Below are 44072 nucleotides of genomic sequence, written 5' to 3' on the forward strand. Positions count from 1 at the left end.
AAAGCGTTGCTGCTGCGCGACAAATGCTGCATCAAGTGTGGTGCGCCCGCATCGCGCACCCAGGCGCACCACCTCGTGTCGTGGGTTGACGGTGGGGCCACCGACCTCGACAACGGCTGCTTGCTCTGCACCAGCTGCCACCACGACGTCCACGATAGTGGGTGGAATGTCGTGATGGGCTTCGATCGACATCCGTGGCTGATCCCGCCCGCCACGGTCGATCCCCGACGACGACCGTTACCGGCCTACAACCGGCGCACCCTCCACCTCGACAGCGCTGCCTGAAATCGGCCGCCTGACACTGACCGCCTGAACTCAGCTGCTTGAAACCGCCCTACCCACAATGACTTTCTGACCCCGCACCCGGCCTTCCGGGACCGCGACCGTTCGTTGAGAACTTCATAGGGCTCGGCCCCACGACTTCCGGGCCCACGACTGCCGGGCCGGCGCGACGTGGCGGAAGCCGCCGAACATGTCACCGCAGCGCGCGGTACTCGCTGCGTGCCGACGCGTCGAGGTGCTCGATCGCATAGCGCAGCGCGGTGCGTCCCATCTGCGCTGCGTTGACGTCGAGATATTCGGTGAGCGTGCGGGTTTCGACGCGCTTACCCATTTCGCGCAGCATCCACCCGAACGCCTTTTGGATGAGGTCGCGGCGGTCACCGATCACGATCGGCGCGACCGCCAGAGTGGCCGACGGGTCACCCGCCCGCAGGTGGGCGTGGGTGCCGACGATTCCGGTCCGTCGGTGCCACAGCCGCTCGTCGGCCACGAGCTCGAGCAGCAGCCCGAAGTCACCGCGGCGCAGGCACCACCGTCCGACGATCGGTGCGGCCGAGCAGTCGACGAGATCCCAATTGTTCACTCGCCCTTGGTCGAGGGCAACTCGATAGTCGGCGACCCAGTCACCGGCCGCGGCGTCGTCGGCGCGTGCGCACTCGCCGTCCATCAGCAGCAGCGCCAGGAATCGGATTTCGTGGAATCGCGAGGTCAGCAGCTCGTTGACCGGTTCGCGGTCGATGCCGCGCCATCGTCGGGCGAGGGTCCGCAACTGTGGAACCGACACCCCGAGGAACTCATCACCCTCGCCGTAGCCGCCGGGTACGGCCTGCAGATAGCGGGCCACCCGGTCGGCCCGCACCGGATCGGCAAGGTCGGTGACCGACGCGACAACCTGTGCCGCAAGCGGATTCCGGGCCGGCCAGGTCACGACTGGTGGGGCGAGAGGACTTCGTCGATGGGCGTGGGGGTCTGCAGCTTGGCCCGGGACTTCATCACCGCGCCCGCCTTGCCCGCGCCGGCCACTGCGGTCAGGATTCCGTCCCGGGAGTAATAGGCCAGGAACCTGGCACCGTCGTCGCTGACGACGTGCACGTCGTCGTCGGGGCGGGGACGCCCGAGGACCTGGATCTTCACTCCGAACTGATCGCTCCAGAAGTACGGCACCGCGGCCTTGATGGGCGCGCGCGGTCCGCCGGCGATCGCGGCAGCGACCACTGCAGCCTGATCAACCGTGTGGTTCCAATGCTCGACGCGCCGGGCTGCGCCGCTCTCGTCCCGCCAGTTCGCGACGTCACCGAGCGCGTAGACATCGGCGGCACCGGTGCTTCCATCGGGGCCGCAGGCGATCCCGCCACCCACCTCGCGTGCGGCGAGCTCGATTCCGGAGCCGGTCAGGTAGTCGGTGACCGGAATCGAACCGATGCCGACGACGACGATGTCGGCGGGTACGTCGGTGCCATCGGACAATCGCACCGCGCGCACCGCACCCGAGGGATCACCGACGATCTCGTCGACCCCGATACCCGCACGGACGTCCACCCCGTTCGCGGTGTGCATACGGGTCACCAGGGCGCCGATCTGCGCGCCCAGCGCCAGGGCCAACGGGGTCGGCGCGGGCTCGACGAGCGTCACCTGCACGCCACGCGCGGTCAGGCTCGCCGCCACCTCACATCCGATGAAACCGGCGCCGATGACGACGGCCGTCCGCGCGGCGTCGATCTCGGCGCGCAAGACGACCGCGTCATCGAAGGTGCGCAGGGTGTGTACGCCGGTCAGTTTCTCGGCGCCGGGGAACTTGCGCGACGTGAGGCCCGTGGCCAGAACCAGCTGATCGTAGGCGATCTGCACGGCGTCGCCGCCACCGGTGCTCTGCACGGTGACGGCCTTGGCCTTCGGGTCGACCGCGGTGACCCGCCGGCCCAGACGCAGCGTGATCGACGAATCGCCGTAGAACTCGGCGGGTTTCAGATCGACGCGCTCGTCTTTGCCGAGCAGCACCGTCTTCGACAGCGGCGGCCGGTCGTAGGGTGCATACGGCTCGGCGCCGATCAACGTGATGGGCGACTCGTAGCCGTTGGCGCGCAGGTTCTCGGCGAGCCGGACGGCCCCGAGGCCGGCCCCGACCACAACCACTCCTGCTGCACTCATCGTCGTCCTACGCCCTCTCATGTCAGCGACTGATGACCCGCGTCAGCGAGTGACATCACCGACCTGTTGCATGTCGGCCAGAAGCCAGGTTCCGTTCACCTTACTCATGACCAACCACTTTTCATAAGGTGTATGTTCAGCGTTCCCCGATGCCGCGCCCGCACCGGCGGGGTCGGGTGCTGCGGGATCTGGCACGGTGACGGACTGGTCGCCGAAGGCCAGCACCCGCGCGCGGTCGGGATGGAACTCGCCGACCGCCACCCCGATCACGGTGACCGTCATCCGCGCCGATGCGGCGAGGGCTCCGGGCAGCACGACGTCGGCGCGGTCGGCGTCATAGCGCGCGAGCAGCGGGTCACTCAGATGTGTGCGGACCGTCGCGGGCGATGGCGCATGCTCGCCGCCGAAGGTCATCAGTGCGGTGATCGCGCTCGTCGCAGCCCGCTCGACGGCGGACCGCTCGGCGTCGGTGGGTCGTGGGGTCTGCCGATGTGCCTGGGTCCACGCGATGGCCGCGACCACGAGGGCCGCGACGATCAGCACGGCAGCACCGGCCATCGCCCGGCGGCCCCGCCGCGAGAACCGGCGTGACACCCGGTGTGGCCGGACGAGTGGGCGCACCCGGTTGCGCTGGGTCCAGGTGACTCCGAACCGCGTCATGCCGGCACCGCCGAGTCGACGAGCCAGCCACTGCCGGTGCGGGTCATACCGAACCGGAGGGTGAGGCGATCGGCTTGCGGATCCCCGCCCACGAGAACCGGATTCGATGCCTGCACCACCAGCAGCGCCTCGGCATGTGCGCCCGGGTCCGAGCCGCCTGGATCGCTGATGAGTCCGGCCGAGAGGACCCGGCCGGCGCTCGGTGCGGGTTGCGCGGCGATCGCCTCCGTCAGTGCGGGGCGCGCCCGTTCGAGCCGATCGTGCTGCGCGCCGGTGCTCCCGGCGAGCACCTTCTCGACGTAGGCGTCAGCGTGCGCCGGGTCGGAGGTGAGCATCGTGGTGGCCGCCGTCCGGGCGGCGGCGAGAACGTCGTCCTGGGTGTCGGTGCGCTCCTGCGCTCGGGCGCCGAGCACGGCGAGCACGATCGCGGCCGCCGCGAGCGCTACGGAGACGGCGGCACCGACGGCCAGACCCCCGCGTAGCCATCGCGAACGCGCGCGAGCGCGTGTGCGGAGGTCGGGGGCGGCGGCGATCCGGGCTGTCCGGGCCTCTCGAGTGGCCACTGCCACTCGCTCCTGGGCGCGTCGCAGCCGGGCCGAGGCACCAGAATCGGAGGTGCCGCGATCCTGTGCGGGAGTCCTCTTGTCACCGGCCGTCATTGCAGCACCTCGGCACTACGCAGTAACCAATGTCCTTCGGCCAGAACGAATCCGGCGCGCAACGTGAGATGGTCGGTGGTCTCCTGACCGCCGTCGGCGCGGGTCACCACGCTCGCGCGGACGAGGACGTCACCGTCGTCGGTGCCCGCGTCGATGACGGCCACCGAGTCGGGGCGCCAGCGGATGGCGGCGGTGCCGGTGGCGGGCGCGCGCCGCAGTTGCGCCGCGAACGAGCCCGCGAAGTCCGCGGCCACCAGCGATCGCGACCGCGCCCGGTCGGCCTGCCAGTCGGCTGCATCGACCGAGAAGACGGTGGCGACGATGCCGGCGGCCTGCGCCCGCAGCGTGTCCCGGTTGTCGGCGACGGTGCGATGATCGGCCGGCGCCGACGCGGCCATCACCACCGCAGCGGTCAGTGCGGCCAGTACGAGCACCATCAGCGCCGACACGGCCAATGCCGCGCCGGGGGCGATGATACGTCTGGAAGTCCGGAATTTCATGGAAGGTATTGCACCGCCGCGACTTTGAGTACACCGGAGTCGTCGGTGACGGCCACCCGCAACCGGAATCTGCGGTCGGGAATCCGATGATCGGTCTGCTGATATCCGACGGTCGCGGCCACCAGAACGGTCGCCGACGTCGTGCTACGTGCGGTGACCCCGGTGCCGTCGACGGTTGCGGTGGCCGTGGTTCCGCTGCGGCGCACGAAAGCGGTGTAGGCGTCGGCAGATTGGGCGAACTCGTCATAGAAGGCGCCGGTCGCGTCGTCGAGAACCTGACGCACCCGATCCGGGGCGGTCGGGTTCGGACTCAGCAACAGCTCGACCACGTCGGTGGCCCGCGCCTCGAAGTCGGTGTCGGTGTAGGCATTCGCAGCGCGAACCCACATCACCACGCCCGTGGCGGCGGCGGCCACGGCGGCGACGAGCAGCAGCACCGGCATCGCCCACCACCAGCGGGGCACCGTCGGGAACGCGCCGGTGGCGCAGCGCACATCGTCGAGATCGTCGGCGGCGCGCCGCAATTCGCGGCGTGCCCGACGCTCATGCCGAACCGGGGGCGTTGCCCGCAGCGCAGGCCACCGCCCGGTCATCGCCGCATGCGCGCGTCGTAGTCGGCACGGGCGGCGCCGTCGTAGTCGAGGAAGATCCGGTCGAGGCCGGTCCGCCGGCGCGTCAGGCGCTTGAGTGCTTGCGGCAGCGCCGGATTGGTGTCGACCCACCGCATCGTGCGGGGCGCGGCGACGCGGGTACGCGGGGCGGCGATCACGCCGACCACGGCGGCGGCGACCACCTCCGGCTCGACCGTCTGGACGTAGCGGTTGGTCGTCAGTCCCGAGATCAGTCCGGTGCGGGTGAACGTCGGCATCACTGTGCTCACGCGCACCCCCTGCCCGGACAGCTCGGCGTCGAGCGCCTCGGAGAACTCGATGACCCCCGCCTTGACCGCGTTGTAGACCGCGAGGCCCGGCATCGGCAGCCGCCCGGCCACCGATGCAATGTTCACGATCTGCCCCGACCGGCGGGACGTCATACGTTGTGCCGCAAGCTGACTGCCGATGATCACGCCGAATAGGTCGATGTCGAGTGCGCGGCGGATCAGCGTCTCGTCGAAGGAGAGAAAGGCACCGACCGGCATGATGCCTGCGTTGTTGATGAGGACGTCGATCGACCCGACGCGCCGCTCGGTCTCGTCGAGGAACGACGCGAACACCGTCCGCTCGGTGACGTCGACTTCGACGCCCTCGACCCCGAGGTCGGCGGCGGCCTTGGCGAGCACCTCGGCGTCGACGTCGCCGATCACGACGCGGGCACCGGCGGCGAGCAGTTGGCGTGCCGTCTCGAAGCCGATACCGCGTGCACCACCGGTGATCGCCACCACCTTGTCGCCCAAAACCTTGTCGCCCAAAACCCTGTTGCCCGTACCCCTGTTGCGAAGATTCATCTCATACTTCCCTCGGTGTGGTGCTGCGTGATGCTCGGCGCCGCGGTACCAGCAGTCACCAGATCATCGGCGCGAGGAACTTCTCGGCGAACTCGCGTACCCGCTCCGGCGCCTGCCGTGACTCGTCGGAACTCGGTGTCTCCAGGAAGGAGATGACCAGGCGCACATGGATTTCCACTGCCTCGAAAAGGTCCTGTTCGGGCATCTGCGCCCCGGCTGTGCGCAGTGTCGCGGCAACCCGGCCGGTGGCGACGTCGATGAAGAGTGCGGTGACCGACGCGGTGATCGGTGCCATGTCGTGGTCGGTGAGCACGAGCCGCCGCATCAGTGGTTCGTCGGCGATCATCACCGCGCCGGCGGCGAACGCCTCGACCACGGCGGCGCGCGGACCGAGACCGCGCACCGCCTCGTCGAGGCGGACCATGCCCCGCTCGTAGAGCTCCGCGGCAACACCGAGCAGCAAGGTCTCCTTGTTGGGGAAGCGGCGGTAGAGCGTCGAGCGCGACACCCCGGCCCGTCGGGCCACCTCGTCGACGTTGGCGCGTCGCACGCCGACCTCGGAGAACTCGGCTTCCGCAGCCGCGATGATCGCCGAATTCTGGTCGGCGGGGCTGTTGGTGTTGCGAACCTTGCGACTGCCTCGCCTGGTGATGCTGCCTGCGGGGTCGGCGCTGGCGGTCATGGCCCCTCCATTCGGTCGGTGCGATCTGGAACAGACCCTACGATATGTCTCTAGCGGCGTCGAGTTCCCGCTCAACGATTTCCTTCCCGCTCAACGAGATCGTCGAGCGGGAACGAAATGAGTGAGCGGCAATGCCGTGCACGCGGTCAGCCGATCCGATGACCGCGCTCGGCGAGGACGTGATGACAGCGTTCCAGCCGCTCGAACCACCATCGCCGACGCACCTCGTCGGCCAGGATCGCCGGGCCCTCGGGCGCAAGATCGTCGGGCGCGATCCAGCGCGGGGTGAGGTGGCCGTCGACGGGCCGGAACGGCTCGGTGACGTCACGCTCGAACAGCGTTCCGGTGCCGAGCCCGCAGGCGAGGTCGAGCTCGGGCAGCGCGGCGGCCGCAGCGACCCCCGCCGCGATGCCGACCGCAGAGTCGAGTGCACTCGAGACCACCACCGGCATACCGATTTCGGCGGCCAAGGCGAGCACCGCTCGCATACCACCGAGCGGCGCCACCTTGAGCACCGCGACGTCGGCGGCCCCGGCGGCGACCACCCGCATGGGGTCGGCGGCCTTGCGGATCGACTCGTCCGCGGCGATCGGGACGTCGACCGCCCGACGCACCTCCGCCAGTTCTTCGACCGTGGCGCAAGGCTGCTCGGCATATTCGAGGTCACCGATGGCCCGCAGCGCCGTGATCGCCTGTGGGACAGACCATTTGCCGTTGGCATCCACCCGCACCCGCCCGAGGACCGCGCGGGTGGCGGCAACCCGGGCGACGTCGTCGTCGAGCGTCTGTCCGGGTTCGGCCACCTTCACCTTGGCCGTCTGCGCGCCGGGATAGCGCGCCAGGATGCCTGCGACCTCCGACGCCGGCACCGCCGGGACCGTCGCGTTGACCGGCACCCGGTCACGAAGCGCAGGCGGTGGCCCGAGATAGGCGGCCTCGATACCGGCGGCCAGCCAGGGTGCCGACTCCTCGTCGTCGTATTCGACGAAGGGACCGAACTCGCCCCACCCAGTCGGCCCGCGGAAGACCATCAGCTCACGCGTCGTGATGCCCCGGAAGCGCGTACGCATCGGCAGGCTCAGCACCGCCGCGTTCTCGAGCAGATCCGCCGCCGACGGCATGTCCTCGCCTGCCACATCCATCCTCCGTCCCGACCGCCCGGGGTCGTCATTGGAACAATTATGGTCGATCGTTCCTTCATGCGCTAGAGTCTCGCCATGACAGTGAACCAGGGTTTCGATTCCGCGATCCGGGAGGCGGAGCCGGTCCTCGTGGAGGCCGTGACCGACGGGTCCGAACCCGACGACACGACGCCGCGCCCTCGCCTCGGCGCGGACTCACTCATCTGGAAGTTCTACGGCGACGTCCGCGGAGTTCTCGGCTTCCAGCGACTCGCAGGTACCGAGAACTGCATCGAACAGCTCGGCGAGGCCGTACTCGAGCACTCGGTGATCTTCGACGACTTCCTCGGACGCGCCCGCCGCACCGGCCCGCCGGTCATGCGGACCGTCTACAGCACCGAGCCGGCCAAGTGGGGCCGCACGGTCCGCGACTTCCACCGCGACATCAAGGGCACGATCAGCGACGGCTCCCGGTATCACGCACTCAATCCGGAGCTGTTCTATTGGGCGCACGCCACTTTCGTCGATCAGGTGCTCTACATCACCGACACTTTCATCCGCCGGTTGTCCGACGCCGAGAAGGAGCAGATCTTCGCCGAGAGCAAGATCTGGTACGAGCTCTACGGGGTCAGCCCCCGTAGCCAGCCCCAGACGTACGCCGAGTTCCGTGCGTACTGGGATGACATGCTCGAGCGGTTCGTGCCGCACCGAACCGTCGTCTACGCCACCGGCTACATCCGCAAGGGACTCCCGCGGCCCCCGCGCATTCCGGCGCCGGTGTGGCGTGTTGCGGCGGCACCGCTGAACGCCGCCATCGGCACCGTCGTCGTCGGAACGCTCCCGCCGCAGATGCGCGCGGTCTGCGGCCTACCCTGGGATACCAAGCACGAAAAGAACTTCCAGCGCTTTGCCGCACTCATGCGCGCACTCAACCCGGTGTTCAACCGGCTACCGCTGCGCCGGCTGTACCTGCCGTGGGCCGCCGAGGCCTGGGAGCAGGTCGGGGTCGACCCGCGCCGGCTGCACAACAGCCCAACGAAGTAGCACCGGGCCATGCGTCATCGACCGGCCAGGAAACTCCCTGCGGCGGCAGTGAATTCGCGGCGACGGTCCCGGTGCACCGAGTGTCCGGCATCGATCATCTGGAAGCGGGCATCGGGGACGTCGGCGGCCAGCGTCTGCAGATGCTCCGACGGCAGGAAGCTGCGGGGTCCGCCGGAGATGACCAGCGTGCGTGCCGACACGTCCGGCAACCGGTCCCACCACTGCGGTTCGGGACGTTCGAACGCCGCACCGACCTGCTCGCCGACCGCGCGATCGAACCGCACCACCGGCATCGGATTGAGCATCAGCCATCCCAGCCCGCGCAGTCGATCTCCGAAACCCGCTGAGGGAGCGATCTCTTCGTCGAGATCGGCCTGCCCGCGGGGCATCGGCGGCACCTCTTCGAGGACCAGCGAACGAACCCGTTCCGGATCATTCATCGCCAGCCGCAGCGCAGTGTGGGCGCCGAGTGAGTGGCCGACGACGTCGGCCCGGCCGATATCGAGGTCATCGAGCACGAAACGCAGATCGGCGGCAAAGGAATCCAGCGCATAATCGCCGGGTCGCCCGCTGCGCCCGTGTCCACGCAGATCCACCGCGAGCACCGAACGTCCGTCGCGGCGCAACGCCGAGGCGAACGACCGCCACGTGCTGTGATCACTTCCCATGCCATGCACCAGCAGCACCGGCGGCGCGGTATCGGCACCGTCTGGCGACGGGTCGACCCGGACCGCGAGTGCCAGGTCACCGACGTCGGTCGGTCGCTGCAACAACCGCATTCGCCCCAAGTTACCAGCGCCGGCGGCGGCGTCCGCGGTGGGCATCACCGTCGGCACGGTGGCCGATAGGCCATGCCGTGGACGTAGGTGTGCCATTCTTCGGTGGTGATCTGGTCGCCGGGCCGGTCGCATTGAGCGCCGATGATCGCATCGGGGCTCAGCTGCCAGGTCTCGATCGCCCCCGTCTCGCCGGCCGCGATGATCCGGTCACCCGGGGCGAACCGGACGTCGTACACGCGCCCCGGGAAGGAGCGCAACACCACCTCGGCATGCCCGCCGTCGGCCAGGTTCCACACCCACACCTCGGAGTTGCCACCGCCGGCGACGATGTGGGAGCCGTCCGCGGAGAAGCCGGCGCTGTAGAGCTGCCCCGCCGGCCCCGACAGCGACACCACCGTGTGCGGCGAATTCGGGTGCGACACATCGGCGACGACGACCCGACGTTCCTCCGACGTCGCCACGATCTGCTTGCCCGACGCGTCGAACCGCACGGCCAGAGCAGCGCCGTGGAAACGGATCGGATTCCGATATGCCTTCGGCGCAGCGGGATTGCTCACATCGATCAGCCGCACGGCCCCGGTGGACGTGGCCGCCGCGAGTGTGTGGCCGTCCGGACTCAACGACGTCCACCACACCCCACCGCCGGCATCGAAGGTCGACACCACCTTGGGTGCCGTCAGGTTCGCCGCGTCGATCACCGTGATCGTGTTGCTGTCGGTGGCGCCGGTCACCGCCACATGTGACCGTTCGCTGTAGTCGACGGTCTCGTTGAGGGTCCGCTGCGCATCCACCGAACCGACCAGATGCGGATTCGCCGGATCCGACATGTCGGCGAATTGCACCGCGCCGGTGACCGTTCCGATCGCCGCGGTACGCCCCGACGCGGTGAGCGTCACCGCTCCCGAGTAGACGATGCCGGCCGGCGGCACCAGATCCGGTCCGGCCCGGTGCAACCCGTCGGGCGCGACATTCCAGTCCGTGATCCGGCCATCGGTACTGGAGTCGGCCGCCAGCAGCCGCGTCGTCGTGCCGTTGGCCGGGATCTGATAGACATTGTTGGGGCCGACCACGGTCATATTCGACACCGGCGGCCAATCCTGTACGCGCCCATCGTCACTCGACGCGATCACATGATCTCCGGCGAACACCGCCGCTACCGGATTCGATGATCCCGTCAGCACCCGCGGTGACGCCGACGGGTTCGTCGTATCGAAGATGCGCAGGGTGTTGTCGGCGCCGGCACCGGCGATCTCGGTGCCGTCGGCATTGACGGCCACTGCGGTCACATAGCTCTCGAAACCGCCGAAACCAGCGGACTTTCGGGGCTGCGCGGGGTCGGTGACGTCGAAGACGTCGATGACCCGACTGCGCAGCGCCGCGACCAGCCGGGTGCCGTCGGGCGTGTACACCAGGCCCTGGGCCAGTTCGTTGTCGCGCCACGCGTCGAGCGGGATCTCGCCGGCCGGCACGATCGCGTCACCCTCGATATGCCATAGATCGATGCGGCGATTGGCGCTACTCGTCGCCAGCGAGCGGCCGTCCGGACTGAATGCGGCAGCACCGGCGACTCCGGACACCTTGTCCGGCAAGGCAACCGGACGCCACGTTCCACCCGAGTCCACCCACGCCTGCACGCCGGTGTCTGGCACGTCGGCGACCACGAACCGTCCGTCGGGGCTGACCGCGATCGCGTTGACGTCACCGCGCACATCCGGGAAGTCGAAGGCACGGACCGGATGTGCCGGATCGGCGACGTTCCATGCGGTCAGCGTGTTTCGGCCACCGAGCAGAACCGTTCGGGTTCCGGGCAGGATTCCCACCCCACCGAGCCGGCCGCCACCACCGGGCGCCCAGAATGTCGCGATGAGCCGGTCGATCCCGTGGTCGGACACGTCGAACAACCGGACCTACCCACCGCCGCCGGCGGCCACGAGCAGCCGGCCCGAGCGCGCCAGCAGCACCGAGCCACCCTCGCCGACATATCGGTCGGGCACGCCATGACCGGTCGCGTCGATCAGCCGGGACCGAGCCTCCAGCGTCGGTGAGGTCTGGAAGGCGACCATCGCCACCTGTGCGGCGAGGAAGGGATCGCGTGCCTCGAGTTCGGTCGACTGGATCGCCAACTGCCGGCTCAGTGCCGCGTTCTTGGCGTCCTCGGCCTCTTCCCGATCGGAGACGGCGTGTAGGCCGGTGATCACCGCGGCCACCGCGGCGATCACCGCGACGAGCCCGAAGATCCCGGCGACCAGGGCGATCCGGCGGAGTTGGCCGGTGCGCCGACGTTCCTGCTCGTCCTGCGCGCGGACCCGGGCCTCGCCGGCGGCCAGGAACTGCCGGCTCGCCGGATCCAGCGCGACATCGTCGGCGGCGACAAGGGGCCGGAACATCTCCAGTCGCGCCCGCATGGGCAGCAGATCGTCGGGACGCGCGTTGGCCTCCCACTGTTCGCACAGCGCTCGCAGCCGCCGTCGGAGCAGGAGTCGCTCGCGGTCGGCGTCGATCCACTGGTCCAGTCGCGGCCACGCCGTCAGCAACGCCTCGTGGGCGACCTGGGCGGCCGACGACGTCAGCGTGACCAATCGCGCCGCGGCGAAGGTGTCGAGCACCTGCCGGTTCATGCCCGACGGATCGTCGGCCGCCAGATCGGCCAGCCGGACGGTGCGCCGGGTCACGGTCTCCTCGTCGACGTTGACCATCTCCAGGAGGATGCGCCGGGCCGCCGCCTGGTGCGCGGGATCGAGCGAGCCGAAGACCGACTCGGCCGTCTGCTCGACCGCACCCGAGATCCGGCCGGTCGACACATAGTCACGCACCGTGAGGCGCCGGCCGTCGGACTTCTCCCACGTCGCCCGCAGCGCATGCGACAGCAGGGGCAGCACCCCGGCGCCGACGGTCGCGCGCGTGGACGGCGCCACGTCGTCGAGCAACATGGTGACGAGGTCGTCGTCGACGCTGAGTCCGGCGGCCTCCGCGGGTGCCACGATGACCTCGCGCAGTTGCTCCGGCGACATCGGGGCGACGAGTAGCTGCGAGTCGGCGAGCACCGACGCGAGCCCCGGACCGGCGGCCGCGCGCTCGTAGAAGTCGGCGCGCAGCACGCCGAGGACCACTGTGCGACGTCGCGACAGAAAGTCCGCCAACCCCGCCGACAGCTCGAGCCGGGCCGCCCGGTCGCCCTGCGTCCACGACTCCTCGAGTTGGTCGATCACCAGCAGCACCGGCTCGTCGGCCCGTGTCTCGTCCTGCGCCCCCGCCTTGTCCAGTTCCCCTGACTCGTCCAACTCCGCGACCGCCTCGGCGAGGGCGCCGGCCGGGTCGTCGCCGGGCACCATGACCGTCGCGTGCCACTGCGCGAACGGCTCCTGCGCACCGATGCGCGGTAGCAGGCCCGCCCGCACCAGTGAGGACTTGCCGGCTCCCGATGCCCCGACCACGGCCACTGCGGAGTGCGCCCACGACTCACCGGCGATGCTCGCCTCGGTCCCCGGGGTTTCAGGAAGCCGGCGGTGCACCATCTGTGCCAGGCGATCGACCATCTCGTCGCGGCCGAAGAACCATGCGCCGTCGTCGGCGGAGAACGGGGCGAACCCTCGATACGGCGACACGGCCGCGGCCTTCTTGCGGGCCCGTCGGGACGACCGTTCGGCAGCCGCCCACCACCGGTCGACGTCCGTCGGATCGACGACGCCGCACGCGTGCAGCACCCGCTCGAACATCTCGCGACTAGCGCCGGTGGGAGCATGCTGCCCGGCGAACCAGCCGGCGACCGTGCCGAGCAATGCGTCGGCGTCGCCGGCGACCTCGCGGACGCTCAGCCCGGAGCGCTCCCGGAGGCCGGTCAGCGCCCGCCCCAGATCGTCGCGGCTGTGAACGGCATCGGGTCCCATGGCGAGAGCGGTCCTGTCGTCGGGCCAGGTTCGCCCTGGTCAGCGTATCGAGAAATGTATCGACTTCCGATTCTGGACCGATCAGACGCGCCTGCGCACGACAACCTATCCACTATTGGTCCACGCGGACGACACCGCGTGCATCTGCGCATCGCCGGATCGGGCCGCGGCGCGCCATCCCCAGGAGGTTGTCATCATCCCCGGTACGCAGGATCCGCCCTCGATGCGGCGGCCGGTCTCCGACCATCGCTTGTGTCAGCTACATCCGGCGAGTCGCCCGATGGTGCGGCACCCGCGACTGTCCCGCCGCGAGATCGAAGTTCTCGTCGCGTGGTTGCGGGCCGAGTCCAAGCAGGAAGCCGCCATGTCGTTGTTCATCAGCGTGTCGACGGTCAGTACCCACGTCGCCCGCATCCGCACGAAATACGAGTCCGTCGGTCGCGCCGCGACCACCAAGTCGGCGCTCTTCGCGCGCGCCATCCAGGACGGGTACGTCACGCTCGACGACTGGTGAACACCTGCCGCCCCGATCCGGTGGGCAGAGCTCCCGACACGGATACGAGCACCGTCGACGACGCGGTACCCGACGCCCTCGTGAGGGTCGGGGTGCCACGTCGTCGACGGTGATCGGCAACGCAACCGCCGATCAACACCGGCAAGACGCCGCATCCCCTGTCGGCGCCTGTCCGGTGATCAGCGGTCTCGGAACCATCCGGCGTTCTTCGCCCGCCAGACCATGTCCTGCCAATAGCCCCAGGTGTGCGTGCCCACGTTGGGGAAGTCGGTGGTGATCGGAATGCCCTCCAGTGATGCGGCGATCTGGAACGAGCGGCTCTGAGCCAACGCCACCGCCTCGAGCGGAGTGCCCTTGACCGCGTCGACGGCGTTGGTGTTGTAGCGTCCCCACGCGGCCGATCCGGCGGCAACCCGGATCTTCATGCCCCGCATGCGCGGCAACTGGACCAGGGCGTCGTTGGCCTGCCAGCGTGCGTTCCACGGTGGACCCCACATCGCGTCGGCGCTGAACGGCCCGAGCCCGGCCTCCACTCCCGCATCGATCAACGCGAGCCGGATCGCCTCGCGCATCGTCGGCGCGGACAGGTTCACATATCCCGACATCGAGAACACGTGCGAGATCCGGTTGCGGTGATAGGCGCCGTAGATCATCGCTGATCCGCCGCCCATGGAGATGCCCATCATGGCGTACTTGCCCCGCGGCCCGACCGCGAGCCCGCGGGCGTCGAGAGCCGCCACGATCCGGTCCAGCCGGCATGTCCACTGATAGCGGTACTTGATCTTGTTGCCCGGGCTGGCCGACTCCCAGTTGGTGTAGAAGCTGGCGATGCCACCCACGGGCTCCACGACGTTGACACCGGAATCGGCCAGCCGCGCGATGTTCGTCTCGTGCCGCCAGCCGCTCATGTCGTTCGTGGCGCGCATTCCGTCCAGGGCGATGACGGTCTTGTAGTTGCCCGACCGCGCCCAGATGTCGACCGGACTCGCCGGCATGCCGCACCCACCGACCGAGATCCGGTTCAGCGACGCCGCATCGGCATCACCCACCCCAGCCGACACCGACACCACCACGGCTGCCGACACGACCGCAACAGCCAGCACCCGCCGGCCCACGCGACGTTGGACCGACCGCCTCAGAATTGAACGCACCCAGGGACATTAAGTCGATGACGTCCCCTCGAGCCAGAGCTGTGACCACAGGGCTCCGACATTGAGACCAGTCGGTTACCCAAGTGGCAATTGGGGCAGGATATTACTAATGTGACTGGCGAGGTGTACCGATCGGCGTTGGACACGCCTTGTGCCGTAGATCGGTGTCAGCATGTGGCACCGATCTACGGCACAAAGGTTATGGGTACGAAAAAGGCGCCCCACCCGCTTACGCGGCTGGAGCGCCTTTTTGCGACTCAGTGGGTCAGAGTCACTTGTTGATCTTCGTGACCCGACCCGCACCGACGGTGCGGCCACCCTCGCGGATGGCGAAGCGCAGGCCTTCGTCCATGGCGACCGGCTGGATGAGCTTGACGCTCATCTCGGTGTTGTCGCCCGGCATGACCATTTCGGTGCCCTCGGGGAGGGTCACGACGCCGGTCACGTCGGTGGTACGGAAGTAGAACTGCGGACGGTAGTTGTTGAAGAACGGGGTGTGACGGCCGCCCTCGTCCTTGGACAGGATGTAGGCCTGGCCCTCGAACTCGGTGTGCGGGGTCGTGGTACCCGGCTTCACGACGACCTGGCCACGCTCGACGTCCTCACGCTTGAGGCCGCGGAGCAGCAGTCCGGCGTTGTCGCCTGCCTGCGCGGAATCGAGGAGCTTGTGGAACATCTCGATGCCGGTGACGGTGGTCTTGGTCGACTTCTCGCGGATGCCGACGATCTCGACCTCCTCGTTCACGTTGACCTCGCCGCGCTCCACACGACCGGTGACCACGGTGCCGCGGCCGGTGATGGTGAAGACGTCCTCGACGGGCATCAGGAACGGCTTGTCGGTCTCGCGAACCGGATCCGGGATCGATTCGTCGACCGCATCCATCAGGTCCTCGACGGACTTGACCCACTGCGGGTCGCCCTCGAGAGCCTTGAGCGCCGACACCTTGACGACGGGGGCATCCTCGTCGAATTCCTGGGCGGCCAGCAGTTCGCGGACCTCCAGCTCGACGAGCTCGATGATCTCGTCGTCGTCGACCATGTCGGCCTTGTTCAGGGCGACCAGGATGTAGGGCACACCGACCTGACGGGCCAGCAGCACGTGCTCACGGGTCTGCGGCATCGGACCGTCGGTGGCGGCGACCACGAGGATCGCGCCGTCCATCTGGGCCGCACCGGTGATCATGTTCTTGATGTAGTCGGCGTGACCGGGTGCATCGACGTGCGCGTAGTGACGCTTGACGGTCTCGTACTCCACATGCGAGATGTTGATCGTGATGCCACGAGCCTTCTCTTCGGGAGCCTTGTCGATCTGATCGAACGCGAAGCTCTTGTTGAGCTCCGGGAACTTATCGTGCAGGACCTTGGTGATGGCCGCGGTCAGGGTGGTCTTGCCGTGGTCGACGTGACCGATGGTGCCGATGTTCACGTGCGGCTTGGTCCGCTCGAACTTCGCCTTCGCCACTTGATTGTCCTCCTGGACTTGTTGCTCTGCTGGGCGGATCCCAGCAAGGGTTTCTTCTTACGTTGTTCGCGCCGTGTCACCACGACTCATGCGTCGTGGGCGCTTCGCCAAAACCAGTGGCCGAGTACGGATTTACTCGCCAGTGGCCTTCGCGATGATTTCCTTCGACACGTTCGCCGGAACTTCGGCGTACGAGTCGAACACCATGGAGTAGTTCGCCCGGCCCTGAGTCCGCGACCGCAGGTCGCCGATGTAGCCGAACATCTCCGACAGCGGAACCTGCGCCTTGACGACACGTGCACCACTGCGCTCCTCCATGGCCTGGATCTGGCCACGGCGGGAGTTCAGGTCGCCGATCACGTCACCCATGTAATCCTCCGGGGTCGTGACCTCGACGGCCATGATCGGCTCCAGGATCACCGGGCTCGCCATCCTCGCAGCTTCCTTGAGAGCCTGCGAACCAGCGATCTTGAAGGCCATCTCCGAGGAGTCGACGTCGTGGTACTGACCGTCGAGCAGTGAGACCTTCAGGTTGACCAGCGGATAACCGGCGAGCACACCGTACTGCATCGCGTCCTGCGCACCGGCATCCACCGACGGGATGTATTCGCGCGGCACGCGGCCACCGGTCACAGCGTTCTGGAATTCGTAGGTCGCACCGTCCTCGGCGTCCACGAGGGGCTCGAGTTTGATGATGACCTTGGCGAACTGGCCGGAACCACCGGTCTGCTTCTTGTGCGTGTACTCGTGCTTCTCGACGGTCTTGCGGATCGTCTCGCGGTAAGCCACCTGCGGCTTGCCGACGTTCGCCTCGACCTTGAACTCGCGACGCATGCGGTCGACGAGGATGTCGAGGTGGAGCTCGCCCATACCGCCGATGACGGTCTGGCCGGTCTCGTCGTCGAGCCGGACCGAGAAGGTCGGGTCCTCTTCGGCGAGCTTCTGGATCGCGGTGCCGAGCTTCTCCTGGTCGGACTTGGTCTTCGGCTCGATCGAGACGTTGATGACCGGGTCCGGGAAGCTCATCGACTCGAGCACGATCGGTGCGCTCGAATCACACAGGGTGTCACCGGTGGTGGTGTCCTTGAGCCCGATCATCGCGTAGATGTGTCCGGCCCAGGCCTCGTCGACCGGGTTCTCCTTGTTGGCATGCATCTGGAACAGCTTGCCGATGCGCTCCTTCTTGCCCTTGGTGGCATTGAGCACCTGGGTGCCGGCCGAGATGTGGCCGGAGTACACGCGCACGAAGGTGAGCTTGCCGAAGAACGGGTGCGAGGCGATCTTGAACGCCAGAGCCGAGAACGGCTCGTCGGCGCTGGGCTTACGAGAGAGGATCTCCTCCTCGTTGCCCACCGCGTGGCCCTCGACGCTCGGCACGTCCAGCGGGGACGGCAGATAGTCGATGACCGCGTCCAGCATCGGCTGCACGCCCTTGTTCTTGAAGGCCGAGCCACAGATCACCGGGTAGTACTCACGCGCGATGGTGAGCTTGCGGATGGCGCCCTTGATCTCGTCGACCGAGAGCTCCTCGCCACCGAAGTACTTCTCCAGCAACGCCTCATCGCTCTCGGCGACGGTCTCGAGCAGCTTCTCGCGGTACTCGGCGGCCTTGTCGACGAGGTCGGCGGGGATCTCCTCAATGGTCGGCTCCGCGCCGATCTCGACGGTGCCACGCCAGGTGATCGCCTTCTGCTCGATCAGGTCGACGACGCCGTCGAAGTTGTCCTCGGCACCGATCGGCAGCTGGAGAACCAGCGGCTGGGCACCGAGACGCTCTTCGATGGTGCGCACCGTGAAGTAGAAGTCCGCGCCGAGCTTGTCCATCTTGTTGACGAAACAGATACGGGGCACGTCGTACTTCTCGGCCTGCCGCCAGACCTGCTCGGACTGCGGCTCGACGCCTTCTTTGCCGTCGAACACGGCGACGGCGCCGTCGAGCACGCGCAGACTGCGCTCCACCTCGACGGTGAAGTCGACGTGGCCCGGGGTGTCGATGATGTTGATCTGGTTCTTGTTCCAGAAACAGGTCACCGCAGCGGAGGTGATGGTGATCCCCCGCTCCTTCTCCTGCTCCATCCAGTCGGTGGTCGATGCACCGTCGTGGGTCTCACCGATCTTGTAATTGACACCGGTGTAGAAGAGGATTCGCTCGGTGGTGGTGGTCTTGCCGGCATCGATGTGCGCCATGATGCCGATGTTGCGAACCTTTTTCAGGTCGCTGAGCACTTCCTGTGCCATCTAATTCCCTCCGGGAATTGTCATAGGACTAAAGACTGTTTTTTCGAGGCCGCGGCTCCGCCGCCCACCCTCGCAAGCTCGGGTGGTCACCAGCGGTAGTGTGCGAACGCCCGGTTGGCCTCGGCCATCTTGTGGGTGTCCTCACGGCGCTTCACGGAGGCGCCGAGACCGTTGGATGCGTCGAGCAGCTCGTTGGCCAGTCGCTCGACCATCGTCTTCTCACGACGCTGCCGGCTGAAGGTCACCAGCCAGCGCAGTGCAAGGGTGTTGGCGCGGCCGGGCTTGACCTCGATCGGCACCTGGTAGGTGGCACCGCCGACGCGGCGGCTCTTGACCTCGAGGGTCGGCTTGACGTTGTCGAGAGCACGCTTGAGGGTGACGACCGGATCGGTACCGGTCTTCTCGCGCGCCTGCTCGAGCGCGCCGTAGACGATGCGCTCGGCGGTCGACTTCTTGCCGTCCAGCAGGATCTTGTTGACCAGCTGGGTGACCACGGGCGAGCCGTAGACCGGGTCGTTGATCAGGGGACGCTTGGGTGCGGGTCCTTTACGTGGCATCGCTGATCAGTTCCCCTTCTTGGTGCCGTAACGGCTACGGGCCTGCTTGCGGTCCTTGACACCCTGGGTATCGAGCGAACCGCGGATGATGCGGTAACGCACACCCGGCAGGTCCTTCACACGACCACCGCGCACCAGGACCATCGAGTGTTCCTGCAGGTTGTGGCCCTCACCCGGGATGTAAGCGGTGACCTCGACGGCACTGGTCAGGCGCACACGGGCGACCTTGCGCAGCGCGGAGTTCGGCTTCTTGGGGGTGGTGGTGTAGACGCGGGTGCACACGCCGCGACGCTGCGGGCTCCCCTTGAGGGCTGCGGTCTTCTTCTTCGCAGCCTTGTCATGACGGCCCTTGCGGACCAGCTGATTGATCGTTGGCACTTAAGTGTTTTCTTCCTTTGTCGGCACGTCCGTCCGCACACCGGGTGCGACGGTTCGATGTTGTTGTCGTCGTGGTTTGTGCTCCGGGCAGGCCGCCCGATCGCGAAGAACGTGATCCGGCGGCTTCCACAACTCGCCCCACCAGAGCGTCAGCCCTGGTCAGTACAGTTATCGCTACCCCGAGGTCGGGCGTGTCAGACGCTCGACTGCGGATTCGCTTGTCAGTCCGCATCCCCATCGCATGGGCAGGAGTACCCAGACGATTCACTACCGTCGACACCTCTCGGCTGCGTCGGCAGGGCACGCGAACTGGCCCAGCTGTTGCCAGGCACCGACGATCCACTCTACCGATGGGGTTCACCCAGGTCAAAAATCGGATCCAGAAGATCAACGTGGCGGCAACACCGGATGATCGGCAGGTGATCGACTGCCGCTTGTCAACGCCATGACCTGGCCGGACATTCCCACGACAGCCCGCAGGCCGTCGTCACCGGTGTTCTGTTCGGCGGTCAATGACCGAGGAAGGTCTTCAGGACAACGATCACACCGGCGAGGCCGGCGGCGACCAGGCCGGCGATCACCATGCCGAGATCGAGCCGGTTGCCGCGCACCCGTTCGGTGACGATCTGGATCGACGCGATCCGCAGCACGATGATCCCGCCCGCGATCAGTTGTGCGGCGTCGGTCGGGATGAGGCCGTGATACCCGAGGACCAGGACGATGGCGGGCCAGATCGCCGACGACGCGATCGGGACCGCATCGCGCAGCTCCTCGAACACCTCGCGGCGGGCGGCCTGCCGGTGCGCATCATCGCCGGCGTGACGCCCATGGTGGTCATCGGCCCGATGCGCCTCGGGGATGTTCGCGCGGGCGAGCAGATCGGCGAAGACGTGCGCGATATAAGTGGTCACACCGGTTCCGACGACGATCAGCCCGGCATGGCCGTCGTAGATGGACTCGCCGGAGGCCACCACCACGGCGGCGAGCACGAGGATGTTGCCGTACACGTAGGCCGACAACCGGGATGCGGCGCGGTGCGCGGGCAACGGCCCGCCGCGACGCTCGGTGAGCATCCCGTACCACCGGGCCGGGCGCCGTCGCGCCGCGCTCACTGCGCGGGCGGAGCGGACTGGGGCAGCGTCGCGCGTGTGCCGCCGCGCCGGGCGGGATTCGACGGCGGCGGGACCATCGGGCCGATGTCGCCGTCGGGGGCGTCGTCGAGGTCGACGACGACGGGCGCGTGATCGCTGGGTTTGGTGCCCTTGCGGGCAGCCCGGTCCACCCAGGCGGCGGCCACCCGGCCGGCGGTGTCGGCGCCGGCCAGGACGAGGTCGATGCGCATGCCGAGGTCCTTGTGGAACATTCCGGCACGGTAGTCCCAGTAGCTGTAGACACGTTCGGACGGCCACCGCGCGCGCACCACGTCGGTCAGTCCCAGACCTTCGAGACCGCGCAGCGCCGACCGCTCGGGTTCGGTGACGTGGGTATGACCGACATAGGCCCCGGGGTCGAACACGTCCGCGTCGGCGGGCGCGATGTTGATGTCGCCGCACAGCATCGTCTGTGCGGCCTCCGGCGCGACCGCCTCCCGCAGCCGCTCGAGCCACGCCAGTTTGTAGTGGTAGTGATCGGAGTCGGGGGTGCGGCCGTTGGGGACGTAGAGCGAATACACGCGCACGCCCCCGCAGATCGCCGACACCGCCCGCGCCTCGGGCGCCGACTCTGGCTCGGGATAGCCTGGGGCGCCGTCGAATCCGCGGCGGACCTCATCGAGTCCGACCCGCGACAGGATCGCCACCCCGTTCCACTGCCCTTGGCCCACATGGGCGAACTCGTAACCGCGGTCGGCGAATTCGGGTCCGAGGACGGTGTCGAAGACGTCGTCGGACAGTTTGGTCTCCTGCAGGCACACCACGTCCGGACGCCGCTCGTCGAGCCAGGGCAGAAGTCGCGGAATCCGCTGTTTGACGGAGTTCACGTTCCAGGTCGCCACGCGCATGCCGACAACGGTAGTCGGCGCTCCACCCCGATGGGCGCGGCGGGACTTCGGCGCAAACCGCGATGGTCAGCGGTGGCCGGGTGTGTAATACAGGCCATGGTCCCTCGTTCCCGCGGCGTGCTCGCCACAGTCGTCTTACTGGTGGCCCTCGCGTCGACGGCGTGGGGCGTGGGGACCGCGGACGCCGCCACCGCGGCCTGGGACGGTCAATGGTCCCTGACCCGCTACGCCGCCTCGAAGTTCGGCACGAGCCTCGCCGCCCGGCAGCACGAACCCGACTTCGCCGACACCTACACCTTCGACACCGCGTGCACCCACGGCAGGTGCGTCGCCACCGTCGTCGCCGGCCCACCGGCGGCGAACACCACCATTCCGCGGCCGCCGCACTACACCTGGAACGGCACGAGCTGGGTCGAACACTTCGCTTGGCAATGGGATTGCTACATGGGGCCCGGCGTGCCCAAGGTGTACGCACCCGCGCATTCCGACGCCTTCTACACCCCCATGCCCGACGGCACCAAGCGCGGGATCTGGACCACCACCATCGACAGCGGGCCGTGCCGCGGCACCGTCACGATGGCCGTGATGGCCACCCGCGTCGGCGGCGGTGGTGGTTTCGGCACCGGTTCCCTCGCGGGATGATCGACGCCGCGCCTTCTTGCAGCGCAGCCTGAGAATTTAACGCCGGGCGTTATTGACGGGATACGTTATAAGGTGGTTGTGTGATCAGGTCGTTCGGCAACAAGGACACCGAACGGCTGCCGCCGGCCCGGAGGAGGTGGAGATCGTTGACTACCACTGACAAGCTTGCGCCGATTCACCCCGGCGAGGTCCTCTTGGAGGACTTTATCGAGGGGCTCGGCATCACGCAGCACAAACTCGCGGTGTCGATCGGTGTTCCGCCGCGGCGGATCAACGAGATCGTGCATGGCAAGCGGTCGATCACCGCCGACACCGCCCTGCGGCTCGGGAAGTACTTTGGGACGTCTGCGCAGTTCTGGCTCACCTTGCAGACGCATTACGACCTGGATCTCGCCGAGGATCGTGTGGCAGATCAGATTGCGGCGATCACGCCGCTCGAGGTCGCGTGACTCGTATCTTCACCCCGACACCGCCGGGGCCCCGGGTGGCGCCCCGGCCCGGGGCAGCCTGGGGCACCGTCGAATCCGCGACACGTCTGATCAGGTCCGCCCCGTTGGCCACGCGCATGCCGACACCGGTGGCCCGCCGGATTGCGCGCCCCTTCGCGGCGCGTGTGCCCCCGGGACACCGCAACGGGATTGATCCCCCGAACGGATGAATCGGGCATGGTCGTGCCTGCCCGAATGTGCCAAGGTTTTCCGTACAGGTCGCCATCGCTGATCAGAGGCACACCCATGGCACTACGAGCCGGTTCCACCTTCGCCGGGTACACCGTCGTCGCGCCACTGGGCGCGGGCGGTATGGGCGAGGTCTACCTCGTCGAGCACCCCCATCTGTTGCGCCGTCAAGCGTTGAAGGTGATCTCCCGGGTCGGTGCGGGCAATGACGAATTCGCGCGGCGTTTCCTCCATGAGGCCCGTACCGCTGCCTCCCTCGATCATCCCGGCATCATCACCGTGCACGACTTCGGGTTCGTCGACGGGACACCGTGGTTCACGATGGGCTACATCGACGGCGAGGATCTGAGCATCGCCCGACTCACCCGCGACGAGGCCATCGCCGTCCTCGAGCGCGTCGCCGATGCCCTCGACCACGCCCATGCGCAAGGCGTGGTCCACCGCGACATCAAGCCCGCGAACATCGTCCTCACCCGTTCGACGACGACCGGGGCCATCGATCGTGTCGTCGTGCTCGACTTCGGCATCGCCAAACTCGCGGGCGACGACGCAACCCCCTTGACGGCGACCAATGCGATCATCGGGACACTGGCCTACTGCGCCCCCGAGGTCATCGAGGGCGGGGCGGCCACTCCGCGCTCGGATCAGTACTCGCTTGCCTGCACCGGATACCAATTGCTCACCGGCACCACGCCTTTCAGCGCGTCGGCGCCGGCCGCGCTGATGCGGGCCCACCTCGATCGGCCGGCGCCGCGCCTCGGTGTCGGCCATCCCGACCTCGCCGGTCTCGACCCGGTCTTCGCCACCGCGCTGGCCAAACATCCCGAGGATCGCCACCCCGACTGCCGGAGCTTCGCCGCGGCCTTGACAGCGACGCCACCGGGGGAGGCGACGACGGAGTCGGCGACGGAGTCGACAAGGGCCGCGACGACGGCCCTCACCCAGCGGATCCGATCCGCACCGCCGATCGGTCCGACCGGCCGGACCACCCGCCGGCAGCGCACCCGCAGCCGCAACACCGCGGCGATGGTCTGCGCGGCGCTCGTCGCACTCGCGGGTATCGCGATGACGGTCGGCAGCATGCTGGCATGGGTGACGGTCGGCCTGACCGACGCCGCCGGAATACATCGCACCTACGTGGTCACCGGCCTCGGATCCGTGCGTACCGGCGGCGGTGCCGGGCCCTTCGACCCGCTGTCGGTCGCGCAGTACGACAACCCGGGCCTGCCGACGTTGGTCTGTGGTCTGCTGCTCGTCGCCGCCGCGCTTCTCTTCGCCCTCCGACGGCTAGCACTCGTGGGGGTGCTCGCCGCGGTCCTCGTCGGCGCCTGGGCCGCGTTCCTCGCCGCTCGTGCTCTCGGCGATCCCTGGCAGTCCGTCGCCGGCGCCGATCCCGCACTCGCACCGTTCACCTCCTGGCTCGACTCGTCGACCGCGGGTGCGGGGATGTGGATGGTCACCGGCGCCGCCGGGGTCGGTGTGGTCGCCGCGATCGTGGCCGGAACAGCCCGGACGGTGCGCGCTCCGCGTTGACGCCGCCCGCACGGCAGACTCCGACGACGGCACCTTTCGCCGGGCGTCGAGTTGTGCCATCGTGTGACCATCGACACATCGGCGGATTCGACGAGGACTCCCGGCCGGCAGGTCATCGCAGCGTCCTGGCGGCGCTCGGCGCTGTCCGGACTGCGGCCCGATCGGGACGTGCTACCCGGCCCGGTCGACATCTCTGCCGCCGATCCCCTGCTCGACGCCGCGCGCCCGGTGCTCGACGAGGCTGCGGGCCGCCTCGCCGGTAGTGAGATGTCACTTCTACTGGTCGACCACGAGTGCCGCATGGTGTCCCGAATCATCGGCGGGTCCGCCATCGAGCGTGTTCTCGACGGCGCCGGCGCGGCCAGCGGCGTGCCGTTCGCGGAGTCCTCGGTCGGTACCACCGGACTCGGCACCCCGGCCGAGATCCGGCGGCCGGTGATGATCAACGGCTCGGAGCACTACCTGGAGAAGTTCAAGCAGCTGAGCTGTTTCGGCCAGCCGATCATCCACCCGGCGACGCGGCGCCTGGTCGGCAGCCTCTGTATGACCGAGGTGTCCGAGCGCGTGAACCCGCTCGCGGTGCCCTTCGTCACCGGCATCGTCGCCGACATCGCCGACCGCTTGCTGAACCGCTCGCGCTCACACCAACGCTGCGTCCTCGACGCCTTCCAGCGTGCCGCGCCGCGCCGCGACACCGCGGTCGCAGCCATCGGCGACGATATCCAGCTCACCAATACCCTTGCCGCAGAGCTTCTTTGCTCGTCGGACATCGGCACGTTCCGTGCCGTGGTGGCCGACCCGGCGCTGCGTGCCACCACGATACGTTTGACGCTGGCGGCCGGGACCGCGGTGGAGATCGTCGTCGAGCCGGTGTCGGGCACCCGCGGCGCGGCGCTGTTTCATCTGCGCCCGCTGCTCGCGGTGAGCACAGAGGCTTCGGCACCGCACCGTCCGGCGCCGGTCGTCGCCGGGGTCGCGATCACCGGTGAGCCCGGAACCGGCCGCAGCACGCGGGCCCGGGCGCTGGCCGCCGACCTGTGCGAGGGTTCGGCCCCGCCGATCGTCATCGACGTCGCCGACCGGCTCATCGACGGACGCCCGCCGGATATCGCCGTCGCGCTCGCACAGGCCCGTGAGCAGTCCACGGCACTCGTCGTCGACGGCGCCGAGTTGCTCGACGACAAGTCGCTCACCCTGTTACGCCACGCCGCGGCCCGGGCAACGCCGCTCGCTCCGGTGATCGTCGTGACCGGTCCCGCCGCACTCGTCGGCGCCGGCGCCGCCGCACTCATCGGCCACTGTCCGAGGCGGGTGGATGTGCCGCCACTGCGCCAGCGCACCACCGAACTCGCCGCGCTCGCCGCGCGCATCGTCGCCGATCTCGCACCGGACACCACCCTGTCGGGCGGGGCCACCGACTGTCTGCTGTCTCAGGAATGGCTGGGCAACCTCACCGAGTTGGCGATGGTGCTCGATCAGGCGGTGGCGTCATGCCAGGCCCGCGCGGCCCGCACCATCGAAACCGCCGATCTACCCGAGCGGTACCAAACCACCAGTCGCGCATCGCATCTGGCCGGCCGCGAACAGGCCGAGCGCCAGGCCATCATCGATGCCCTCGAACACAGCGGCCACAACAAGGTGCGGGCGGCGAGGCAACTCGGGATCAGTCGCACCACGCTGTACGCGCGGATGCGCGCGCTCGGGATCTGATCGACCAACCGTTCGCGGCGGGCGCGAACGCCGACGCGCGTTCGGTGTGTGCGCGTGGTGTTCAGTTTCTGTACATCTCACGCGTCCCAGGCGATGGCATAAATAGAAGCAGGTCCGCATCTATGACCTGAATCACTGTTCGCCCATATCGCAGTAGGAGGCCACATGACCGCCGTCGCCACCGAACTCCTTCCCCGGGTTCGAGACTTCATCTCCGCCGATCGTCGAATGCTGATCGGCGGGCAGTGGGTGTGGGCCGAGTCGGGCCAGACCTTCGAGACGATCGATCCGGCCACCGGCCGCCCCATCACGTCGGTCGCGCACGGCGGGGCCGCCGACATCGACCGCGCGGTCCGCGCGGCGCGCACGGCCTTCGACGACGGCCCGTGGACGCGGATGAAACCCAATGAGCGCGAACGGTTGCTGTGGCGGGTCGGTGACATCCTCAGCGAACGCGCCGACGAGTTCGGTCAGCTCGAGGCCCTCGACAACGGCAAGGCCGCCACCATCGCCACCGCCGTGGACACCGCGTGGTCGGCCGACATCTTCCGCTACAACGCCGGACTGGTCACCAAGATCACCGGCTCGACCGTCGACGTGTCGATGCCGTTCGTTCCCGGTGGCGAGTTCCATGCGTACACGCTGCGCGAGCCGGTCGGCGTGTGCGGCCTCATCGTGCCGTGGAACTTCCCGCTGCTGATGGCGGCATTCAAGCTCGGACCCGCGCTGGCCGCGGGCAACACCGTCATTCTCAAACCCGCCGAGCAGACCCCGCTGACCGCACTGCTGCTCGGGGAGGTGTTCACCGAGGCGGGCTTCCCGCCCGGTGTGGTCAACATCGTCACCGGCTTCGGCGATGCCGGTGCCGCACTGTCGGCGCATGACGACGTGGACAAGATCGCGTTCACCGGCTCCACCGAGGTCGGCAAGAAGATCGTCGACGCCGCCAAGGGCAACCTGAAGAAGGTGTCGCTGGAACTCGGCGGCAAGAGCCCCAACATCGTCTTTGCCGACGCCGACTTCGAGAAGGCGGTGGCCGGTTCGGTCGCGGCGTGGATGTTCAACCACGGCCAGTGCTGTGTGGCCGGTACCCGGCTGTTCGTCGAGCGTCCCATCTTCGACGACTTCACCGCCGCGGTCGCCGAGGCCGCGTCGCAGGCCAAGATCGGGCCCGGCCTCGACCCCACGACCGAGCTCGGCCCGCTGGTCAGTCAGGAGCAGTTCGATCGCGTATCAGGGTACCTGGCGGCCGGTCTGGCCGACGGCGCCCGGGCGCTGACCGGTGGAAAGCGTTGGGGCGATCAGGGGTTCTTCATCGAACCGACCGTTTTCGTCGACGTCGAACCCGACTTCTCCATCGTGACCGAAGAGATCTTCGGCCCCGTCGTCGTCGCCATGCCCTTCGACGCCGACACCGGTGTCGCCGCGGCCGCCAACGACTCCATCTACGGTCTGGCCGCGGGCATCTGGACCCAGGACCTGTCCAAGGCGCACAAGACGGCCCGGCAGATCAAGGCCGGCTCGGTCTGGGTGAACCAGTACAACGGCTTCGACACCGCCATGCCGTTCGGCGGCTACAAGCAGTCCGGCTGGGGCCGCGAGCTCGGTCAGTCCGCCATCGAGCTCTACACCCAGACCAAGGCCGTCAACATCGCCCTCTGACAACGTTTTTCACCACTCTTACCGTTCATCATCCACAAAGGAGTAGTCGATGACCATCACCACCAAGGCCGCCGTCCTCACCGCACCGGGCAAGCCGTTCGAGCTCGTCGAACTCGACCTCGAGGAGCCGCGCGCGGGCGAGGTACTCATCAAGTACGTCGCTGCGGGACTGTGCCATTCCGATCTCCATCTCACCGACGGCGACCTGCCCCCGCGTTATCCGATCGTCGGCGGCCATGAGGGTGCGGGCATCATCGAGGCCGTCGGGCCCGGTGTCACCAAGGTCGCGGTGGGCGATCACGTCGTCTGTAGCTTCATCCCCAATTGCGGCACCTGCCGCTACTGTTCGACGGGCCGGCAGAACCTCTGCGACATGGGCGCCACCATCCTGGAAGGGACCATGCCCGACGGTTCATTCCGATTCCATTCGGGCAAGGACGATTTCGGTGCGATGTGCATGCTCGGCACCTTCTCCGAACGCGCCACCATCAGCCAGCATTCGGTGGTGAAGGTCGATGAGTGGCTACCGCTGGAGAAGGCCGTATTGGTCGGATGCGGTGTCCCGTCGGGCTGGGGCACGTCGGTCTATGCGGGCGGCGTGCGGGCCGGCGACACCGTGGTGATCTACGGCATCGGCGGCCTCGGCATCAATGCGGTGCAGGGCGCGGTGTCCTCCGGCGCCAAGTACATCGTCGTCGTCGATCCCGTTGCTCTCAAACGGGATACGGCCATCAAGTTCGGGGCGACGCACGCCTTTGCCGATGCCGCCGAGGCGGCCGCGAAGGTCAACGAACTGACCTGGGGCCAGGGCGCCGATCAGGCCCTGATCCTCGTCGGTACGGTCGACGAGGAGGTCGTGCAGAACGCCACCGCCGTCATCGGCAAGGGCGGCACCGTCGTCATCACCGGCCTCGCCGACCCGACCAAACTCACCGTGCATGTGTCCGGAACAGATCTCACCCTCAATCAGAAGACGATCAAGGGCTCGCTGTTCGGCTCGGCCAATCCGCAGTACGACATCGTCAAACTGCTGCGCCTCTACGACGCCGGCCAACTCAAGCTCGACGAGCTGATCACCCAGACCTATACCCTCGACCAGGTCAACGAGGGCTACCAGGATCTCCGCGACGGCAAGAACATTCGCGGCGTGATCATCCACGACAGCTGACCGACGGGCTGTCCCTCGACCCGGCCCGGACGCAACACGCCACCCCGCTGTTGCGTCCGGGCCGCTCCACGTCCCACCGAGCCGTTCGGGTATACGAGCACCGGATTCACTGACGCAGCGCGTCCGACGCCATCTCCGTCCAGGCGGCGACGACCTGCGCGCGGCGCGCCGAATCGTCGGAGAGCGTGTCGGCGAGGCCGAGTCCGCGGGCGAGGTCGAGGGTGACCTGCGCGATCCGGTGGACTCGCGGATCGGTGCCGTCGGGGTCGAGCATCGCGACGGTCATCCGGTGCGCGGCGTGGGCGAATTTGTTCTCCATGGGCAGGATCAATTCGCGCAGTGCGGAATCCGAGGCCGCGGCCGCCCATACCTGCAAGGCGGCCTTGAATGCGGTCCCGGTGTAGATATCGACGGCGCGGTTGATCCCGGCGGCCACCCGCGCATCACCTTTCGGCAGCCGGGCCACCGCCGCCGACGCCGCGGCGGTCATGTCGTCGAAGATCTTCTCCAGCGCCGCGGTGATCAGGGCCTCGCGCGTCGGGAAATGATGTTGCGCCGCACCACGCGACACCCCGGCCCGCTCGGCCACTGCCGCCACCGTGGCCGCCGCCCATCCATCGCGTGCGAGGGCGTCGATCGTGGCATCCAGCAAGCGTTCTCGTGTCAGCCGCGAACGTTCCTGTTGCGGCTCACGCGGTACGACGGCACGCGCGTGGGAGGTCATGGGGCCGGACGTTCCGAAAGATCCCACGACGGACGCCGCTTCGACAAGAACGCCGTCATCCCCTCGCGCGCCTCGTCGCTGCCGAACAGGGCCGCCGACTCGGTGGCGCGGCGTTTCGCATCCCGGTCGAACGCGGCGCGGATCGGTGCGGTGGTCAATTCCTTCGATGCGGACAGCCCCTGCGGTGCGGCTCTACGGATACCGCCGAGTGCCACCGCCAGCGTGTCGTCGAGCTCCTCGCTGCTGCCGTGTGCCTGCGTGATGAGGCCGATCCGTTCGGCGGTGACGGCATCGAAGGTCTCGCCCGTGAGGTAGTACCGGCCCGAGGATCGTGCGGTCATCTTTCCCAGCAGCACCACCGAGATCACCGACGGCGCCAGTCCCAACCGCGACTCGGTGAGCGCGAACGTGGACGACGGACCCGCAAAGACCATGTCGCAGGAGCCGATCAGCCCGAGTCCGCCCGCACGCACGTGCCCGTCGATGCGCGCGATCACCGGCTTGGGCAGTTCGAGAATCGTCCGGAGCACCATCAGCATCGCCTCGGTGCCCGCGGCCGATGCCTCCTCGACGCTCGCGCCGCGCGCGAGTGCCTCGCCGAGATCGGCTCCCGCACAGAACGTCGTGCCGGTATGCGCGAGCACGACGGCTCGCACGTCCGGATTCTCCTGTGCGGCACGCAGAGCCGTCATGAGCTGCTGGACGAGCGTGGCGCTGAGGGCATTCCGGTTCGGCGGGGAGTCCAGGGTGAGGGTCGCGACCCCCTCGGCGACCGCGGTCGCGACGAGGTGGTCGTTCTGCTCGGTCACGTCGGCATCCTCTCGAGTTCGACTGTCGTGCATACGATCGGGCATGTCCGCGTTCTCAGTACGACTTCGGCAGACCGAGACTGGTCTGGGCGACGAAGTTGAGGATCATCTCCCGGCTCACCGGTGCGATCCGCGCGATCCGGGCCAGCGCCAGCATCGGTGCCAGCCCGTACTCGGTGGTGAGTCCGTTGCCGCCCAGCGAATGCACGGCCTGGTCGACGATCTTCACGCACGCCTCGGCGGCCGCATATTTTGCCATATTCGCCGGCTCCGCCGCGCCCCAATCGTCACCCGCGTCATAGAGGGTGGCGGCCTTCTGCATCATCAGTTTGGCCATCTCGAGTTCGATCTTGCCCTGCGCCAACGGATGTGCGATCGCCTGATGCGCACCGATCGGGGTCTTCCACACCGTGCGGTCGTTGACGTATTCGACCGCCTTGCCCAGCGCGAACCGCCCCATGCCGATCGCCGACGCCGCACCCATGATGCGCTCGGGGTTCAGCCCCGCGAACAGTTGACTCAGCGCGGCGTCCTCGGAACCGACGAGCGCATCCGAGGGCACCCGGACGTCGTCGAGGTAGAGCAGGAACTGCTTCTCCGGGTTCTGCAGTTCCATGTCGATCATCGTGTACTCGAAGTTCGGGGTGTCGGTCGGCACGATGAACAGCGACGGTTTGAGGTGGCCGGTCTTGGCGTCGGCGGTGCGGCCGACGATCAGCACCGCCTGCGCCTGGTCGACCCCGGAGATGTAGATCTTGCGGCCGTTGAGGATCCAGTCCGAGCCGTCGCGGCGGGCGGTCGTCGTGATGTGGTGCGAATTCGATCCGGCGTCGGGTTCGGTGATACCGAAGGCCATGGTGATCGACCCGTCGGCCAGGCCCGGCAGCCACCGCTTCTTCTGTTCCTCGGTGCCGAACCGGGCGATGACGTTGCCGCAGATGGCCGGCGAGACGACCAGCATCAGCAGACCGGTGCCGGCGGCCGCGATCTCCTCCATCACGATCGACAGTTCGTACATCCCCGCGCCGCCCCCGCCGTATTCCTCGGGCAGGTTGACGCCGATGAATCCGAGTTCACCTGCCTCACGCCACAATTCCTCGGTCTTGCGGCCCTCGCGAGCGCATTCGCGGAAGTACTCCTGACCGTACTTGCCTGCCAATCCGGCGACGGCGGCGCGCAGTTGCGCCCGCTCCGGGCTCTCGACGAATGTCATGCGGTCTTCTCCTCAGCTGATCCTGAATCCTCGTTGTCGATTGCGGGGCCGATCACGGCGAGGACGTCCCCGACGGAGAGTTGGCGGCCGGGTTCGACCGCGAGTGTGGTGACCACGCCGTCGGCCGGCGCGGCGATCGTGTGTTCCATCTTCATCGCCTCCAGCCAGATCAGCGGCTGCCCCGCCACCACCTGGTCGCCTTGCGCCACCGCCACCCGGATCACCGAACCGGGCATGGGCGCCAGCAGGGAACCGGGCCGCGCCACCGCGGCCGGGTCGACGAAGCGCGGCGTGCGCCGCAGACGCACCGACCATCCCGGGCCGTCGGCGTACACGCCGTCGCCGTCGTCGTATCGGGCGACCCGCACCACCCGCCGCAGACCCTGTTCATCGGCGAGGACCACTTCGTGCGGGTCCACCGAGAGTACCGAGCGCCCAGGGGTATCCGGCAGGACGATCCCGTCGCGAGTGTTGCGGTAGCGCACCGTGATCTCGGTGTCGTCGGGCAGTCGGTAGGACTTGTGTGCGGGTCCCGACGCCATGTTGCGCCACCCGGCGGGCAGCGTCGACAGCACGGTCGCCGCAGCCCGGTTGGCGGCCGCATCCGACAGCGCCGCCGCGATGGCCGCGAGCTGCACCGCATCGGCGTCGGCCACCGGCGCGGCCAGCGTGTCGAGCCCCCCGGTGTCCGGGTTCTCGGGATCGAGGTATCCGGTGTCGGTCTTGCCGTCGAGAAAGGTGGTGTCGCGCAGGATGTTCACCAGCAGGTCGCGGTTGGTGACCGGACCGTGGATGGTGGCACCGGCCAGCGTCCGCGCCAGCATCGCAGCGGCACGTCGGCGGGTGGGGGCCCACGAGATGACCTTCGCCAGCATCGGATCGTAGAAGGTGGAGATGTCGCAGCCACCGGCGATCGACGAGTCCAGCCGCACCCCGGGCCCCGACAGCGGCCCGAAACTCGTTGCGGCATCAAGATCGAACGCATAGACGTGCCCGGACTGCGGTTGCCAGTCGGCGGCCGGATCCTCGGCGTAGAGCCGCACCTCGATGGCGGCGCCGTGTGTGCGGGGCTGTTCGATGTCGAGGTGTTCGCCCATCGCGATCCGCAACTGCCATTCGACGAGGTCGGTGCCGGTGGTCAGCTCGGTCACCGGATGTTCCACCTGAAGCCGGGTGTTGGTCTCGAGAAAGTAGAACCGGCCGGTCTCGTCGGCGAGGAATTCGACGGTGCCGGCACCCGTGTAGCCGATCGCCTCCACAGCGGTGCGTGCGGCCGCATACAGCTCCTCGCGCATGTGCTCGCCGACCCGCTCCACGAGCGGTGCGGGCGCCTCCTCGACGACCTTCTGGTGGCGGCGCTGGATCGAGCATTCACGCTCACCGACCGTCCACACCGCGCCGTGCTCGTCGGCGAGCACCTGCACCTCGATGTGATGTCCGCGTTCGACATACGGCTCACAGAACACCGTCGGATCACCGAATGCCGATTCCGCCTCCCGGCGTGCCGCCGCCACCTGGTCGGTCAGATCGCCGACGCGGCGGACGATGCGCATGCCACGCCCACCACCACCGGCGGAGGCCTTGATGAGCAGCGGCAGATCGGAGTCACCGACCGTGGCCGGATCGATGTCCCCCAGGATCGGCACCCCGGCATCGGACATCAGTTTCTTGGCGTTCACCTTGGAGCCCATCGCCGCGATGGCCGCCGGCGGCGGGCCGATCCAGACCAGTCCGGCGTCGAGTACGGCCTGGGCGAATTCGGCGTTCTCCGAGAGGAATCCGTATCCGGGATGGATGGCGTCGGCGTCTGCGGCACGGGCGGCGGCGATGATCGTGTCGGCCCGCAGATAGGTATCGACTGAGGTGGAGCCGGGTAGCCGCACCGCGAGGTCGGCGGCGCGTACGTGCGGCGAGCCGGCGTCGGGGTCGGAGTAGACGGCAACCGTGCCGATCCCCATGGCCCGGCAGGTGGTGAACACGCGGGTGGCGATCTCGCCGCGGTTGGCGACGAGGACGCGGGTGATGATGCTGCTCATGTCGTCCTCACATCCGGAAGACGCCGAAGTTCGACGTCCCCTCGACCGGTGCACCGTGGATCGCCGACAGCGTCAGCCCGAGAATCGTCCGGGTGTCGCGTGGGTCGATGACCCCGTCGTCGTAGAGCATCCCGGACAGGAACGCCGGCACCGACTCTGCTTCGATCTGTGCCTCGATCATCTGCCGCATCGCCGCGTCGGCAGCCTCGTCGACCACCCCGCCCCGCGCTTCGGTCGCCGCGCGCGACACGATCGAGATGACGCCGGCGAGCTGCGCGGCCCCCATGACGGCGGATTTGGCGCTGGGCCAGGCGAACAGGAATCGCGGGTCGTAGGCGCGTCCGCACATGCCGTAGTGACCGGCCCCGTAACTCGCGCCCATCAGGACCGACAGATGCGGCACCGTCGAGTTGGACACCGCGTTGATCATCATCGAGCCGTGCTTGATGATGCCGCCGCGCTCGTACTCCTTGCCGACCATGTAACCGGTCGTGTTGTGCAGGAACAGCAATGGCGTGTCGGACCGATTGGCGAGCTGGATGAATTGCGCCGCCTTCTGCGATTCCTGACTGAACAGCACGCCCTGCGCGTTGGCGAGAACGCCGATGGGATAGCCGTGGATACGCGCCCACCCGGTGCACAGCGAATTGCCGTATTCGGTTTTGAACTCGTCGAAGTCGCTGTCGTCGACGAGGCGGGCGATCACCTCGCGCGGGTCGAACGGAATCTTCAGATCGCCAGGCACGATGCCCAGCAGTTCTTCACTGTCGTAACGTGGTTCACGCACCTGCGTCGCCGGGCTCGGCCCCTGCTTGCGCCAGTTGAGGCGGGCGACGATGCGCCGGCCTATGCGAATCGCATCCTGTTCGTCGACGGCGTAGTAGTCGGCCAGACCCGACTGCCGGGCATGCAGTTGTGCACCGCCGAGGGATTCGTCGTCGCTGTCCTCGCCGGTGGCCATCTTCACCAGCGGCGGCCCACCGAGGAACACCTTCGACGCGTTCTCGATCATCACGACGTGATCGCTCATCCCGGGCACATAGGCGCCACCGGCGGTCGAGTTGCCGAACACCAGTGCCACGGTGGGGATGCCGGCGGCCGAGAGCCGAGTGAGGTCGCGGAACATCTGCCCGCCGGGGATGAAGACCTCCTTCTGCGTGGGCAGGTCGGCGCCACCGGACTCGACCAGCGAGATCACCGGCAGCCGATTCGCCAGCGCGATGTCGTTGGTGCGCAAGATCTTGCGCAGCGTCCACGGATTGGAGGTACCGCCCTTGACGGTGGGGTCGTTGGCGACGATCAGGCACTCCACACCCTCGACGACGCCGATCCCGGCCACCACCGACGCGCCGACGGTGAAGTCGGAGCCGTAGGCGGCCAGGGGGCACAACTCGAGGAACGCGGAGTCCTCGTCGATGAGCAGCTCGATGCGTTCCCGCGCGAGCATCTTGCCACGCTTGCGATGTCGGTCGACGTACTTCTCGCCGCCACCGGCCAGCGCCTTGTCGAGCTCGGCCTGCAACTCGTCGAGCTTCGCGCGCATCACGTCGCGGTTTTCCCGATACGCTGCGTCGGCCACGTCGAGGGTCGAGCGGATCGCTGTCACCGGATGATTCCTCTCACTGCTGATACCCCAATCGTTTCGCCGCCAGGCCGGTCAGGATCTCGGTGGTGCCACCGCCGATCCCGAGGATCCGCATGTCGCGATACTGCCGCTCGACCTCGGTGCCGGTCATGTATCCGAGCCCACCGAAGAGCTGAACGGCCTTGTCGGCCACCCATTGTCCGGTTTCGACGGCGGTGTTCTTGGCGAAGCAGACCTCGGCGATGAGATCGTCGGACGAGGTCACCTTGCGCTCGACGACGGCGCGGGTGTAGGTGCGGGCGACGTCGATGCGGCGCGCCATCTCGGTCAGCGTGTCCTGCACCGACTGTCGCGCGATGATCGGCTTGCCGAAGGTCTCCCGTTGCCGCGCCCACTCGACCGTGAGGTCCAGGCATCGTTGCGCACTGGCGTAGGCCTGCACCGCCAACGCCGACCGTTCGGTGACGAACGCCGCGGCGATCTGCGCGAATCCGGAGTTCTCCACGCCCACCAGGTTTTCCGCGGGCACGCGAACGTCGACGAACGACAGTTCCGCGGTGTCCGAGCATCGCCAGCCCATCTTGTCGAGTGCGCGGGTGACGGTGAAACCCGGTGTGCCCTTCTCGATCACCAGCAGCGACACGCCCGATGCACCCGGGCCGCCGGTACGGACCGCGGTGACGACGAAGTCGGCGCGCACGCCGGAGGTGATGTATGTCTTGGCGCCGTTGACGATGTACGCGTCGCCGTCGCGGTCCGCGCGCGTCGTCAGGTGGCCCACGTCGCTGCCGCCACCCGGTTCGGTGATGGCGAGACTGCCGATCATCTCGCCGGCCAGGGTCGGCCGCACCCACCGGTCGAGCTGAACGGCATCGCCCGCGGCGATCAGGTGCGGCAGCGCGATCCCATGCGTGAACAGCGAGGCGAAGACACCACCGGCGGCCCCGGCGTAGTGCAGTTGCTCGCCGAGAATCGACGCGTCGACGAGGTCGCCGCCGGAGCCGCCCACCTCCTCGGGGATGCCGAGTCCGAACAGGCCGGGTTTCGCCGCCTCACGGTGTATCTCTCGTGGGATCTCGCCGGTCTTTTCCCATTCGTCCTGGTTCGGCAGAATATGCCGGGACACGAAGCCGTGCACGGTTTCCCGCAGCGCACGGCGATCCACACCATCCCAGATGTCGCTGGTGATCGGCACCGGCTCAGCCCCTTCCGCCGGTGTCGGTGAAGCGGATCGGGATCGGGACCGGCCGCGAACGCAGCCACTCCCCCAGCCCCTTGGCCTGCGGGTCGAAGCGCACGTTGTCGGCGACCCCGCGGCCGAGGATGCCCTCGATGACGAAGTTCACCGCCAGGAGATTGGGCAGCCGGTGACGGTGCACCCTCAGATCCGCCACCTCGGGCAGGAGCTTCGCGAGCAGATCGGTGTCGAGGGTGGCGTCGAGCCACTCGAAGTGCTCGGGATCACGCACCCACACACCGATATTCGCGCTTCCGCCCTTGTCGCCACTGCGCGCGCCGGCAATGGTTCCCAGCGGCAGTATCGCCGCGGGTTCGGAGTCCCGGGAGACTCCGCCCGGGACCCGGTTCTGCGGTTCGTCGGGTTGCACGCGGGTGCGTAGCGGGCTCGGGTCGATCCGTTCGACGACCCCGTCGGGCAGCGCCACGCGATGCTCGACGGCGACCGCATCGACATATCCGGCCTCGAAAAACCCGTAGGGCGAACCCCTTCCGGGTGGTGCGGTCATGCTGAATCCGGGATAGCTGGCCAGAGCGAGCTCGACAGCGGCCGACGAGAATGCGCGGCCCACCTTGGCGGCGTCCGAATCGCGTGCGACGCACCGCAACAGCGCCGACGCCTGCTCCTCGGTCGCCGCATCGGACCGGTCGAGACGCGACAACTCCCAGGTGAGCTGCTCGGGCGGGTCGGACAGGGATGCGAGGAACTGGTGCCGGAACAGCTCGGCCTTTTCCTCGATGTCCAGCCCGGTCACGATCATGGTGATCTCGTTGCTTACTCCCGCAAGATGATTGAGCGACACCTTGGTGGTGTCCGGCGGGACCTCACCGCGCACCCCGCTGATCGCGACGCGGTCGGTTCCCTGCTGGGTCAGGGAGATGGTGTCGAGGCGCGTGGTGACATCGGGGCCGAGATAGCGGGGTCCACCGACCTCATAGAGCAACTGTGCGGTCACCGTTCCCACGGTCACCGCCCCGCCGGTGCCCGGATGTTTGGTGATGACCGACGACCCGTCGGCGGCGACCTCGGCGATCGGGAACCCGAGATGTCCGGCGCCCGGCGAGCCGGTGAAGTCGAGTTCGGTGAAGAAGGAGTAGTTGCCGCCGGTGGCCTGGGCCCCGCATTCGATGACGTGCCCGGCGACCACCGCGCCGGCGAGTACGTCGAGATCGGCATAGCCCCAGTCGAACGCGCTCGCGGCCGGCCCCACGGTCAGCGAGGCGTCGGTGATCCGCCCGGTGACGACGATGTCGGCGCCGGCGTCGAGCGCCGTCTTGATGCCGAAGGCCCCCAGATAAGCGTTGGCGGTCAACGGCTTTCCGAGTCCGAGATCCTCGGCACGGTGCAGCAGGTCGTCACCGTCGACGAACGCCACACTCACCGTGACGCCGACCTTTTCGGCGAGTTCACGCAACGCCACCGCCAACCCGTGCGGATTGAGACCGCCTGCATTGGACACGATGCGCACGCCCTTGTCGACGGCCAGCCCCAGGCAGTCCTCCATCTGACGCAGAAAGGTCTTGGCGTACCCGGTTTTCGGGTCCTTGAGCCGATCGCGCCCGAGGATGAGCATGGTGAGTTCGGCGAGGTAATCGCCGGTCAGGTAGTCGAGTTCGCCGCCCTCGAGCATTTCGCGCATCGCAGTGAAGCGATCGCCGTAGAAGCCGGATGCGTTGCCGATGCGGACGGGGGTGGGTGTCATCTGTCGTCCTTTCCGGGTTTTACGGGGGCTTCGCCGGGTGATACGGGGGCTACGCCGGACGGTTTACGTCCCGTACCCGGCGGTCCCGCGAAACACTGTGCGATCGTGGACCATTCGCGTGCGGCGTCGCCGGTGATCTCCAGATCGAGGTCGGCCGGGGCGCGGCGCTGGGTGACCAGCAGACAGAAGTCGAGTGCGGGCCCGCGCACCACATCGGCGGCGTCGGGCGGACCCCACGTCCACAACGCGCCCGACGGCGCGGTGATCTCGAATCGGAACGGGGCCGGCGGTGGGGTCCGGCCGTTGACCACGTAGGCGAAGTCGCGAGTACGTACCCCGATGTGGACGACCGCCTTGATCCGGTCGGTGGCCGGCCGCGACACCCCGAGGGCGTCGGCGACGTCGAGCCCGTGCGCCCACGTCTCCATCAGCCGGGCGGTGGCCATCGACGTCGCCGACATCGGCGGACCGAACCACCGGATCTTGACGCCGTCGGGCACCGCCGACAGGGCCTGCCCCAGCGCGGTTCGCGCCGAGCGCCACCGCGCGAGGAGCTCCGCCGGGGCGAGGTCGGCGCCCCGCTCGGCCGCCGCGTCGACGTAGCCGCCCGGATCGTTCATCGCCTCGCCGAGGACCTCGGCAAAACCGTCCGGGTCGGTCGCGGCAAGGGCTGACACCTTGTCGGTCCAGCTCAGATGCGCGATCTGGTGGCTGATTGTCCATCCCGGAGCCGGGGTCGGCGCGGCCCACGCCGCGTCATCCAGGCCGGCGACGAGGTCGTCGAGTTCGCCGGACTCGGCCGCGAGGTCGGCGACCACCTCTTGCACGAGCGTCATGGAGATCAGCGTCACATCGCACGCGCAAAAAAGCAAGCACGCCTGATTGTTTTCTCCCACGTTCGGCTCGCGACCTGGGTCACAGTCGACGAATGCCGTACGGACGCCGACCGGTCCCCGGTGATAGGACTGAGCGATGACCGAGCTGGCGACCGATCCGAGCGCGACCGAGATGTCGAGGACCGAGATGTCGAGGACCGAGATGTCGAGGACCGAGACGGCTGCCGAAGACCCGTTGTCGGTGTTCCACGTCGGTGGCCTGACGGTGTCGGGTACGACTGCCCGCGCACAGCAGCAACTGTGTACGCGGTCGGCCGACCATCGTGGACGGATCGATCTTCCGGCGCTCGGGGTGCTCTTCGACCACATCGGTGGCGCCGCCTTCTATCAGGTGGGCCTCGAGGCCGGGGCGATGAGCATGCAGGCGCGTCTGCAGATGTCGACGCTGGGCCACGCGAGCGTCGACGATCGCCTCATCTGCGACACCGAGCTCGCCATGCACGACGAGCGCACCGGTGTGACGACCGTGGCGATCCGCACCGAATCCGGCCGCGTGTGCTGCGTCGGGACCGCCCGCAACATCCGGGTCGGACGCGGCACCGCCGACACAACCCGGCCGGCTCGCCTCGCCGACGCCCCCGATTGCGCTGACGCCCCCAATTGCAGTGATGCGCACGGCATTCGGCTTCCAGATCCGTTGCCGTCGAACCTGGACGGCCGCGAGATCATCGCGCAGATCGCCGCCGGGACACGCGACCCCGGACCGCTGGCCACCTTGCTCAACGGAGCCGTCGAACTCCGCGCCGAGGGCGGAATCCGCCTCACCGTCACCACCGAACCCTGGATGGGCAACATCTTCGGCACCATGCACGGCGGCGTCATCGTCACCATCGTCGGCCAGGCGTTCTCCTTTGCGGGCCAGGCGCAGGCCGGCGCCGGTCGCGACTATCACGTCGCCGACATGTCCATCGGCTTCTTCCGGTCCCCTACCGTGCAGGGCGGTCCGGTGACCGTCGAGGTCACCCCGACCAAGGCGGGCCGCCGAATCTCCGCCTTCGCGGCCCGGATGACCGCGCACGACGGAACCCTGCTCAGCGACGGAACCGCTGACATCCACTTCCGCTGACGTCGCCCCACGTACGTCGCCTCTGGTACCGTCGTGTGACGAAAGGGGCTGATGTTACCAATGTTGCACAAGATTCTGACGGGCCGACGCGCCCTCACGGCCGGCTGCGTAGCCGCGGGAACGCTCGGCGCCGCCGTGCTGACCGCCGGTACCGCCGCGGCCGCACCGCAGACGACCGAGCCGAGCGCCGCGGCTGTCCGGACCCTCGACATCGCACAGCAGACGCCGACCGTCGGGGTCAGTCACTCCGGGGCGCTCCCGACCGGCGGCTTCGTGGCTCCCCTGGCCGCGGCGGCCACCGGACCCGACACCACGGTGTTCTGGTTGGAACCGATGCCCGCCAACGCGTGCGGCACCTCGTTGCGCGACGCCAAGGTGTCGATCACCTGGAAGAACACCTCGACACACACCACCGACGACACCACCTTCCCGGCGTGCGCGGACGGTAAGCCGGCCCTGAGTCCGCGGCTGGCGACCGGGTCGGGCAACCTCGAGCTGACCGTGACCGTTCTCGGCAGCGGCGGCAACACCTTCACCCTCACGCCGGGCACCGCCACCCTCACCCGCTGAGCACGCAGCCCGACGTCCCCACCGAGACAGGCGGATCACGACTAGACAATTCTGGGAATCTGTCAACACAAACGTGGAACAGGTTCTAGATTTGGGGCCATGGCCGAGACCGTGACCCAACTGCTCCTCGAACGCGCCGACGACGACAACGTCGCGATCACCTACAACGGCGCGCAACGAAGCTGGCGCGAACACCTCGCCGACGCCCGCGCGCTGGCGGCGACGGTCATCGCGGCAGCAGATCCACAGCGTCCCATGCACATCGGCACGCTGCTCGGCAACACCCCTACGATGCTCACCGCACTCGCCGCGGGCGCGCTCGGCGGTTACGTCACCGCCGGAATCAACAACACCCGTCGTGGCGAGGCCCTCGCCGGTGACATCCGGCGCGCCGACTGCCAGATCCTGCTGACCGACGCGGACCATCGCGGCCTCCTCGACGGCCTCGCCCTGACCGGTGTCACCGTATTCGACACCTCCGCGCCGGAGTGGGAGCCGCGGTTGGCGGACGCCGGTGAGCTCGTCCCGTACTCCACGCCCGGCGCCATGGACCCGTTCATGCTCATCTTCACCTCCGGAACCAGCGGTGATCCCAAGCCGGTCCAGTTGGCGCACATGCTGATTCCGTTCGCCGGTCCGCCGCTCGTGGAGAAGTTCGGCATCACCGCCGAGGATGTCTGCTACCTCTCGATGCCGCTGTTCCACTCGGCGGCACTGCTCGGCGGCTACTGCGTGGCCGCCGCGGCCGGCGCGTCTATCGTCCCCGCCCGTTTCTCCGCGTCGACCTTCCTCGACGACATCCGGCGGCACGGCGCGACGTACATGAACTATGTCGGCAAGCCGCTCGCCTACATCCTGGCCACCCCGAAAAAGGCCGACGACGCCGACAATCCACTGCGCGCCGCGTTCGGCAACGAGGCCTCCGACCATGACATCACCGAATTCGCGCGGCGTTTCGGCTGCAGTGTCTGGGATGGCTATGGTTCCAGCGAACTGGCGATCATCGTCACCCGTGAGCCCGGCACGCCCGCCGGATCGATCGGCAAGGGCTTTCCCGGTGTGGCCGTGTACGACCCGGCCACCGGCACCGAATGCGCCCGGGCCCGCTTCGACGAGAACGGCGCGCTCATCAACGCCGACGCGGCGGTCGGGGAACTCGTCAACACCTCCGGCGCCGGAATGTTCACCGGCTATTACAACGACGCGGCCACCACCGGCGAACGTCTGCGGGACGGGATGTACTGGTCGGGCGATCTCGCGTACAAGGACGACGACGACTGGATCTATCTCGCCGGCCGCACCGGCGACTGGATGCGCATCGACGGCGAGAACATGACAGCGGGCCCCATCGAACGTATCCTGCAACGGGTTTCGGGAGTCAATCAGGTCGCCGTCTACGGGGTGCCCGACGAGCAGGTCGGCGATGCGGTGATGGCCGCGATGGTTCTCGACGACGACGCCACGCTCGGACCGAACGAGTTCGCCGCTGCCCTCGACGCGCAACCGGACCTCTCGCCCATGGCGTGGCCGCGGTATGTGCGCATCGCGGCAACCCTGCCCACCACCGCCACCAACAAGATCGTCAAACGGCACCTCAAGCAAGAGGGGGCGACGCCCGGCGACGGGGTGCTGTGGGTCCGCGAACCACGCACGCGCACCTACCGCGTGGCCGCGCGGCCCCTCGCCCCGATCTGAGGTCCGGGCAGGTCAGATCGGCAGCGCACCGACCTCGGCGTCGGCGGCCCCGAAGTGCCGGTAGGTGGCGAGTTCGCGGGCGCGTCGTCCGCGCCATTCGAGATACCGCCCACCGAAGGGTGACTTCCCGATCACCCGATAGCTGATGGTGTTGCGGACCCACGCCATCGGGAAGAACCATGGAACACGTTGCGCCAACCCGAGATCGCGCATACCATGCGGCCCGAGGAAGCCTTCGAGCACACTCAGCAACCGTTCCCGGGTGTACGTCGCGGCGAGATGCGGGAGCCATCGGTAGTTCAGTTCGGACTGTGCGTCGACGAGCGCGCGCGACAGTTCGCCGCCCGCGTCGGTGACGCCGGTCTGCGCCAACAGGATTGCGTAGCTGAGCTGGTGCTGGTCGCGTTCCTCGTCGAACAGCCAGTCCGCGTCGACGCCGATCAGCCAGCCCACGTATTTCCACAGGTGCATGATCGCGCGTGACTCGTCGGCGCCGACCGGTACGCCGACCGCGCGCACTCCCATCATCAGCGCGCCACTGAAGAGATTCAGCGTGGAGGCGAGGTCGGTCTGGTTGATCGGCAGGCCCCACTCGTCGCTGTCCCACCGGCCGTTGTTCTCGAACGTGTCGTTGACGAGTGCGTGCATCAGACGCACATGCACGGTGAGTTTCCAGCCGTCTCCCCCGCGTCGCATCCCGCCTGCCCCGCCGACAGCGATTGCCCAGGTCTGTGTTTCACCGAGACGCCGATTGGCCTTGCTGCGCGACAGCCCGCCGGTTTCGGCAAGCAGGTCGACGGGCCCGCCGAAGCGGTACCCGCCGATCAGTGACAACGCCAGCAGCACGTCGGTGGCATTGCGGCCGAAGCGTCGAAAAACCTGCGCGCCGTATTCCACCAGCTCTGGATCGACCCACTCGGGAGTCGCCTCGACGAGGGCGAAGAATTCGCGCAGCGCGGGCGCGCTGGTCTCGGTGACGCCGTGTGCGATGGCGTGGTGGACATCGCGCATCGATACCCGGTCCGGATGATCCTTGGGGAGTCGCATCGCCGCGACGACGGCGGCGGCGGGTTCGTCACGCATCATCAATCGCCGTCCGAGAGTGGCGAATTCGTCCTCGGTGGGCTCGCGTAACCGCCAGTAGACGCGCAACGGCCGACCGATACGCCGCCCCCGATCCGGTGCTGCCCGAAATCGATGCGGTGGTGATACGTCCGGCGGCATCAGCGCTGTCATGAGACGAATCTACCAATTGGTCTCATTCGCGGGCAAGGGCAATGCCGCGTCGGGAATCTGCAGCCTTTGGTCGCGGAAACCGCGATCAAAGGCTGCAAATTCTTGCGAGTGGTCAGAGTCCGCAGATGGCGAGCAGGCGGGCCAGGCGGGCTTCGACGCGTGACGGTTCAGTGGTCACGTCGATGTTGGCGTCGTCGGGGGTGATGATGTCGACGACGTCGTAGCCACCGGTGCTGCTGTCCGGCAACGGTGTATCCGCGGTGGGTGGGTCGGGTGGTTGCCGGTGGATTTCGGCACGCACCTTCGCGAGCCCGGCGGTGAAGTCGGGTCCGACGTCGGGCAGTTTGTTGACGCGTTTCGGGTGCGGTGGGGCACCGGGGGCGGCGTTACGCCGCCACCAACACCG

38 protein-coding genes and 2 pseudogenes are annotated in these 44072 nt (G+C 68.1%); 12 read left to right on the forward strand and 28 right to left on the reverse strand.

What is annotated here, in order from left to right:
- The coding region (locus ACPXB3_RS20350) for an HNH endonuclease (protein ID WP_425729319.1) at positions 1 to 285 on the forward strand (285 nt) is incomplete at its 5' end.
- Positions 286 to 475: 190 nt separating this feature from the next.
- Here ACPXB3_RS20350 and ACPXB3_RS20355 read toward each other — a convergent pair.
- From ACPXB3_RS20355 to ACPXB3_RS20395, 9 genes are all read right to left on the reverse strand, one after another.
- Positions 476 to 1210, reverse strand: a complete 735-nt coding sequence (locus ACPXB3_RS20355; protein WP_425706768.1) for a DNA alkylation repair protein — start codon at positions 1208 to 1210, stop codon at positions 476 to 478.
- A complete protein-coding gene (locus tag ACPXB3_RS20360) occupies positions 1207 to 2430 on the reverse strand; it encodes an NAD(P)/FAD-dependent oxidoreductase (protein ID WP_425729321.1) in 1224 nt (407 codons plus the stop codon). The genes ACPXB3_RS20355 and ACPXB3_RS20360 overlap by 4 nt, the downstream gene beginning before the upstream one ends.
- A 42-nt stretch (positions 2431 to 2472) precedes the next feature.
- Positions 2473 to 3090, reverse strand: a complete 618-nt coding sequence (locus ACPXB3_RS20365; protein WP_425706770.1) for a hypothetical protein — start codon at positions 3088 to 3090, stop codon at positions 2473 to 2475.
- Entirely contained in the window at positions 3087 to 3749 is a 663-nt protein-coding gene (locus ACPXB3_RS20370) for a hypothetical protein (protein ID WP_425706771.1), read from the reverse strand. Before ACPXB3_RS20370 ends, ACPXB3_RS20365 begins: the two co-directional genes overlap by 4 nt.
- A complete protein-coding gene (locus ACPXB3_RS20375; protein ID WP_425729323.1) occupies positions 3746 to 4249 on the reverse strand; it encodes a hypothetical protein in 504 nt (167 codons plus the stop codon). The genes ACPXB3_RS20370 and ACPXB3_RS20375 overlap by 4 nt, the downstream gene beginning before the upstream one ends.
- Positions 4246 to 4842, reverse strand: coding sequence for a hypothetical protein (locus tag ACPXB3_RS20380; protein ID WP_425706773.1), 597 nt, complete (start codon positions 4840 to 4842; stop codon positions 4246 to 4248). The genes ACPXB3_RS20375 and ACPXB3_RS20380 overlap by 4 nt, the downstream gene beginning before the upstream one ends.
- On the reverse strand, positions 4839 to 5693 hold the full coding sequence (locus tag ACPXB3_RS20385; protein WP_425729325.1) for an SDR family oxidoreductase: 855 nt from the start codon (positions 5691 to 5693) through the stop codon (positions 4839 to 4841). The genes ACPXB3_RS20380 and ACPXB3_RS20385 overlap by 4 nt, the downstream gene beginning before the upstream one ends.
- Before the next feature lie 55 nt (positions 5694 to 5748).
- Entirely contained in the window at positions 5749 to 6375 is a 627-nt protein-coding gene (locus ACPXB3_RS20390; protein WP_425706775.1) for a TetR/AcrR family transcriptional regulator, read from the reverse strand.
- A 146-nt stretch (positions 6376 to 6521) separates the two neighbouring features.
- Positions 6522 to 7496 (reverse strand): o-succinylbenzoate synthase, encoded by a 975-nt coding sequence (locus tag ACPXB3_RS20395; protein ID WP_425729351.1) that lies wholly within the window; start codon positions 7494 to 7496, stop codon positions 6522 to 6524.
- Between the two features lie 96 nt (positions 7497 to 7592).
- On the opposite strand from ACPXB3_RS20395, the gene ACPXB3_RS20400 reads away from it, so the two are divergent.
- The gene (locus ACPXB3_RS20400; protein ID WP_425706776.1) at positions 7593 to 8540 is read left to right on the forward strand and encodes an oxygenase MpaB family protein; all 948 of its coding nucleotides are present in this window, start codon (positions 7593 to 7595) and stop codon (positions 8538 to 8540) included.
- A 14-nt stretch (positions 8541 to 8554) separates the two neighbouring features.
- Here the strand turns inward: ACPXB3_RS20400 and ACPXB3_RS20405 are convergent, their stop codons facing one another.
- On the reverse strand, positions 8555 to 9319 hold the full coding sequence (locus ACPXB3_RS20405; protein ID WP_425706777.1) for an alpha/beta fold hydrolase: 765 nt from the start codon (positions 9317 to 9319) through the stop codon (positions 8555 to 8557).
- A 44-nt stretch (positions 9320 to 9363) separates the two neighbouring features.
- A pseudogene (locus ACPXB3_RS20410) lies at positions 9364 to 13206 on the reverse strand (helix-turn-helix domain-containing protein).
- Here ACPXB3_RS20410 and ACPXB3_RS20415 point away from each other — a divergent pair.
- Positions 13205 to 13720 carry a response regulator transcription factor gene (locus ACPXB3_RS20415; protein WP_425706779.1) on the forward strand — a complete coding sequence of 172 codons (516 nt, stop codon included), beginning with the start codon at positions 13205 to 13207 and terminating at the stop codon, positions 13718 to 13720. The pseudogene ACPXB3_RS20410 and the gene ACPXB3_RS20415 overlap by 2 nt on opposite strands.
- A 179-nt stretch (positions 13721 to 13899) precedes the next feature.
- Here ACPXB3_RS20415 and ACPXB3_RS20420 read toward each other — a convergent pair whose 3' ends face one another.
- The 7 genes from ACPXB3_RS20420 to ACPXB3_RS20450 form a co-directional block, all read right to left on the reverse strand.
- Positions 13900 to 14871 carry an alpha/beta hydrolase gene (locus ACPXB3_RS20420; RefSeq protein ID WP_425706780.1) on the reverse strand — a complete coding sequence of 324 codons (972 nt, stop codon included), beginning with the start codon at positions 14869 to 14871 and terminating at the stop codon, positions 13900 to 13902.
- A gap of 271 nt (positions 14872 to 15142) precedes the next feature.
- The gene (gene tuf, locus ACPXB3_RS20425) at positions 15143 to 16333 is read right to left on the reverse strand and encodes an elongation factor Tu (RefSeq protein ID WP_425706781.1); all 1191 of its coding nucleotides are present in this window, start codon (positions 16331 to 16333) and stop codon (positions 15143 to 15145) included.
- A 132-nt stretch (positions 16334 to 16465) separates the two neighbouring features.
- The gene (fusA, locus tag ACPXB3_RS20430) at positions 16466 to 18571 is read right to left on the reverse strand and encodes an elongation factor G (RefSeq protein WP_425706782.1); all 2106 of its coding nucleotides are present in this window, start codon (positions 18569 to 18571) and stop codon (positions 16466 to 16468) included.
- An 86-nt stretch (positions 18572 to 18657) separates the two neighbouring features.
- Positions 18658 to 19128, reverse strand: a complete 471-nt coding sequence (rpsG, locus tag ACPXB3_RS20435) for a 30S ribosomal protein S7 (protein WP_425706783.1) — start codon at positions 19126 to 19128, stop codon at positions 18658 to 18660.
- 6 nt (positions 19129 to 19134) lie between these two features.
- Positions 19135 to 19506: a 30S ribosomal protein S12 gene (rpsL, locus tag ACPXB3_RS20440; protein ID WP_425706784.1), complete on the reverse strand. Its 372-nt coding sequence runs from the start codon at positions 19504 to 19506 to the stop codon at positions 19135 to 19137.
- Positions 19507 to 20015: 509 nt separating this feature from the next.
- Positions 20016 to 20579, reverse strand: coding sequence for a hypothetical protein (locus ACPXB3_RS20445; protein ID WP_425729327.1), 564 nt, complete (start codon positions 20577 to 20579; stop codon positions 20016 to 20018).
- Between the two features lie 35 nt (positions 20580 to 20614).
- Positions 20615 to 21505 (reverse strand): exodeoxyribonuclease III, encoded by an 891-nt coding sequence (locus ACPXB3_RS20450; protein WP_425729329.1) that lies wholly within the window; start codon positions 21503 to 21505, stop codon positions 20615 to 20617.
- A 96-nt stretch (positions 21506 to 21601) separates the two neighbouring features.
- Here ACPXB3_RS20450 and ACPXB3_RS20455 point away from each other — a divergent pair, with 96 nt between their 5' ends.
- The 6 genes from ACPXB3_RS20455 (at position 21602) to ACPXB3_RS20480 (ending at position 28897) form a co-directional block, all read left to right on the forward strand.
- Entirely contained in the window at positions 21602 to 22147 is a 546-nt protein-coding gene (locus ACPXB3_RS20455; protein WP_425706787.1) for a hypothetical protein, read from the forward strand.
- A gap of 146 nt (positions 22148 to 22293) precedes the next feature.
- Positions 22294 to 22596 carry a HigA family addiction module antitoxin gene (locus tag ACPXB3_RS20460; RefSeq protein WP_425706788.1) on the forward strand — a complete coding sequence of 101 codons (303 nt, stop codon included), beginning with the start codon at positions 22294 to 22296 and terminating at the stop codon, positions 22594 to 22596.
- Positions 22597 to 22881: 285 nt separating this feature from the next.
- Positions 22882 to 24357 (forward strand): serine/threonine-protein kinase, encoded by a 1476-nt coding sequence (locus ACPXB3_RS20465; protein ID WP_425706789.1) that lies wholly within the window; start codon positions 22882 to 22884, stop codon positions 24355 to 24357.
- A 63-nt stretch (positions 24358 to 24420) separates the two neighbouring features.
- Positions 24421 to 26067, forward strand: a complete 1647-nt coding sequence (locus tag ACPXB3_RS20470) for a sigma-54-dependent Fis family transcriptional regulator (protein WP_425729331.1) — start codon at positions 24421 to 24423, stop codon at positions 26065 to 26067.
- Between the two features lie 165 nt (positions 26068 to 26232).
- Complete coding sequence (locus ACPXB3_RS20475) at positions 26233 to 27729, forward strand: aldehyde dehydrogenase family protein (RefSeq protein ID WP_425729333.1); 1497 nt, start codon at positions 26233 to 26235, stop codon at positions 27727 to 27729.
- A gap of 49 nt (positions 27730 to 27778) precedes the next feature.
- The gene (locus ACPXB3_RS20480) at positions 27779 to 28897 is read left to right on the forward strand and encodes an NDMA-dependent alcohol dehydrogenase (RefSeq protein WP_425706792.1); all 1119 of its coding nucleotides are present in this window, start codon (positions 27779 to 27781) and stop codon (positions 28895 to 28897) included.
- 106 nt (positions 28898 to 29003) lie between these two features.
- Here the strand turns inward: ACPXB3_RS20480 and ACPXB3_RS20485 are convergent, their stop codons facing one another.
- From ACPXB3_RS20485 to ACPXB3_RS20520, 8 genes are read right to left on the reverse strand one after another with little or no spacing between them, the layout of a single operon-like run.
- Complete coding sequence (locus ACPXB3_RS20485) at positions 29004 to 29621, reverse strand: TetR family transcriptional regulator (RefSeq protein WP_425729335.1); 618 nt, start codon at positions 29619 to 29621, stop codon at positions 29004 to 29006.
- Complete coding sequence (locus ACPXB3_RS20490) at positions 29618 to 30430, reverse strand: enoyl-CoA hydratase family protein (RefSeq protein ID WP_425729337.1); 813 nt, start codon at positions 30428 to 30430, stop codon at positions 29618 to 29620. Before ACPXB3_RS20490 ends, ACPXB3_RS20485 begins: the two co-directional genes overlap by 4 nt.
- Positions 30431 to 30485: 55 nt before the next feature.
- Positions 30486 to 31643, reverse strand: a complete 1158-nt coding sequence (locus tag ACPXB3_RS20495) for an acyl-CoA dehydrogenase family protein (RefSeq protein ID WP_425706795.1) — start codon at positions 31641 to 31643, stop codon at positions 30486 to 30488.
- Entirely contained in the window at positions 31640 to 33679 is a 2040-nt protein-coding gene (locus ACPXB3_RS20500; protein ID WP_425729339.1) for an acetyl/propionyl/methylcrotonyl-CoA carboxylase subunit alpha, read from the reverse strand. Before ACPXB3_RS20500 ends, ACPXB3_RS20495 begins: the two co-directional genes overlap by 4 nt.
- A gap of 7 nt (positions 33680 to 33686) precedes the next feature.
- Positions 33687 to 35285 (reverse strand): acyl-CoA carboxylase subunit beta, encoded by a 1599-nt coding sequence (locus ACPXB3_RS20505; RefSeq protein ID WP_425729341.1) that lies wholly within the window; start codon positions 35283 to 35285, stop codon positions 33687 to 33689.
- Between the two features lie 13 nt (positions 35286 to 35298).
- Positions 35299 to 36459: an acyl-CoA dehydrogenase family protein gene (locus ACPXB3_RS20510; RefSeq protein WP_425729343.1), complete on the reverse strand. Its 1161-nt coding sequence runs from the start codon at positions 36457 to 36459 to the stop codon at positions 35299 to 35301.
- 4 nt (positions 36460 to 36463) lie between these two features.
- The gene (locus ACPXB3_RS20515; protein ID WP_425729345.1) at positions 36464 to 38203 is read right to left on the reverse strand and encodes an acyclic terpene utilization AtuA family protein; all 1740 of its coding nucleotides are present in this window, start codon (positions 38201 to 38203) and stop codon (positions 36464 to 36466) included.
- Complete coding sequence (locus ACPXB3_RS20520; RefSeq protein WP_425706800.1) at positions 38200 to 39039, reverse strand: TIGR03084 family metal-binding protein; 840 nt, start codon at positions 39037 to 39039, stop codon at positions 38200 to 38202. Before ACPXB3_RS20520 ends, ACPXB3_RS20515 begins: the two co-directional genes overlap by 4 nt.
- Positions 39040 to 39226: 187 nt before the next feature.
- Between ACPXB3_RS20520 and ACPXB3_RS20525 the strand changes: the two genes are divergently transcribed.
- From ACPXB3_RS20525 to fadD1, 3 genes are all read left to right on the forward strand, one after another.
- Entirely contained in the window at positions 39227 to 40165 is a 939-nt protein-coding gene (locus ACPXB3_RS20525) for a PaaI family thioesterase (RefSeq protein WP_425729353.1), read from the forward strand.
- A gap of 60 nt (positions 40166 to 40225) precedes the next feature.
- Positions 40226 to 40735, forward strand: coding sequence for a hypothetical protein (locus ACPXB3_RS20530; protein WP_425706801.1), 510 nt, complete (start codon positions 40226 to 40228; stop codon positions 40733 to 40735).
- A 99-nt stretch (positions 40736 to 40834) separates the two neighbouring features.
- A complete protein-coding gene (gene fadD1, locus ACPXB3_RS20535) occupies positions 40835 to 42430 on the forward strand; it encodes a fatty-acid--CoA ligase FadD1 (RefSeq protein WP_425729347.1) in 1596 nt (531 codons plus the stop codon).
- A gap of 12 nt (positions 42431 to 42442) precedes the next feature.
- Here fadD1 and ACPXB3_RS20540 read toward each other — a convergent pair whose 3' ends face one another.
- Both ACPXB3_RS20540 and ACPXB3_RS20545 read right to left on the reverse strand, forming a co-directional pair.
- On the reverse strand, positions 42443 to 43666 hold the full coding sequence (locus tag ACPXB3_RS20540; protein WP_425729349.1) for an oxygenase MpaB family protein: 1224 nt from the start codon (positions 43664 to 43666) through the stop codon (positions 42443 to 42445).
- Between the two features lie 112 nt (positions 43667 to 43778).
- Positions 43779 to 44072 (reverse strand): annotated as a pseudogene (locus tag ACPXB3_RS20545) (HNH endonuclease); the annotation flags it as partial.

This window comes from Gordonia sp. DT219, assembly GCF_049847065.1.
Taxonomy (GTDB): domain Bacteria; phylum Actinomycetota; class Actinomycetes; order Mycobacteriales; family Mycobacteriaceae; genus Gordonia.

Bases quoted from the DNA above. Each gene is read 5' to 3' on its own strand.
- ACPXB3_RS20540 (WP_425729349.1), bottom strand. From the start codon at position 43,666: ATGACAGCGCTGATGCCGCCGGACGTATCACCACCGCATCGATTTCGG.
- ACPXB3_RS20370 (WP_425706771.1), bottom strand. From the start codon at position 3,749: ATGACGGCCGGTGACAAGAGGACTCCCGCACAGGATCGCGGCACCTCC.
- fadD1 (WP_425729347.1), top strand. From the start codon at position 40,835: ATGGCCGAGACCGTGACCCAACTGCTCCTCGAACGCGCCGACGACGAC.
- ACPXB3_RS20395 (WP_425729351.1), bottom strand. From the start codon at position 7,496: ATGCCGTCGGCGGCGGATCTGCTCGAGAACGCGGCGGTGCTGAGCCTG.
- ACPXB3_RS20405 (WP_425706777.1), bottom strand. From the start codon at position 9,319: ATGCGGTTGTTGCAGCGACCGACCGACGTCGGTGACCTGGCACTCGCG.
- ACPXB3_RS20365 (WP_425706770.1), bottom strand. From the start codon at position 3,090: ATGACGCGGTTCGGAGTCACCTGGACCCAGCGCAACCGGGTGCGCCCA.
- ACPXB3_RS20360 (WP_425729321.1), bottom strand. From the start codon at position 2,430: ATGAGTGCAGCAGGAGTGGTTGTGGTCGGGGCCGGCCTCGGGGCCGTC.
- ACPXB3_RS20500 (WP_425729339.1), bottom strand. From the start codon at position 33,679: ATGAGCAGCATCATCACCCGCGTCCTCGTCGCCAACCGCGGCGAGATC.
- rpsG (WP_425706783.1), bottom strand. From the start codon at position 19,128: ATGCCACGTAAAGGACCCGCACCCAAGCGTCCCCTGATCAACGACCCG.
- ACPXB3_RS20390 (WP_425706775.1), bottom strand. From the start codon at position 6,375: ATGACCGCCAGCGCCGACCCCGCAGGCAGCATCACCAGGCGAGGCAGT.
- ACPXB3_RS20495 (WP_425706795.1), bottom strand. From the start codon at position 31,643: ATGACATTCGTCGAGAGCCCGGAGCGGGCGCAACTGCGCGCCGCCGTC.
- ACPXB3_RS20485 (WP_425729335.1), bottom strand. From the start codon at position 29,621: ATGACCTCCCACGCGCGTGCCGTCGTACCGCGTGAGCCGCAACAGGAA.
- ACPXB3_RS20450 (WP_425729329.1), bottom strand. From the start codon at position 21,505: ATGCGCGTGGCGACCTGGAACGTGAACTCCGTCAAACAGCGGATTCCG.
- ACPXB3_RS20385 (WP_425729325.1), bottom strand. From the start codon at position 5,693: ATGAATCTTCGCAACAGGGGTACGGGCAACAGGGTTTTGGGCGACAAG.
- ACPXB3_RS20455 (WP_425706787.1), top strand. From the start codon at position 21,602: ATGGTCCCTCGTTCCCGCGGCGTGCTCGCCACAGTCGTCTTACTGGTG.
- ACPXB3_RS20475 (WP_425729333.1), top strand. From the start codon at position 26,233: ATGACCGCCGTCGCCACCGAACTCCTTCCCCGGGTTCGAGACTTCATC.
- fusA (WP_425706782.1), bottom strand. From the start codon at position 18,571: ATGGCACAGGAAGTGCTCAGCGACCTGAAAAAGGTTCGCAACATCGGC.
- ACPXB3_RS20380 (WP_425706773.1), bottom strand. From the start codon at position 4,842: ATGACCGGGCGGTGGCCTGCGCTGCGGGCAACGCCCCCGGTTCGGCAT.
- ACPXB3_RS20515 (WP_425729345.1), bottom strand. From the start codon at position 38,203: ATGACACCCACCCCCGTCCGCATCGGCAACGCATCCGGCTTCTACGGC.
- ACPXB3_RS20375 (WP_425729323.1), bottom strand. From the start codon at position 4,249: ATGAAATTCCGGACTTCCAGACGTATCATCGCCCCCGGCGCGGCATTG.
- ACPXB3_RS20415 (WP_425706779.1), top strand. From the start codon at position 13,205: ATGGCGAGAGCGGTCCTGTCGTCGGGCCAGGTTCGCCCTGGTCAGCGT.
- ACPXB3_RS20520 (WP_425706800.1), bottom strand. From the start codon at position 39,039: ATGACGCTCGTGCAAGAGGTGGTCGCCGACCTCGCGGCCGAGTCCGGC.
- ACPXB3_RS20530 (WP_425706801.1), top strand. From the start codon at position 40,226: ATGTTGCACAAGATTCTGACGGGCCGACGCGCCCTCACGGCCGGCTGC.
- ACPXB3_RS20400 (WP_425706776.1), top strand. From the start codon at position 7,593: ATGACAGTGAACCAGGGTTTCGATTCCGCGATCCGGGAGGCGGAGCCG.
- ACPXB3_RS20465 (WP_425706789.1), top strand. From the start codon at position 22,882: ATGGCACTACGAGCCGGTTCCACCTTCGCCGGGTACACCGTCGTCGCG.
- ACPXB3_RS20445 (WP_425729327.1), bottom strand. From the start codon at position 20,579: ATGCTCACCGAGCGTCGCGGCGGGCCGTTGCCCGCGCACCGCGCCGCA.
- ACPXB3_RS20480 (WP_425706792.1), top strand. From the start codon at position 27,779: ATGACCATCACCACCAAGGCCGCCGTCCTCACCGCACCGGGCAAGCCG.
- ACPXB3_RS20525 (WP_425729353.1), top strand. From the start codon at position 39,227: ATGTCGAGGACCGAGATGTCGAGGACCGAGACGGCTGCCGAAGACCCG.